The organism is Natronomonas sp. CBA1123 (assembly GCF_009741925.1).
Taxonomy (GTDB): Archaea; Halobacteriota; Halobacteria; order Halobacteriales; family Haloarculaceae; genus Natronomonas.
The window spans coordinates 1-48481 of record NZ_WPCC01000025.1 but is presented as its reverse complement, the minus strand read 5'-3'; the positions used below and the strand labels follow the sequence as shown (position 1 = coordinate 48481).

General features: G+C 64.3%; 53 protein-coding genes, 1 tRNA gene and 1 pseudogene. 20 read left to right on the top strand and 35 right to left on the bottom strand.

Annotated features, from left to right (window positions below):
- Positions 1 to 29: 29 nt before the first annotated feature.
- From GJ631_RS19025 to GJ631_RS18620, 11 genes are all read right to left on the bottom strand, one after another.
- Positions 30 to 176, bottom strand: coding sequence for a hypothetical protein (locus GJ631_RS19025; protein WP_231753970.1), 147 nt, complete (start codon positions 174 to 176; stop codon positions 30 to 32).
- Positions 155 to 775 carry a DUF429 domain-containing protein gene (locus GJ631_RS11950; protein WP_370518651.1) on the bottom strand — a complete coding sequence of 207 codons (621 nt, stop codon included), beginning with the start codon at positions 773 to 775 and terminating at the stop codon, positions 155 to 157. The genes GJ631_RS19025 and GJ631_RS11950 overlap by 22 nt, the downstream gene beginning before the upstream one ends.
- A 72-nt stretch (positions 776 to 847) precedes the next feature.
- Positions 848 to 1669 carry a YqcI/YcgG family protein gene (locus GJ631_RS11945; protein ID WP_156709376.1) on the bottom strand — a complete coding sequence of 274 codons (822 nt, stop codon included), beginning with the start codon at positions 1667 to 1669 and terminating at the stop codon, positions 848 to 850.
- 55 nt (positions 1670 to 1724) lie between these two features.
- Positions 1725 to 3092, bottom strand: a complete 1368-nt coding sequence (locus GJ631_RS11940) for an APC family permease (protein WP_156709375.1) — start codon at positions 3090 to 3092, stop codon at positions 1725 to 1727.
- 59 nt (positions 3093 to 3151) lie between these two features.
- The gene (locus tag GJ631_RS11935; protein ID WP_156709374.1) at positions 3152 to 3883 is read right to left on the bottom strand and encodes a universal stress protein; all 732 of its coding nucleotides are present in this window, start codon (positions 3881 to 3883) and stop codon (positions 3152 to 3154) included.
- Between the two features lie 63 nt (positions 3884 to 3946).
- Entirely contained in the window at positions 3947 to 4183 is a 237-nt protein-coding gene (locus GJ631_RS11930; protein ID WP_156709373.1) for a hypothetical protein, read from the bottom strand.
- Positions 4184 to 4400: 217 nt separating this feature from the next.
- Entirely contained in the window at positions 4401 to 5372 is a 972-nt protein-coding gene (mvaD, locus tag GJ631_RS11925) for a phosphomevalonate decarboxylase MvaD (RefSeq protein ID WP_156709372.1), read from the bottom strand.
- A gap of 67 nt (positions 5373 to 5439) precedes the next feature.
- Complete coding sequence (locus GJ631_RS11920; RefSeq protein ID WP_156709371.1) at positions 5440 to 7053, bottom strand: cytochrome P450; 1614 nt, start codon at positions 7051 to 7053, stop codon at positions 5440 to 5442.
- Between the two features lie 80 nt (positions 7054 to 7133).
- On the bottom strand, positions 7134 to 8390 hold the full coding sequence (locus GJ631_RS11915; RefSeq protein WP_156709370.1) for a Glu/Leu/Phe/Val dehydrogenase: 1257 nt from the start codon (positions 8388 to 8390) through the stop codon (positions 7134 to 7136).
- Between the two features lie 110 nt (positions 8391 to 8500).
- A complete protein-coding gene (locus tag GJ631_RS11910; protein WP_156709369.1) occupies positions 8501 to 9349 on the bottom strand; it encodes a CoA ester lyase in 849 nt (282 codons plus the stop codon).
- Between the two features lie 72 nt (positions 9350 to 9421).
- A complete protein-coding gene (locus GJ631_RS18620) occupies positions 9422 to 10210 on the bottom strand; it encodes a PGF-CTERM sorting domain-containing protein (RefSeq protein ID WP_197425016.1) in 789 nt (262 codons plus the stop codon).
- Between the two features lie 155 nt (positions 10211 to 10365).
- Between GJ631_RS18620 and GJ631_RS11900 the strand changes: the two genes are divergently transcribed.
- The 3 genes and pseudogenes from GJ631_RS11900 (at position 10366) to GJ631_RS11890 (ending at position 11945) form a co-directional block, all read left to right on the top strand.
- The gene (locus GJ631_RS11900; protein WP_156709368.1) at positions 10366 to 10824 is read left to right on the top strand and encodes a MaoC family dehydratase; all 459 of its coding nucleotides are present in this window, start codon (positions 10366 to 10368) and stop codon (positions 10822 to 10824) included.
- A 51-nt stretch (positions 10825 to 10875) separates the two neighbouring features.
- Positions 10876 to 11400: pseudogene (locus GJ631_RS11895) on the top strand (PH domain-containing protein); the annotation flags it as partial.
- Between the two features lie 5 nt (positions 11401 to 11405).
- A complete protein-coding gene (locus tag GJ631_RS11890) occupies positions 11406 to 11945 on the top strand; it encodes a PH domain-containing protein (RefSeq protein WP_156709366.1) in 540 nt (179 codons plus the stop codon).
- On the opposite strand, the gene GJ631_RS11885 is transcribed toward GJ631_RS11890, so the two are convergent.
- The 4 genes from GJ631_RS11885 to GJ631_RS11870 all read right to left on the bottom strand — a co-directional run bounded on the left by GJ631_RS11885 (position 11933) and on the right by GJ631_RS11870 (position 15948).
- Complete coding sequence (locus GJ631_RS11885) at positions 11933 to 12463, bottom strand: redoxin domain-containing protein (RefSeq protein WP_156709365.1); 531 nt, start codon at positions 12461 to 12463, stop codon at positions 11933 to 11935. The genes GJ631_RS11890 and GJ631_RS11885 overlap by 13 nt on opposite strands.
- A 63-nt stretch (positions 12464 to 12526) precedes the next feature.
- Positions 12527 to 14230 carry an acyl-CoA carboxylase subunit beta gene (locus GJ631_RS11880; RefSeq protein WP_156709364.1) on the bottom strand — a complete coding sequence of 568 codons (1704 nt, stop codon included), beginning with the start codon at positions 14228 to 14230 and terminating at the stop codon, positions 12527 to 12529.
- A 68-nt stretch (positions 14231 to 14298) separates the two neighbouring features.
- Positions 14299 to 15153 carry a class 1 fructose-bisphosphatase gene (locus GJ631_RS11875; protein WP_156709363.1) on the bottom strand — a complete coding sequence of 285 codons (855 nt, stop codon included), beginning with the start codon at positions 15151 to 15153 and terminating at the stop codon, positions 14299 to 14301.
- Positions 15154 to 15948 (bottom strand): class I fructose-bisphosphate aldolase, encoded by a 795-nt coding sequence (locus tag GJ631_RS11870; RefSeq protein ID WP_156709362.1) that lies wholly within the window; start codon positions 15946 to 15948, stop codon positions 15154 to 15156.
- Between the two features lie 491 nt (positions 15949 to 16439).
- Here GJ631_RS11870 and GJ631_RS11865 point away from each other — a divergent pair, with 491 nt between their 5' ends.
- From GJ631_RS11865 to GJ631_RS11855, 3 genes are all read left to right on the top strand, one after another.
- Positions 16440 to 17672 (top strand): DUF4397 domain-containing protein, encoded by a 1233-nt coding sequence (locus tag GJ631_RS11865; RefSeq protein WP_156709361.1) that lies wholly within the window; start codon positions 16440 to 16442, stop codon positions 17670 to 17672.
- Positions 17673 to 17784: 112 nt separating this feature from the next.
- Positions 17785 to 18645, top strand: coding sequence for a 3-hydroxyacyl-CoA dehydrogenase family protein (locus GJ631_RS11860; protein WP_156709360.1), 861 nt, complete (start codon positions 17785 to 17787; stop codon positions 18643 to 18645).
- A gap of 87 nt (positions 18646 to 18732) precedes the next feature.
- Positions 18733 to 19875: an acyl-CoA dehydrogenase gene (locus tag GJ631_RS11855; RefSeq protein WP_156709359.1), complete on the top strand. Its 1143-nt coding sequence runs from the start codon at positions 18733 to 18735 to the stop codon at positions 19873 to 19875.
- A gap of 15 nt (positions 19876 to 19890) precedes the next feature.
- Here the strand turns inward: GJ631_RS11855 and GJ631_RS11850 are convergent, their stop codons facing one another.
- Entirely contained in the window at positions 19891 to 20160 is a 270-nt protein-coding gene (locus tag GJ631_RS11850; protein WP_156709358.1) for a helix-turn-helix transcriptional regulator, read from the bottom strand.
- A 37-nt stretch (positions 20161 to 20197) separates the two neighbouring features.
- Entirely contained in the window at positions 20198 to 21679 is a 1482-nt protein-coding gene (locus GJ631_RS11845) for an ATPase domain-containing protein (protein ID WP_156709357.1), read from the bottom strand.
- Positions 21680 to 21765: 86 nt separating this feature from the next.
- On the opposite strand from GJ631_RS11845, the gene GJ631_RS11840 reads away from it, so the two are divergent.
- From GJ631_RS11840 to GJ631_RS11825, 4 genes are all read left to right on the top strand, one after another.
- Entirely contained in the window at positions 21766 to 22035 is a 270-nt protein-coding gene (locus GJ631_RS11840; RefSeq protein ID WP_156709356.1) for a hypothetical protein, read from the top strand.
- A gap of 63 nt (positions 22036 to 22098) precedes the next feature.
- A complete protein-coding gene (locus GJ631_RS11835) occupies positions 22099 to 23277 on the top strand; it encodes a thiolase domain-containing protein (protein WP_156709355.1) in 1179 nt (392 codons plus the stop codon).
- 8 nt (positions 23278 to 23285) lie between these two features.
- The gene (locus GJ631_RS11830; RefSeq protein ID WP_156709378.1) at positions 23286 to 23657 is read left to right on the top strand and encodes an OB-fold domain-containing protein; all 372 of its coding nucleotides are present in this window, start codon (positions 23286 to 23288) and stop codon (positions 23655 to 23657) included.
- 64 nt (positions 23658 to 23721) lie between these two features.
- Positions 23722 to 24747, top strand: a complete 1026-nt coding sequence (locus tag GJ631_RS11825) for a response regulator (RefSeq protein ID WP_156709354.1) — start codon at positions 23722 to 23724, stop codon at positions 24745 to 24747.
- On the opposite strand, the gene GJ631_RS11820 is transcribed toward GJ631_RS11825, so the two are convergent.
- Genes GJ631_RS11820 through GJ631_RS11810 form a run of 3 tightly spaced genes read right to left on the bottom strand, consistent with a single transcriptional unit; the run spans position 24744 to position 27175 of the window.
- Positions 24744 to 25664, bottom strand: a complete 921-nt coding sequence (locus GJ631_RS11820; protein ID WP_156709353.1) for an alpha/beta fold hydrolase — start codon at positions 25662 to 25664, stop codon at positions 24744 to 24746. The two genes, GJ631_RS11825 and GJ631_RS11820, sit on opposite strands and share 4 nt — an antisense overlap.
- A 56-nt stretch (positions 25665 to 25720) precedes the next feature.
- Complete coding sequence (gene meaB / locus GJ631_RS11815; protein ID WP_156709352.1) at positions 25721 to 26758, bottom strand: methylmalonyl Co-A mutase-associated GTPase MeaB; 1038 nt, start codon at positions 26756 to 26758, stop codon at positions 25721 to 25723.
- Positions 26759 to 27175 (bottom strand): cobalamin B12-binding domain-containing protein, encoded by a 417-nt coding sequence (locus tag GJ631_RS11810; RefSeq protein ID WP_156709351.1) that lies wholly within the window; start codon positions 27173 to 27175, stop codon positions 26759 to 26761.
- Positions 27176 to 27352: 177 nt separating this feature from the next.
- On the opposite strand from GJ631_RS11810, the gene GJ631_RS11805 reads away from it, so the two are divergent.
- Positions 27353 to 27424, top strand: a tRNA-Ala gene (locus GJ631_RS11805).
- A 239-nt stretch (positions 27425 to 27663) separates the two neighbouring features.
- Here GJ631_RS11805 and GJ631_RS11800 read toward each other — a convergent pair.
- Positions 27664 to 28113, bottom strand: coding sequence for a pyridoxamine 5'-phosphate oxidase family protein (locus GJ631_RS11800; RefSeq protein ID WP_156709350.1), 450 nt, complete (start codon positions 28111 to 28113; stop codon positions 27664 to 27666).
- Between the two features lie 220 nt (positions 28114 to 28333).
- Between GJ631_RS11800 and GJ631_RS18615 the strand changes: the two genes are divergently transcribed.
- Positions 28334 to 29188 (top strand): SLC13 family permease, encoded by an 855-nt coding sequence (locus tag GJ631_RS18615; RefSeq protein ID WP_197425012.1) that lies wholly within the window; start codon positions 28334 to 28336, stop codon positions 29186 to 29188.
- Entirely contained in the window at positions 29181 to 29849 is a 669-nt protein-coding gene (locus GJ631_RS18610; RefSeq protein WP_231753968.1) for an SLC13 family permease, read from the top strand. The genes GJ631_RS18615 and GJ631_RS18610 overlap by 8 nt, the downstream gene beginning before the upstream one ends.
- Before the next feature lie 48 nt (positions 29850 to 29897).
- Here the strand turns inward: GJ631_RS18610 and GJ631_RS11790 are convergent, their stop codons facing one another.
- From GJ631_RS11790 to GJ631_RS11780, 3 genes are all read right to left on the bottom strand, one after another.
- Positions 29898 to 30551 (bottom strand): helix-turn-helix domain-containing protein, encoded by a 654-nt coding sequence (locus GJ631_RS11790; protein ID WP_156709349.1) that lies wholly within the window; start codon positions 30549 to 30551, stop codon positions 29898 to 29900.
- Positions 30552 to 30634: 83 nt separating this feature from the next.
- Positions 30635 to 31330: a LiaF domain-containing protein gene (locus GJ631_RS11785; protein ID WP_156709348.1), complete on the bottom strand. Its 696-nt coding sequence runs from the start codon at positions 31328 to 31330 to the stop codon at positions 30635 to 30637.
- Between the two features lie 88 nt (positions 31331 to 31418).
- On the bottom strand, positions 31419 to 31877 hold the full coding sequence (locus GJ631_RS11780; RefSeq protein ID WP_156709347.1) for a hypothetical protein: 459 nt from the start codon (positions 31875 to 31877) through the stop codon (positions 31419 to 31421).
- Between the two features lie 103 nt (positions 31878 to 31980).
- Here GJ631_RS11780 and GJ631_RS11775 point away from each other — a divergent pair, with 103 nt between their 5' ends.
- Entirely contained in the window at positions 31981 to 32166 is a 186-nt protein-coding gene (locus GJ631_RS11775) for a hypothetical protein (RefSeq protein ID WP_156709346.1), read from the top strand.
- Here the strand turns inward: GJ631_RS11775 and GJ631_RS11770 are convergent.
- Positions 32163 to 32393, bottom strand: a complete 231-nt coding sequence (locus GJ631_RS11770) for a hypothetical protein (protein ID WP_156709345.1) — start codon at positions 32391 to 32393, stop codon at positions 32163 to 32165. The genes GJ631_RS11775 and GJ631_RS11770 overlap by 4 nt on opposite strands.
- A 471-nt stretch (positions 32394 to 32864) precedes the next feature.
- Between GJ631_RS11770 and GJ631_RS11765 the strand changes: the two genes are divergently transcribed.
- Positions 32865 to 34328 (top strand): hypothetical protein, encoded by a 1464-nt coding sequence (locus GJ631_RS11765; protein WP_156709344.1) that lies wholly within the window; start codon positions 32865 to 32867, stop codon positions 34326 to 34328.
- Between the two features lie 5 nt (positions 34329 to 34333).
- On the opposite strand, the gene GJ631_RS11760 is transcribed toward GJ631_RS11765, so the two are convergent.
- From GJ631_RS11760 to GJ631_RS11720, 9 genes are all read right to left on the bottom strand, one after another.
- On the bottom strand, positions 34334 to 35098 hold the full coding sequence (locus tag GJ631_RS11760) for a hypothetical protein (protein WP_156709343.1): 765 nt from the start codon (positions 35096 to 35098) through the stop codon (positions 34334 to 34336).
- A complete protein-coding gene (locus GJ631_RS11755; protein ID WP_156709342.1) occupies positions 35091 to 35549 on the bottom strand; it encodes a hypothetical protein in 459 nt (152 codons plus the stop codon). Before GJ631_RS11755 ends, GJ631_RS11760 begins: the two co-directional genes overlap by 8 nt.
- A complete protein-coding gene (locus GJ631_RS11750; protein ID WP_156709341.1) occupies positions 35546 to 36607 on the bottom strand; it encodes a hypothetical protein in 1062 nt (353 codons plus the stop codon). Before GJ631_RS11750 ends, GJ631_RS11755 begins: the two co-directional genes overlap by 4 nt.
- Positions 36595 to 37176, bottom strand: a complete 582-nt coding sequence (locus tag GJ631_RS11745; RefSeq protein WP_156709340.1) for a hypothetical protein — start codon at positions 37174 to 37176, stop codon at positions 36595 to 36597. Before GJ631_RS11745 ends, GJ631_RS11750 begins: the two co-directional genes overlap by 13 nt.
- 1 nt (position 37177) lies before the next feature.
- Positions 37178 to 37768: a hypothetical protein gene (locus tag GJ631_RS11740; RefSeq protein ID WP_156709339.1), complete on the bottom strand. Its 591-nt coding sequence runs from the start codon at positions 37766 to 37768 to the stop codon at positions 37178 to 37180.
- Between the two features lie 4 nt (positions 37769 to 37772).
- Positions 37773 to 39794 (bottom strand): type II secretion system F family protein, encoded by a 2022-nt coding sequence (locus GJ631_RS11735; RefSeq protein ID WP_156709338.1) that lies wholly within the window; start codon positions 39792 to 39794, stop codon positions 37773 to 37775.
- Positions 39791 to 42232 carry a type II/IV secretion system ATPase subunit gene (locus GJ631_RS11730; protein ID WP_156709337.1) on the bottom strand — a complete coding sequence of 814 codons (2442 nt, stop codon included), beginning with the start codon at positions 42230 to 42232 and terminating at the stop codon, positions 39791 to 39793. The genes GJ631_RS11735 and GJ631_RS11730 overlap by 4 nt, the downstream gene beginning before the upstream one ends.
- Positions 42233 to 42374: 142 nt before the next feature.
- Positions 42375 to 43517 carry a pyridoxal phosphate-dependent aminotransferase gene (locus GJ631_RS11725; RefSeq protein WP_156709336.1) on the bottom strand — a complete coding sequence of 381 codons (1143 nt, stop codon included), beginning with the start codon at positions 43515 to 43517 and terminating at the stop codon, positions 42375 to 42377.
- Positions 43514 to 44002 (bottom strand): Lrp/AsnC family transcriptional regulator, encoded by a 489-nt coding sequence (locus GJ631_RS11720; RefSeq protein WP_156709335.1) that lies wholly within the window; start codon positions 44000 to 44002, stop codon positions 43514 to 43516. The genes GJ631_RS11725 and GJ631_RS11720 overlap by 4 nt, the downstream gene beginning before the upstream one ends.
- Positions 44003 to 44171: 169 nt before the next feature.
- On the opposite strand from GJ631_RS11720, the gene GJ631_RS11715 reads away from it, so the two are divergent.
- The 5 genes from GJ631_RS11715 to GJ631_RS11695 are packed head-to-tail and all read left to right on the top strand — an operon-like array spanning position 44172 to position 48000.
- A complete protein-coding gene (locus tag GJ631_RS11715) occupies positions 44172 to 44360 on the top strand; it encodes a hypothetical protein (protein WP_156709334.1) in 189 nt (62 codons plus the stop codon).
- A gap of 45 nt (positions 44361 to 44405) precedes the next feature.
- A complete protein-coding gene (locus GJ631_RS11710; protein ID WP_156709333.1) occupies positions 44406 to 45656 on the top strand; it encodes an MFS transporter in 1251 nt (416 codons plus the stop codon).
- A 48-nt stretch (positions 45657 to 45704) separates the two neighbouring features.
- On the top strand, positions 45705 to 46124 hold the full coding sequence (locus GJ631_RS11705; RefSeq protein ID WP_156709332.1) for an EamA family transporter: 420 nt from the start codon (positions 45705 to 45707) through the stop codon (positions 46122 to 46124).
- Positions 46125 to 46160: 36 nt separating this feature from the next.
- Positions 46161 to 46733 (top strand): thioredoxin family protein, encoded by a 573-nt coding sequence (locus tag GJ631_RS11700; protein WP_156709331.1) that lies wholly within the window; start codon positions 46161 to 46163, stop codon positions 46731 to 46733.
- A complete protein-coding gene (locus tag GJ631_RS11695) occupies positions 46726 to 48000 on the top strand; it encodes a M20 family metallo-hydrolase (protein ID WP_370518650.1) in 1275 nt (424 codons plus the stop codon). The genes GJ631_RS11700 and GJ631_RS11695 overlap by 8 nt, the downstream gene beginning before the upstream one ends.
- Here GJ631_RS11695 and GJ631_RS11690 read toward each other — a convergent pair.
- A partial coding sequence (locus tag GJ631_RS11690) for a peptidase (RefSeq protein ID WP_156709330.1) occupies positions 48001 to 48481 on the bottom strand: 481 nt, incomplete at its 5' end.

Here is a 48481-nt window from a genome sequence, read left to right as displayed (position 1 = left end):
ACGAGTTCACGTTCTGAGGAAATCGCGGTTCACTGCTGTTCGTCGACCGACAGCGGCGCGTCGCTCCGGTAGACGTACCGCATCGGAAGCCCCTCGGCGTCCCTCGGTGGGTCGGCGGGAAGCGACCGAAGTTCGCCGGGGCCGGGTCGGACGGTCAGCGCCAGCGGCGACGGCATCGAGGACGGCCGGAATCGGGAACGCGGTGGCCGGCGGTGGCCTCGGCGACCGACTGGACGGTCGGCGGCGCGTCGCGGTCGAACTCCGCGAGGGTGCGCATCCGTTCGGCGTAGCCGGCGGCAACCGCCGGTTGCTCCGTCATGGGTTCGCCCGCGAAGGCACGGTAGCACAGTTCGGGGTGCGCCTCGACGAATATCGGCTGGGCTTCGTCGATGGTCGTCAGGAAGTCGTCGACGGCGTTGACGAGGTGGGCACGCTCGAAGGCAGCACGGGACAGTTCGCTGTCGGTTTTGCGCTCGTGGACCCGAGCGGCGGTGCGGTAGCGCTGCTTGCGGGTGGCCTCTCGGACGGGTGCGGGCACGATGGCGTCGGTCCCGGAGAGGAACTCGAAGGCGGCGCGTTCGTTCGCTCGCGGCGCCGTCGTCGACTCCAATCCGACCGGCACGTCGATGGCGATGCGCTCGGCGTCGTCCTCGTAGCGCGTCCAGAGTTCGCCAACCCCGCCGACGACCGCCGTGTGGTCGTAGCCCGCTTCGGTGTAGGCGACTGCCAGCCAGACGCCGTCACGAGCGACGCTGCCGACGTAGTAGTCGCTCACGTTGTACAACTTCGCGTGCCCGTACGTAGGTGTATCGCCGATGTCCGACGTACGTCGTTCGCTTTTCGGGCGTCAGTCGGCGGCGACGGAGTCCTCGGGACTGGCGAGCAGGTCGCTTTTCGGATGGTCGCGAGTGACGCTAATGGGGCACGTATCGGGCGCCTGGCTGTCGTCTTCCCGGAAGAGGTACTGCCGCCACTCGCGGTCGCCTTCGACGCCCCAGTCGCCCAAATCGGCGTGTGGACAGACGCCATCGTAGGACTCCAGTCGGTTTTGTATCACCTCGCGGGCGTGTTGGCCCTGTTCGTAATCGGCGGTGACGTGCATGTTCTCGAACAACGCCCGCGGTTGGAACGTGATTTCCAGCCCGATGGGACAGTAGCGGCTCTTGTAGGTGTCGTAGAAGGGCGCCCGACACGTCGGGAACATCGGTTCGCCGCCGAAGGAGAACTCCCACTTCGGGTCGTCGGGGTCCGTCGGGATGTCGGCGGGCCACGGTTCGGGGTCGTGGACGTGGAGGAACTGGAGGATGTGCCAGAGAGTGTCGTGGTAGTCGGCTTCCGAACGCGGGCGCTCCGGCGGGCGGAAGAACGCGACCAGCGAGGCGCGGTCGGCGTGGTCCTCGTAGCAGTCGAGGTACTCCAGGATGGCCTCGCCGAGGCCCGCGAGTGCGTCCCGGTCGCTCATCGACGGGACGCAGGTGTACAGCAAGTCGCCGTTGCGGACGGCTTCGGTGCCGAAAAAGCAGGGAAACGGCGTCCCGTTGTGCTCGCCGGTGAGACCGTCGGTAAAGGAGGTGAAGTGCGCTCGAACCCACTCGGGGACACGCTCGGCGTCGACGCGTTCGGCCATCGTCTCGTGGTCGACGAGCGATTGGAGACCCGACTCGTTCATACACGACGTTGCCGTCCTGGATTACTCAACGTTGTGCTTTCGGCAGTCCCTCGGATTACTCGCGGTCGGTCGGTTGGACGGCGCCGTCGTCGTCGCCGAACAGCGTCGCGAGCGCCCCCTTGCGCTCGGTCCGGGAGCGGCCGTAGACCAGATACAGGACGACGCCGCCCGTCGCGATGCCAGCGGCGCCGAGCAGCGGTATCGTTCCCATCTGCCCCAACAACACCAATCCTCCAACGAGGCCGACGATTTGCACGTAGGGGTAGCCCGGCGCCCGAAACGTCGGTTCGTAAAACGGTACGTCGCTTTCGCGGAAGGCAACGAGTGCGAGGTTCACGAGCGAGAAGACGAGTATCTGGAACGCACTCGCCAACTTCGCCAGGTCGACGACGGGGACGAAGGCGATGAGTACGAGGAGCAACGCACCGGTGAAGGCGATGGCGGTACTCGGTGTCTTGAATCGGCGGTCGACGTGGGTGAGTCGACGCGGCAACAGCGAGTCTCGCGCCATCGCCAGCGGGAACCGCGACGATGCGAGAACGCCCGCGTTCGCCATGCTGGTCAACGCGAGGACTGCCACGACCGAAATCACGGCGACACCGGCGCCGCCGAACAATACCGCCGCGCCGTCAGCCATCGGCGTCAGCGACGGCCCGCCGTCCGGCCCGCCGTAGACGAGGGTGTCCGGGTCGTTCAACCCGATGACGACCGCGACGACGAACGTGTACACAACCATCATGATACCCATCGACGCGAGCATCCCGCGTGGGATGTTCTTCCCCGGGTCCTCCACCTCCTCGGCGATGGAGGCGATTTTCGTCACGCCCGCATAGGAGACGAACACGAACGCGGCAGCCGTGACGACGCCGCCGTCGCCGGTCACGTCGAAGGGTCGATACCGGGCGGCTTCGACGAGGAAAGAACCGTTCACCACGTATCCGACGAGGGTCGCGACGACGGCGGTGACGATGACCGATTGCAGTTGACTGCTCTGTTTCGTTCCGACGACGTTGAGGACGACGATGGCCGTTCCGAGGCCGAGCGCGATGGGTTTGACGAGCGTGGCCGGAATCTCGACGAACAGCAGCAGGTACGCGCCGAGGCCGACCAGTGCGAACGAACTCTTGAACACCAGCGAGAACCACGCGCCGATGCCGGCGACGGTGCCGACGAGCGGCCCCATCGCTCGGTCGATGAAGATGTAGGTGCCGCCGGATTCGGGCATCGCGGTCGCCATCTCGGCTTTCGACAGCGCGGCCGGCAACACGACGAGTCCAGCGAGTATGTACGCCACGACGACGGCGTTGCCCGCGATTTTGTAGCCGAGCGCGGGCAGGACGAAGACGCCACTTCCTATCATCGCACCCATGCTGATGGTCAGCACGGCGACGAAGCCGAGGTCACGTTCGAGGTCTCCACCCATCGGTTATGCTACCCCGCGCGGCCGACGAACTTCAGCCCTTCCCCCGCGCTGGCAGGCTCTCACGCCGACCCGTCGTCGTCTTCGGCGTGGTTCCGGCGGACGACCACGACCGGTTTACCGGCTTGGTTTACGATTTTGTCGGCCAGCGTCCCGAAGATTCGGTCCACGACCGTCGGGGTAGCTTCGCCCATGACGACGGCGTCGTAGTCGGCGGCGGCATCGAGAATCACCGCGTCGTGGTCGGTATCGGTGACGACGCGAGTGTCGACGGTGCCGGGGTCGATGCCGTGGTCGACCATTCGCTCGCGGCCGTCCGCGACTACGGCTTCGCCGTCGGCGTCGGTTTCTTCGCCCTCGACGACGTGCAGTAGCGTCACCGACGGTTCGTGTCCTTCGGCGAACACCGTCACGAACGAGGTGAGTCGGTCGATGTTGCCCGTATCCGGGATGGGAACGAGGATGCGGTCGACGCGGTCGGTCGGTGCCGGGTCCAACTCCCCGTCGCAGTTTTCCTCGATGGCGATTTGGTCGATTGCCTTCCCGCGGTCCCGCCCGAAGACGAGTCGTGTCGTGACCGATGCACCCGCGGCCTCGAAGGGCGCTGCCACCGCCGCCAGTTGCTCTTTGGCCTCCGCTTCGAACTGTTCGCGTGCGACCGCCGGCGGAGTCTGCTCGGGCAGTCCGTAGTGGCCGACGACGACGATGTCGAGGGACGCAAGCGCCTCGACCAACACCGACGACACCGGCTGTGGGTCCGGCAACTCGAAGGGAACGACGAGTCGATGGGTCATACGCCGACTACGGCGCTCGCCCACAAATAGGCCGGCCCCGGGTCCAGGGTCGAGCGCGCCGAATCAGCGCTCCTCTGCCGAAGCCAAGGCGACTTCCAGCGAGAGAAAGAAGCCGTAGTAGGCGACGACGCCGGCGACCATCAGAAGGTAGTACGCCCAGTCGGGGCCGTCGACGAACCGGAAGATGACCGTCACGAGCGTCACCCACACGACGGCGAAGACGAGGTCGGTGACGATGCCGCCGCGGTTTTCGAGGATGTACTCGCCGAGTCGTTCGAGGGCGTTGCCGTCGCTGGCCATACGCACTCTCCGGGGAGGGCCGGCTAAAAGGTCACGGCGCCGGACCGAACAATAGCGGCCGGACGAGGAACCACAACACGACTGCGAACACCCCTCCCAACACGAGACCGGTTGTGGCTATCGGGCTCATATCCGGGTATCTTCGATTATCTCAATTAAACCTTTCCGTGTAATCGGAGGTTACCAGCCTGCTACTGCAACATTTGCCGCTGGAAGTTCAGAACAACGCTTCGCTCTCGTCGAGCACTTCGGCGGGGCCGCCGACGCCCCATCGACGGGTGTCGATGCCCAACTCAGAGATGGCGTTTTCGACCTCCTCGACGTAGGCTGCGGTCGTGTTGACGTAGACGGACGCGCCGGTGTCCGTCGAGAAGTAGACGGGGACGCCATCGTCCCGGAGTTCTCGAACCGTCTCGAACACTTCCAGCGTCTCGGGTTTCCAGTACACCCACCCGGCGGGACCGGTCATCGTCGTCGCCGCCAGCGATAGCGAGTCGTGTTCGGCCAACTCGAAGACGTCGTCGAAGTTCGCCTCCCGGAGTGCGTGTCGCATTTCGGCGATTTGGCCGTGGATGTGGGCCATCCGCGCTTCGAACATGTGGCTGTCGGCGGCCTCCTTGTGGGCCTCTTCGGTGTGTTTGAACGCCGGAATCTCGGCAGCGACGATGCGGAGTTCGTCTTCGAGGTCGGTCTCGATGCGCTCGGAACGGCAGTCCTCGTCGTCCAGTCCGTTCCGGAGATGCGAGAACGCGCCGGTGACCGCACGGGCGGCCGAGGCGGACCCTCGACGAGCCACCGTCGACATCTCCGGGTGGGTGAGACCGAGGTCCGCCGCCTCACACAGCGCGACGGCCGCGGCGGCGAATCCGGAGGCCGAAGAGCCAAAACCGATGTTGGTCGGGAAGTCGTTGACCGACTCGAAGCGCACGCGGTGGTCGAAGCCGGCGAGGTCACGGACGTGGTCCACGACGCTCCGAATCCGTTCGGCACCACGTCCCTCGAGGGTTTCGCCGTCGACGACGTAGGTGTCGGTCTCCAGCCCCGGGTCGAACTCGGCGGTGGTCTTGGAGTGACTCGGCGCGGTACTGACGGAGATGGAGTCGTGATACGGGAGTCGCAACTCCTCGTCGCGCATCCCGTGGTACTTCACGAGCCCCTGAATCGGGTGAGCCTTCGCGGTCGCCTTCATACTCGAGACTCCGGGGGCCGCGTCTTTGCAGTTTCGCTCCAGTGGTTTCGACACCCAATCGAGCCAGTCAGGTCCCTCGCGGAACGAAACGGACGACGATGTCCCGGTCGGGCTGGAGGTTGATGGCGGAGTCGACGCCGACGTCGGGTGCCTCGTGGGGGTCTTCGACACTGGGGCCTGCGAACTCGACGCGGTGGGTCGCGAGTGTCGTCGCGAGAACGGTCGCCGCTTCGGTCGTCGCGATGGCTTCCCCGAGACAGGCGTGGCGACCGCCGGAAAAGGGGAAGTACGCGAACTCGTGGCGGTCGGCATCGCCCTCGAACCGCGAGGGGTCGAACGTCTCGGGGTCGTCCCACAGGTCGGGGTCCCGGTGGACGACGTAGGGGCTCACGAGGACGTGACTGCCGGCCTCGACGTCGACGTCGCCGAAGGTCACGTCCGATTTCGCGGTCCGGCCGAAGATGGGCAACGACGGGTACAGCCGCAAGGTTTCCTTCCAGACCCGTCGCGTGTACGGGACCGATTCGAGGAACCGCGGTCCATCGACCGGGTGACAGGCGGCCTCCGGTCCCTCCGGGAGGTCGTGGTCGTCGAGTGCGTCCGGGCCGGCGAGCAGCGCGGTCGCGCGTGCCTCCTCGTGGATTCGCTGTTGGACCGCCGGCCGAGCGGCGAGCAGGTAGAACGCCCACGTCAGCCCGGCGCTCATCGTCGCGTGGCCGGCGATGAGCAACCCCATCACCTCCTGTCTGAGCGCCTCCGGGGGGATGTGCTCGCCGGTCACGGGGTCCCGGCGGCGGAGCCACTCGCCGAGGGCGTCGTCGAACACCAGCGGCGTGCGCTGGCGGCGGGCGACCACGTCCGTTGCCGCCGACTGCAGCGTCTCGACGGCGGCCTCAGTCCGCCGCTCGTGGCGTCCCGTCAACTCGATGTGTGGGTCGAACCCCAGCGGCCGATGAATCCACGACGGCAGCGACAGCCGCTCGGGGAGTTGTCGGGTCGCGTAACTGGTGACGAGGTGGAGTTGTCGGCGTTTGAACAGCGCCCGCAGGGTCGCCACGGCGTCGATTACCTCGACCTCGTGGGCGCGCATATCGGGGCCGAAAAGCGAGACGCCGAGGAGCCGCAACGTGAGTCGTCGCATCGCCGGCAAGAGGCGGACGCCATCGGTTCCCGCCGCCCAGACGCGAGCGGGCTCGGGAACCGTACTCGGGTCGCCGGAACTCACCTGCCCCGGGAGGCCGTCGGCGAACTCCCCGAGCGTCGAAAGCGTCGTCTCCGCCAACTCGGGGACGTGACTCTGTGCCTGCTGCTCGGCGAACTCCGGGCCGACGAGTCGGAGGCGTTCCACCCACGACCCCTCTTCGCTGTCGGCGTGGAGGCTGACGATGCTGTTGCGGACGACGCGGCTGAAGTCCCGCGAGCCGGGAACGTCGAGCGCGCGGAAATCCGAGGGGTCGGACTGTAACACCGACTGGATGTCCTCGGGGTTCGACAGCAGGTACACCCCGGAATCGAGCGCGGGATGGAGCGGCGGGACGCGAACCACGTCGCCGTAGCGGTCACGGAGCGCCGTCGCGACGACGACCGGGTCGTCGTTGACGAGCGTCGGCAGGAACTCGACGAGTTCCGTCAGCGTCGGGCCGTGCTGTGGCCCATCCCCACCCGGGTTGAGGATGCTCATGCGTGTGTGTTGTTGTCACACACGTATAATTTGATTGGCCGTTTTCGCCATCGATGCACGGACGGCGTGCCGTTATGCCGCTACGGCCACGTGCCGCCTTCCTCGTAGGCGGTCAGCACGCGGCGGAGCGCGACGACGTAGGCCGCCGTCCGGAAGTTCGGGATGTCGAGTTCCTCGTAGCAGTCGATGAGTCCGTCGAACGCCTCGACGATGTGCCGTTCGAGTTCGTTGTTGACCTTCTCCTCGGTCCAGTAGAACCGCTGTCGGTTCTGGACCCACTCGAAGTACGAGACGGTGACGCCGCCGGCGTTGGCGAGAATGTCGGGGAGCACGTGGATGCCACGCTCGGTGAGTACGTCGTCGGCGTCGGGCGTCAGCGGGCCGTTTGCGGCCTCGACGATGACGTCGGCGCTCACCTCTTCGGCGAGGTCGGCATCGATGGCGTTCTCCAGCGCCGCCGGCACCAAGAGGTCCACGTCGAGGGTCAACAGTTCCTCGTTGGTCAACTCCTCGACGTCGCCGTAGTCAGTGACCGACCCGGTTTGGAGTTTGTGCTCCTTGACCGCCTCGGCGTCGAGTCCTGTCGGGTCGTACACCGCACCCGAAGAGTCCGACACCGCCACGACGTTGGCGCCGAGGTCCGCTTCCAAGAGGCGCGCAGCGACGCTGCCGGCGTTGCCGTACCCTTGGACGGCGACGGTCGCGCCGGTCATCTGTTTGCCGAGGTAGTCGAACGCCTCACGAGCGGTGAGCATCGTCGAGCGGCCGGTCGCCTCGACACGTCCACGTGAGCCGCCCGATTCGATGGCCTTCCCGGTGACGACACCCGGCGCGGTCGTGTTTTCGAGCGTCTCGTAGGTGTCTTTCAGCCAGTTCATCTCCTGTTGGCCGGTGTTTACGTCGGGTGCGGGGATGTCGCGGTCCTCGCCGATGAGCGGTCGGAGTTCCTTCGCGTACGACCGGGTGATGCGTTCGAGTTCGGCCGTCGAGTACTCCCGCGGGTCGATGACGATACCGCCCTTCCCACCGCCGTAGGGGATGTCGACGGTCGCACACTTGTACACCATCCACCCCGACAGCGCTTTCACTTCGTCGCGGCTGACGCCCGGGTGATAGCGGATGCCGCCCTTGTACGGCCCGCGGTCACCGTTGAACTGCGAGCGGTAGGCTCGGAACACGCCGATAGAGCCGTCGTCTAGCTCGACGGAGAGGTTCGTCTCCAGTACTCGCTCGGGGTTTCGCAGGCGTTCGAGCGTGTCCTCGTCGACGTCCACGTAGGCCGCGGCGTCGTCGAGTTGTTCTTGGAAGCTCTCGAACGGATTGACATCCTCAGACATACCAAACCACTCGGTCAGTCACCGCTTAAGCGTGACGAACCACCCGGTCGAGAGGGCCACCAAACGTGACCTCAGATGGCACGAGTGAAGCGACGTAGCCGACCGCCGGTTCACTCCGTCGAGGCACGGTGTCGTTCCATGATGCGCTCGGCACGGGCGATGAGCGGCGCGTCTATCATCTCGTCGTCGACGCGGAACACGCCGCGTCCGTCGGCCTCGGCGTCATCGCGGGCCTCCAGTACCCTCTCGGCCCACTCGACGTCCTCGTCGTCGGGCGTGAACGCCTCGTTGATGACCGCCACCTGTGCCGGATGGATGGCCATCTTCCCGTCGTAGCCCAGCTGTCCCGCAAAGCGCGTCTCCTCGGCGAGTCGGTCCGTCTCTTCGATGTCGGTGAACACGGTGTCGATTGCGTCGATTTGGGCGGCACTGGCCGCCAAGACCACGTGTTGGCGGGCGTGAGAGACCTCGGTTCCCTCGTCGGTTCTGGTCGCGCCGATGTCGGCCGAGAGGTCTTCGGCACCGAAGGCGACGGCGTCGACGGCCGGCGTGGCGGCGATTTCCTCGGCGTGGAGCACGCCCGAGGCAGATTCACACAGGGCGATGACCGGCAGGTCGTAGCCGTGTTCGCGGAGCAGTTCGTCCATCTCGCGGACGGCGGCGGCCGAGTCGGCTTTCGGCACCATCACCGAATCGACACGGGGGGTCCCCGAAAGCGCCACGTCGATGTCCTCGTCGGCGACGCTCGGCGTCGGATTCACCCGGAGACACACCTCACAGTCGGGGTCGAATCCCGGGTCGGTCAACACCCCGTTGACCGACTCGCGAGCATCGGCTTTCCGACCGGGAGCGACGGCGTCTTCGAGGTCGAAGACGACCGTGTCGGCACCTGAACCGGGCGCTTTGTGCATCAGTGCGGGTTGGTCGGCAGGCGAGAACAGCACGCTCCTGCGGGGCATAGCCACGCATCCGTCGCTGTATCTAATATAACTGCCGACGAAAAAGGGGTAAAACCCGGTTCGGTCGAGACGTTACGCTCGGCGGACGAGGAACGCGGCGCCGAGAAGCGCGGCGAGGGCGGCGGCGACGCCGAAGCCGGGGCCGTCACCGGAGCTTTCGCCGTCACCGGAGCCGTCGTCGCTGTCGGAGTCGTTGGAATCGCCACTGTCCGAATCGCTGTCGGCTTCGGTCGCGGTCGACGTTTCCTCGGAGTCGCCGGATTCCGTCGGAGTCGGCTCGTCGGATTCCGTCGCCGTCGGCGTGCTGTCGGTGTCGTCCTCTGAGTCACCGTCGACGATAGCGAAGGACTCCGTCTGACTGTCTTCGCTGTCCGGCGCGTCGCTGCCGAGACGCTCGCTGTCCGAGGAGACCACGTCGTAGGTCAGGCCGTCGGTCGTCGTCGCGTTCTCGGTGTCGAGTTGGACCAACTGGAAGGACTCGACGGTGAAGGCGGTCTCGTTGTCCTGTACGTCGAAGGTCAGTCGAACGACCGTGTTGCCGTTGTTCTGGTTGACGTTCTGGTCGGTGACGTTGGCGTTCGTGACGTTCGCGTCGTCGATGTCGATGTTGAGGCTGTCGACACCGACGTCAGCGGTTTCGAGAGCGGTAACGTTGATGTACACGTCGACGCCGTCCGCACCGGGGTCGGTGTTGGTCACCTCGATGTCGCTTACGGTCTGTGTCTGCTCGCCCGTTTCGATGTCCTCGGCCGTTCCGGCCGGTTCGGTCACGTCGGCCGCGGCGGCGACGCCTGCACTCCCAACTACCGAGAGTACGACGAGCGCCGCGAGTGCGACCGTTTTGAAGGTAGTATGGTTCATGATTGAAGCGGGAACGACAGCGGAGCTGTCGTCGCACCGGACTGACATATCCGAGACGTATATGTTTTGTTGCTTTCGATAGGACTGGTTTGTGAAGTATCATCAAACGCTGGTCCGTCGGTAGCGTTTAGTCGGCGGCCGCCCTCGCACGTCGCATGACGGGACTGTACTACGAGGAGTTCGAGGTGGGACAGACCATCGAACACGACAAGCGGCGGACGATTAGCGAATCGGACAATCAGGACTTCTGCGATATGACGATGAATCAACAGCCGCTGCATCTCGATGCCGACTTCGCCGCCGACACCCAGTTCGGCCAGCGACTCGTCAACGGGCTCTACACGATGAGTCTCGCCGTCGCGCTGTCGGTTCCCGACACCACCGACGGTACCATCGTCGCCAACCTCGGCTACGACAACGTCGAACACCCAAACCCCGTCTTCCACGGCGATACGGTGTACGCCCAAACGACGGTTACCGACAAACGCGAGACCAGCGACGGCGAGCGCGGCATCGTCGAGATGCACCTCGAAGTGTTCAAAGTCGACGACCCCGATGACACCCTGGTCTGTGAACTCGACCGGACGGCGCTGTCGCTGAAGCGGCCGGAGTGACGGAATCCGCGCTGGCGTGCGTTTATCAGGGAGGGCGAACAATCCCGCGGTATGTCCGCCGCCTCCACCGCTGGCAGCGCCTCCGATTCACCGTCGCTCGATTGGCTGACGCTGGATGACGACGAGGAACTCCTGTGGTCGAGTCGCCCACACCGCAGTAGCCTCGTCCCCGCCCTCGTCGTCGGGATTCCGCTGTCGTTCGTCCTCATCGGCATCCCCATCCTCCTCAGCGCGTATCTCACCTACCAGAACACCCACTACGTCGTCACCGACGCCGGCCTCTACAAGAAGACCGGTATCCTCTCCCGTGACGTACAGAAAATCGGATTCGACAAGGTACAGAACACCTCCTACAGCCAGTCGGCCATCGGTGGGTACTTCGGCTACGGAAACGTCGACGTCTCGACTGCGGGCGGCAGCGGCGTCGAGATGCGGTTCCGGTCGGTCCCCGACCCCGCCGACGTACAGCAACTCATCAACAAGCGCGTCAAATCCAAAGAACCCGCAGGCGACGACAAGAGCGAGGTTCTAGAGGACGTTCTCGAGGAACTCCGGGCCATTCGTACCGCCCTCGAAGAACGATGACCGAAACGTGGCTGTCCCTCGAAGCCGGCGAGGTAGTCGAGTGGGAGGCCAGTCCACGGCTGATGCGCGCCGCCCCGGCCGTCGCAATCAGCCTCGCGCTCGTGGCCGCGGCCATCGGCGGGTCACTCATCGTCGACCGATTGGCTCTCGGGCTGTTGGCCATCGCCCCACTCCCCGGCACGTATGCGTATCTCAGAGTCACTAACACGCGATTCGTCCTCACGAACCGGGCGCTGTACCGCAAGAGCGGTATCCTCGGCATCGACGTCCGGACGGTCGAACTCGACCGCGTCCAGAACAGCACCTCCTCGCAGGGAATCCTCGGGACGGCGTTCGGCTACGGGAGCGTCGTCGTCGACGTCGCGGGCGGCGTCGACCTCCGGCTGTTCGACATCTACGACCCCGACGAGGTTCGAGCAGATATCGAACGGCTGGTAGGCCGCAGCGACGATATCCCCGGTACGCTCGAGCAGTGGCAGAGCGTCCGCGAGGAACTCCGAGCCATCCGCCGGGAACTCGACGGTCAGCCGAAGTAGGCGTCGTAGTCGACGCTCACGTCCGTTTCGAGGTTCGGAAACAGCTCTCCGAGCACCTCGGCGACCGCCTCGACCGGCGAGGGGTCACTCGGCGCGAAGGCGTCGTCGGTCGTCCAGGCGAACTCGACGGTCCAGTCGCTGCCGAGGAGGAACGCCGCCCGCTTCGGCGGGCCGTAGTGGCCTTCCCACTCCTCGTAGCGGACGCCGTAGTACTCCGCCGCGCTACCGCCGTCGCCGAGTAAGACCACGGGAAGGTCGTAGTCGTCGGCGTAGGCCGCCGCCGCGTAGATGCTGTCCATCGAGACGCCCCACACTTGTAGCCCATCGTGGCCGTGCCAGCCGGCATCACGAATCGCACACAGCTCGGCCGTCGTGGTCGGCAGGAACGTCGACGGAAAGAACCACAACAGGACGGCGTCGCCCGCCTCGATGGCTTTGAACAGTTCGTACACGTTCGGCTCGCCTCGTTCGACGCCGGGAAGGGCGAAGTCCGGCCCGGTCTGTCCCTCGCGTATCATACACGACGTGGTCGCCGCGCGGCCTTGGGTGTGCTGGCTGCGGACAGCCGCGAACCGCTGCCGCTACAGAACCGTCCCGTGTTTCTTCGAGGGACGGTCCTTCTCGACGTCCTCGTAGAAGCTAAACCGGTTGGTAAGTTCCTCCCGGAGCGTCGACGGGGGAATGATTTCGTCGATGACGACTTCGCTCGCCATCCGGCGAACGTCGATGTCCTCGCGGTACTCCTCGCGGAGTCGTTGCTCCATCTCCTTGCGTTCCTCTTCGTCGTCGACGTCCGCGAGCTTGTTCGCGTAGACGGCGTTGATGGCTGCTTCCGGCCCCATGATGCCGATTTCCCCCGAGGGAAGCGCGATGGTCGATTCGGGGTCGTAGGCCGGTCCCGACATCGCGTAGATGCCGGCGCCGTAGGCCTTCCGGACGACGACCGACTGTTTGGGTACCGTCGCCTCCGAGGTGGCGTAAATCATCTTCTTGCCCTTCTCGAGGATGGCCTCCTTTTCGACCTGCGAGCCGGCCATGAACCCCGGCGTGTCACACAGGTACAGCAGCGGGACGTTGTAGGCGTCGCACTTCCAGGCGAACTGGGCGGCCTTCTCGGCGGAGTCGGGGAAGATGGCGCCGGCGCGTTCGGCGGGCTGGTTTGCGATGATGCCGACCGACCGGCCATCGAGGTGGGCAAAGCCGGTCACGATTTCGGGGCCGTACTCCGGTTGGAGTTCGAAGAACGAGTCCCGGTCGACGACCCGCTCGATGAGGTCCCGGATGTCGTAGCCCTTGTTCGGCTCCTGTGGAATGACCGAGTCGATGCCCTCCGGGGAGCGTTTCGGTGGCTTCGGGTTCGCTCGCGGCGGCTTCTCGTCGGCGTTGTCCGGGAGATACTGGACGAGCTGGGAGACGAGCTGTCGGGCGTGTTGTTCGTCGCGTGCGACGAGGTCGGCGCTGCCGGATTCGGTGGTGTGCATCCGCGCGCCGCCGAGGTCCTGCATGTCGATTTCTTCGCCGGTGACCATCTCGACCATTCGAGGGCTGGCGATTGCCATCGCGCTCATCCCCTCGACCATGATGGTGAAGTCGGCGAAGACGGGGGTGTACGCTGCGCCCGCGATACAGGGGCCGTACAGGACGCAAATCTGTGGGACGCGTCCCGAGAGCCGCGAGTGGTTGTAGTAGTACTTGCCGATGCCCTCGCGGTTGGCGAAGAACTCGGTCTGTTTGTCGATGCGGCCCCCGGAGGAGTCCATCAGGTACAGCACGGGTTTGCCAGTCTTCAGCGCGCGCTGTTGCATTCGGAGGAACTTCTCACAACCGCGTGCGGCCATCGACCCGGCCTTGACGGTGAAGTCGTTGGCCATGAAGTGAACGTCCCGTCCCTCGAAGTCGGCGGCACCGGTCAGCAGGCCGTCGGCCGGAAGCCGGTCGTCGGCGTCGAAGGCCGCGAACTTCCCGTCCTCGAAGGCGAGGCCGTCCTCGCCGAACCACAACTCGAGGCGGTCCCGGACGAACAGTTTGCCCTGGTCGTCGAGGCGCTCTTTGTACTTCTCGGGGCCGCCCAACTCGATGTCCTCGATTTGCTCGCGGAGCAACTCCTCGCGCTCGGTCGGCCCGAGGTCGTCCTCGATGGGCGAGAGGTCGGCCTCGCTCGTCGCTGCCGGTTCGTCGTCGTCGCCGACGAACACCTCCACGTCGGTTTCGGCGTGGTTCGCCATCGCCTGTGCGATGGCCTCTGCCTCTTCGATGCTCGCGTCGCCCCCGATACGAACTTTCATACGTGCATCGTCAAGCGTTGCCACTAAACCGTTTTCCCTCGGGAAGAAATGAAAAATACGTTCTTCGTTTATTCAGGGAGCGCCGACTCCAACCGGTCGATATAGTCGCTGTCACCGACGAACAGTGGCGTTCGCTCGTGGAGGTCGTCGGGCGTGCAGTCCAGAAGCGACCGCTCGCCGTTCGATGACGCTCCGCCCGCCGACTCGACGATGTGGGCGATTGGGTGGCCCTCGAACAGCAGTCGGAGTTTCCCTTCGGGGCGGTCCCGCAGCCCGGGGTAGCCGAAGATGCCACCGTAGGTGAGCACCTGGTTCACGTCCCCTATCATCGCACCGCCGTAGCGGAGTTTGAGTTCGTCTTCGACCTCGTCAACGTAGTCGGCGAAGGCGTTGGTCCACTGGGGGACCCGGCCGCCGAAGCCGTAGACGACTGGGTCCTCCGGGAGCGTGAGGTCTTCGGTGACGACTTCGCGCTCGCCGTCGTCGATGAGTTCCTCGCGGACGACGCCGTCGCGGGCGACGACCATCGTCGTGATGGGACCGTACAGAACGAACCCCGAGGCGACGAGGTTCCGACCCGACGTCGGCAACGGTTCGTCGTAGACGCCGAACAGCGTTCCCATCGTGTTGTTGGACTTCAGATTCGAGGAGCCGTCGAGTGGGTCACAGGCGACGTGGTATGCGCTTTCGTCGGTTCCGCGTTCGACGACCGAGTCCCGTTCCTCGCTGGCGTAACTCCCCACCGAGTCGATGTCGAGCAGTCGCTCTTCGAGCAGTTCGTCGGCGTAGATGTCGGCGGCGAGTTGCTGCTCGCCGGAGGGGTTCGCCCCCGATTCGTACGCGCGTCGCCCGACGAGTCCGTCCCGTACCTCCGGTGCCGTCGAGGCGACGGCGTCCAGTATCGACTCGATAGCGTCGGCCATCTATTCGGCCGCCGCGAGCGCCTCGTCGACGCTCGTCTCCTCGAAGATGACCTTCTCGAGGGCGTCGAGGATGCGCGTGGGGTCCTCGCGCTGCCAGACGTTCCGGCCGACGGCGAGGCCCTTCCCGCCCGCATCGATGGTCTCCTTGACCGAGGCGAGGAACTCGCGGTCGGTCGTCTTCGAACCGCCGGACATGACGACCTTCGTCCGGCCGGCCATCCGGACGGCGTCCTCCATGGCCTCCTGACTGCCCGGATGCTTGACCTTCGCCACGTCGGCACCCAACTCCAGTGCCAGCCGTGCGGCATACGAGATGGTGTCGGGCTTGGTGTCATTCTTCAGCCCCTGCCCGCGCGGGTACGACCACATGACGACCGGCAGGTCGTGTTCGCGGGCGGCCTCCTGGGCGTCGCGGAACTCCTCGGCCATCTCGACTTCGTTGTTCGAACCGCCGTACAGCGTGAAGCCGACCGACGACGCGCCGACCTCGGCGGCGTAGTCGACGGTGCAGTTGACCGCCGAGTCCGGCTCGCCCATCCAGAGGTTCGACGTGCCGTTGAGTTTCATCAGCAGGTCTACGTCCTCCGAGTAGGAGGGGTAGTAGGCTTCGGCGATGCCCTTCTGGACGGCGACCGACGTAACGGCGGGGTGAGTCGCCGCCTCGAAGGTCCGTTCGGGGTCCGCGCTCTCGGGGACGCCACGGAAATCGACGGGGCCGTGTTCGAGCCCGTGGTCGTAGGCGAGGATGAGCGCTTTCCCGTCCCGGCACAGCGGGGTGTCGTCGATGGGAATCATACGGTCAACTGTCCGATGAGGCGGACAAAGAAGATTCTGGTATGGGTGGTCCGAACGGAGTGGCGTCTCCGTACGCGAACGGGGGTAAAAACATCGAGCTACGAATCAAAATTATCGAATACATTGAAATAACAGTGAAATGTTGCTTCGACAGTCGAAGCAACAATTCGAAAGTGAAATATAGTTGGTAAACACGGGTGATACAGCACGGAGCCGCCGCTTGGACGAGAACCAATGGGTGTGTTATGTGTTACCAAACTCAGGACCTCCGGATACATCGTATTTGGTTCTGAACTCCATACTGAGGGTTTAGAGGCCGTGTAATCGCCACATATGCAGTAAGCCGAACCAACGCCGAGTAAGGTCGACCTTTGAACTGACCCCCGTGTTTCGAAAGCAGACCGTTTCTGCGAAAATACAGTCATACTACTGATGAAAACGCTGAACGATTGGTCCCTGTTTAACCATCAGGGAGCATCCACTGGGACGCAATGTCACCGACGAGACGAGATACTATCAAGGCAGCAGGTGCGGCGAGCGCCCTCGCAGTGCTCGGCGGGTCCGCCGTGGCACAGGACGAGACGGAAGACGGCGAACCGACAGACGACGGAGAGCCGATGGACGGAGTCGTCGCTGACGGTGAAGGCGGCGTTCGTGTCGGACACTTCGTTCCGGATGCGCCCGCGGTGGATGTCCGACTCGTCCCCGTGGCCGTCGACGACGAGCCAGCCGACCCCGGGGACGAAGCGACCCCGGAGGAGACGGAAGCACCCGACGACGCGGAGACACCGGAGGGAACCGAAACACCGACCGACGCTGACACGTCCGACGGTAACGGCGAACTCACCGAGGAAACGGTCGCGGAGGGCCTTGAGTTCGGCGACGTCGGCGAGTACGCGACCGTCGGTGCCGGGGTGTATACGCTGCAGATTCTCGCGAGCGAGAGTACGGACGACGGTACGGAAACTGACGACAGCACCGAGGCTGACGACAGCACCGATACCGAGGATGCCCCCGAGACTGACGACGGCACCGAGGACGAAAACGGCGAATCCGAAGGCGACGACGCCGTCGTCTACGAACAGGAGATAACCGTCGAGGAAACGTTCTACACGGCCGCCGCCGTCGGGCAGTTGGGCGAAGAGACCGTCGAAGTGTTGCTGTTGGAGGACTACGACCTCGCACAGGTCCGACTCCTTCACGCCGTGCCGGACGCGCCGGCCGTCGACGTCACCGTCGCTGATTCGAACATCACGGTGTTCGACGACGTGTCGTTCGGTGAGGCCACCGACTACGTCGGTGTCATGCCGGGACAGTACACGCTCGAAGTCCGCGCCGACACGCCGTTGAACAACGGCGACGTGGTCGGCACCTTCGACATCGAGGTCGAATCCGGAACCGCCTACTCGGCGTACGCCACCGGCTTGCTCGGCGAGGAGAGCTTCGACCTCGTGACGAGTCTCGATGGCGCCTCGGACGAGGCCGAGGAACCGAGCGATGGCGAGGAACCGCCGGACAGCGAGGAAACTCCCGACGGCGAAGAGACGCCGGATGGTGAAGAGACGCCCGACGGCGAAGAAACACCGGATGAGGCGACGCCAGACGAGACCACGCCGGACGGGACGACCCCAGACGGTGACGGGACGCCGAGCGGAAACGAAACCTCGAACGGCGATGCCGGAAACGAGTCGGACGACGACATCTCTCTCACGCCGAACTTCTGACGCTCGGTGAGGGACTAATTGGGGTCGGCACCCAACCGTTGTCGATTTTTTGCTCCCGGTCCCGAGGCGAATCACCACGGGGGACTTTAGGCCCACTCGACGAAGGGAGCGTATGCGCGACCTCGAAGCAATCGACACTGTCGGCGTCGTCGGTGCCGGCACGATGGGCAACGGCATCGCACAGGTAGCCGCGACGGCCGGCTACGACGTCGTGATGCGCGACATCGAACGTGAGTACGTCGACTCCGGACTCGAGAACATCGAATCGAGCCTCTCGCGGTTCGTCGAGAAAGACGACCTCACGGAATCGGAGGCCGACGACGTTCTCGACCGCATCGAGGGGACGACCGAGCTCACGGACCTCGCCTCCTGTGACCTCGTCGTCGAGGCTGCCGTCGAGAACATGGACGTGAAACAGGACATCTTCGCGGACCTCGATTCGGCGGTCGACGACGACGTGGTGCTTGCGACGAACACCTCGACGCTGTCGATTACGACTATCGCCTCGGCGACCGACCGCCCCGAACTCGTCGTCGGCGTTCACTTCATGAACCCCGTCCCAGTGATGAAGGGGGTTGAGGTCGTCGTCGGCGAGAAGACCGACGCCGATGTCGTCGCGTTGGCACACGACTTTTCGGAGGCACTCGGCAAGGAGACCTGGGAATCCGACGACAAACCCGGCTTCGTCTCCAACCGAATCCTCATGCCGTGGATAAACGAGGGGATTCGCGCCTTCGACGAGGGCGTCGCCACCAAGGAGGACATCGACCGCGGGATGAAACTCGGGACGAACGTGCCGATGGGGCCGCTGGAACTCGCCGACCACATCGGCCTCGATATCTGTCTCGACGCCACCGAGACGCTCCACGAGGAGTTGGGCGACCGCTACACGCCCGCGTATCTGCTCAAACGGAAGGTCGACGCCGGCGACCTCGGCAAGAAGACGGGCAAGGGGTTCTACGAGTACGACTGACGGGTCGCAGGATGGCTCGCGAGCGAAATCGACACGTGAGAACGCCGATAGAGGAAGCATAAAGTGGAGACGGCCGTACCTGTGTGTATGGACTTCAGTTTCACGGCGGAACAGAAGCAGGTCACGGACATGGTGTCCGACTTCGTCGACGAGGAAGTCGTCCCCGTCGCCGACGACATCGACCACGACGACGAGTTCCCGTGGGAGCTCGTCGAGGAACTCGCCGACCTCGGACTGATGGGGATGCCGTTCCCCGAGGAGTACGGCGGTGCGGGTCTCGACTACCACGCCTACCCCGCCGCGTTGGAGGAGATTTCACGCGGCTCCGGCGGCCTCGGGACCATCGTCGCCGCCCACATCTCGCTTGCGGGCAACATGATTTACGCGTTCGGCGACGAATCCCAGAAGGAGGAGTTCCTGACGCCGCTGGCGGAAGGTGAGGACATCGGTGCCTTTGCGCTGTCGGAACCCGGTGCCGGAAGCGACGTGCCGGCCATGGAGACGACCGCAGAGAAGGTCGGCGACGAGTACGTCATCGACGGCGGCAAACTGTGGATTTCCAACGGCTCGGTCGCGAACACGGTCACGGTGTTCGCCAAGACCGACCCCGAGGCGGGCAACAAGGGCATCTCCTCGTTCATCGTCCGTCCCGAGGAGGACGACGGCTTCATCGTCGAGGGCACGGAGGACAAACTCGGCGACAAGGGCTGTCCGACCGCCGAGTTGCGCTTCGACAACCTCACCATCCCGGAGTCGCGCCGCCTCGGCGAGGAGGGTCGTGGCTTCGTCCACGCGCTGAAGACGCTCAACGGCGGCCGCATCACCATCGCTGCCCGGTCGGTAGGCATCGCTCAGGCGGCGCTCGATGCCGCCCTCGAGTACAGCCAGGACCGCGAGCAGTTCGACCAGCCGATTTCCGACTTCCAGTCCATCCAGCACAAACTCGCCGACATGGACACCCAGACCCGTGCGGCCCGCCTGCTGATGCACTCGGCGGCCGACAAGAAGATTCGCGGCGAGAACTTCGTCAAGGAGGCCGCCCAGGCGAAACTGCATGCCTCCGAGGTCTCCCGTGAGGTCGCAAACGAGGGCATCCAGATTCACGGCGGCTACGGCTACACGAAGGACTTCCCCGCGGAGCGGTTTTACCGCGACGCCAAACTCAACGAGATTTACGAGGGCACCAGCGAAGTCCTGCGCAACACCATCGCCAACGAACTGTTGGACTGAGCGACTCGCGTTCGGTCACTCGACTCGCTCGGCCATCCACTCGAACTGGGCTTCGACGCCCGTCCGTCCGCCGTCGGTCAGCGAGTACAGGTCCTCCAGTCCGTCGACGCGCTTCTCTACGAACCCCTTCGATTCCAGTTGCTCCAGTGCGCCGTAGAACCGCTCCGGGGGAACCCGGCGGTCGTAGTGGGTTTCGAGGTCGGATTTTAGCTGTTGGGCGCGCCGTTCGTCGCCGTACAGCAGCACGCAGATGTCGCGGCGGAGGCCGCTCGTGAGCCACTCCATGAACGGTCCTTCGGCCCGGAGGGAAAAGGCCTCTCGATTATTCGGCGTAGGGATTCTCCCGCTCCTCTGGCGGGTCCTGGACGCGGAGGAAGGGGTGTTCGGTCGTGTACTCGACCAGTGACGTGGTGCCGACGAACCCACAGGGCGATTTTTTCAGCGAGACGTACTGTAGCCCATTGTCGGTAATCCACGTTCGCAACACCTGCTCGGCGGCGTTCGTGTAGAAGCCCGTGATGCGGTCGCCGGTAACGTTCGGGTTGTGGACGTGGACGAGCAAGTCGTCCGAACGGAGCCAGTGGGCCTCCTGGGCGTATCGGACGGCGCGGGCGTCGTCGGTGCCGAGGGTGTTGACCATCGCGTCGGCGTTGATGAGCGAGAACCTGGGCGTGTCGCCGGCCCGCTCGGCTATCGCGTCGAGTATCGACCGGACGCCCGTCGCCGACTCGCGGGCGCCGAAGACGTTGTCCTCGGTTTCGTCCCACGCGCCAATCATGTCGATGACGAACAGTCGGTCGTCGTCGAGGAGGGAATCGAGGCTCTGGTCGTGGCCCTCCAGGATGGTTCGGACGCTGTCCGGGCGCATCCGAATCGTCGGGACGAGGACGATGCTGTACCCCTTATCGAGAGCGGCGTGCATCATCGCGCCGAACAGTGCGGTCATGTTGGCGTGGCCGTCGTGTTCGAAGAGCACGCCGGTGCCGGTGGCCAACCCGCCGCCACAGAGACTGTCGAGGCCGTCGATGCCGATAGAGGTGTGTTTGTGGGTCTTCAGTTCGGGCGGTTGGGAGCGCCGGGAGGGGGCACACCGGACGCCGCCGCTTTCGATTTCCGCCTCGACGGTGCGGGTGTCGTGGTCGACACCCCGCATCTTCGTAATCTCGAGGAATCTGTGGGGGTCGCCGTTGACGCGCTCCCGGCGGAGTTCGATGACGCCGTGGGTCGTGAAATCGAGGACCCGGTCGTCGATATCTTCGGCGGTGAACAGCGCGGTCGCGCCGAGGTCCTTCGTGAACAGTTGGATGAGTTCCAGCAGTTCCCGGCGGAACAGTTCCCGGTTGTCACCGAGGACCTGAAGCGCCGAGATGCTGTCGAAGACGAGGCGGTCACACCCGGCCGCCGCCTGGAAGTGCCGCGCCACGTTCTGCTCGGTGAGCGGAACGTCCCGTTCGTCGATGGTGCTGTTGCCCTCCAGGGTCCGAAGTTTGAGGCGTCGACCGCTGCCATCGCCGTCGTCCGGCACCGCATGGAGCGTCGTTACCGCGAGTTCCTCGTGGTCGAGGTCGAACTCGAACTCCGCAAAGGAGTCACGGAGCTCCGATTGGGTCTGTTCGGTGCTGACGAACAGACACCGCTCGCCGTTTTCCAGTCCCTCCTGCAGGAACTGCATGCCGAACGTCGTCTTGCCTGTACCGGGACCGCCGCGGACGAGAACGGTTCGGTTTCGGGGAATCCCGCCCTGCAGCATTCGGTCGAGAACCGCATCTCCCGTCGCCGCTTTCCCGGTGTCGACATCCGTCATTGTTCACCGGGTCGAACCGAATCTGTATAAAAGTACGCTGGCTTTCGACCGGTAGTTTCGCATACGCCGACCGCCTACACGTGGATATGTCGACGGCCGAGGCCGACGGGATTACCGCCCAGTACCGCGAAACCGACGAAGAGCGCCTGCTCGAATTCGACGCCGACGGCCGGACGGCGGTCGTCGCACAGAACGTCGAGGGGTATGCGATGTTGAAGGTCCGACCGACCGTCGACGGCGACGAACTCGAACGCTACTACGGGTTCGACATGGCGCTGGACCACGCCGCGGAACTCCTCGGAGTGGCCGTGGCGGACCTCCCGATACCCGAGGCGGCGGCCGATATGGGGATGTGAGCGAGTCGCTGCCGATGTTGCCGGCTTCGGCAGGTGGTTAAGTGAAACCGAGAGATTTCCGGTATGGCGAACGTACGCATAGCTGGCACGGGAATGACGGCGTTCGGCGAACACGCCGGCCGGACGGGCCGAGACCTCTTCGCGGAGGCCGGTATCGACGCACTCGAAGACGCTCAACTCGACCCCGACGACATCGAAGAACTGTACTACGGCAATTTCATGGGCGAGTTGGCGGAACATCAGGGCCATCAAGCCCCGCTCTTCGCCGAGGCCGTCGGCATCGACGCCCCCGCGACGCGCTTCGAGGCGGCGTGTGCCTCCGGCGGTACCGCCGTCCGCGCGGCGGTACAAGCCGTCCGCAACGGCGAAGCCGACGCGGTGTTGGTCGGCGGCACCGAGCGGATGACCGACATGGGAACCGCCGGCGCGACCGACGGCCTCTCCATCGCCGCCGACGACCTCTATGAAATCAAAGCCGGGATGACGTTCCCCGGCGCCTACGCGCTGATGGCGTCGGCGTATCTCGACGCCTACGACGCCGATGCGGACGACCTCGCACACATCGCGGTGAAGAACCACGACAACGCAGTCGTCAACGAGAAGGCCCACTTCCAGTCGGCTATCACCGTCGAGGACGCCCTGGAGGCCCCCCGCGTCGCCTCGCCGCTCGGCCTCTACGACGCCTGTCCCATCTCGGACGGCGCCGCCGCCGTCGTGTTGACCAGCGAGTCCTTCGCGGCCGACCACGACCTCGATGCACCGGTCACCGTGACGGGAACCGGACAGGGAACGGACAACCTCGCCTTACAGGACCGAGAGTCGCTGTACCGGACGCCGGCCGCCGAAACCGCCGCCGAGACGGCCTACGCCGAGGCGGGCATCACCGCCGAGGATGTCGACTGTGCGGAGGTCCACGATTGTTTCACCATCGCGGAGGTTCTCGCGACGGAGTCGCTGGGCTTCTTCGAGCCCGGTGAGGGGCTGACGGCGGCGAAGGACGGCAAGACGACTCGCGACGGGTCGATTCCGGTGAACCTCTCGGGCGGACTGAAGGCGAAAGGCCACCCGGTCGGTGCGACCGGCGTCGCACAAATCGCCGAACTCACCAAACTGCTCGCCGGCACTCACGCCCGGTCGGACGCCCTCGACGACCCGTCCGTTGGCATCGCACACAACGCCGGTGGGACGGTCGCGACGGCAACCGTTCACGTCCTCGAGCGGACGACGGAGGTGGACGCATGAGCATCGAAATGCGCCACAACGGCTACGACAACCTCCTCGACGCCATCGAAGACGGCGAGGGCTACTATCTCGCGTGTCCGGAAGGGCACGGGTCGCTGCCGCCGCGGCGGGTCTGCCCGGAGTGTGGCAGCCGTGACCTCACCGACGAACCGCTTCCCGATGCAGGCGAGGTGGTGGCGGCGACGACGGTGTCGGTCCCCGGCCCGCAGTTCGCCGACGACGCGCCCTACGTCACCGCTATCGTCGACTTCGGCCCGGTCCGTCTCACCGGTGTCGTTCGCGGTACCGACGACGAGCCCGGTCCGGGGTTCGTCGTCGGCGTCGACGTCGAGGAGACGGCGACGGAGGGCGAGCGCGTCGTGACGTTCAGGCCACGGTAGGGCCCGGTCCACGGACGGTGAGTTGGACCGAAACGTTAATCCCGCGTATCCCGACCTAACTGGCATGGCTGCCTCTATTCGGGTTCTCCTCGTCGACGACGACCCCTCCCTCGCCGACCTGATGGCAAATCAACTCGGCGAACTTCGCGAGGAGTTCTCCATCCGGGTCGAGACGGACCCCAACGAGGCACTCGAGGCAGTCGATGACGGCGGAATCGACTGTGTCGTCAGCGACTACCACATGCCGGAGATGACCGGTCTCGAACTCCTCCGATACGTCCGGCAGATGGAACCCGACATCCCGTTCATCCTGTTTACCGCCCGGGGGAGCGAGGAAATCGCCAGTGAGGCCGTCTCCGAGGGCGTCACCGACTACTTCCGGAAGCGTCGCGGTGGCGAGCAGTGGCGCGTCCTCGCCAACCGCATCGAGAACGCGGCGGCGCGGTACCGCGCCGAGGCCGAAGCCAGCCGCCGGGAAGCGGCGCTTCGAAACCTCGCTCGAACGGTTATCGACAGTGTCTCGACGCCCGTCGAGGGGTTGCTGTCGCTGGGGAACGAGACGCTCGAAATCGAATACGGTGCGTTTCTGCAAGGCTCCGACGGCAACACCGAGGTCGTCGTCGAAAGCGTCGAGGGGACGCTTCCGTTCCCGACGGACGGCGAGATACCGTTCGCGGACGACATCGGGGACCCGACGCTCGACGGCAGCGGGGCCGTCGCCGTCACTGCCGAGGCGTCGGCTGAACCCTCCGATGAGGGATTCAACAGCTACATCGGCGCGCCCGTCTACGTCGGCGACGAGCGCTACGGGACGCTGTGTTTCTGTAGCCGTAGCGGTCGCGGCGAGTTCAGCGGCTGGGAACGGGCGTTCGTCGAGTTGCTCGCCGACTGGCTCGGCCACGAACTCACGAGCGAGTGGGCCCGCGACCGCGAGGAGGCGGTTCGCTCGGCTCGAAGCCGTCTCGAAGCGGCTCACGCGGCCCTCGAGAGCGGCGACGAGGACGGGCTCCGTGCGGAACTGGAAGCTATCGAGGAACTGCTGGAGCGGGACCCACCGTCGGCGGTCCCGGTGTCCGTAGAACTCTCCTAGTCGGTGAAGAAATCGACGAACGCTTCAGGGTGTTCGGCGTGTGGTAGGAGGTCTGCGTCGTCGAAGACCACGAGCCGTGCTTCGGCCGTCTCCGCGAGCGTCCGACCGGTCGACAACGGCGGTAACTCTGCATCCCGACCCCAGACGATAGTCGTCGGCACGTCGAGTTTCGCGAGCGTCGCCCCGAGGTCGACATCGAGGTCCAGAAGGCCGCTCACGAAGGAGGCGGGTGCGAACCGCGCGCCGGGTTGATGCGCCGTCGCCCAGTCGTAATCGACCCACTCCTCGGTAATCGACGACTCCCGTGCGAACCCGTGGTCGACGAGGAAGTACCGAATCGAGGGCTTCGAGACGAGGAGGTTGTACAACCCCTCACCGACGACGGGCGAGCGGAGCAGCGACCGGAGCCACGTTCGCCGGCCTGGTATCGTCGAGGCCGTCGGGCAGACGAACACGAACGACTCGACCCCGAGGTCGCTTTCGGTGGCGGCGACGGCCGTGTACGCTGCCGACAGCGACGAGGCCAGTACCGTCGGGTCGTCGGCACAGTCCCCGAGGAAATCCCTGACGAACGCGACGTACAACGCTCCGGAGTACAGAAGCGGCGGCCGGTCGGAGTGGCCGAACCCCGGTAAGTCCGGGGCGATGACGTGGTACTCCTCGGCCAGGGCGTCGACCACGTACCGGAACTCGTGGCTCGACCCGGCGGCGTTGATGCCGTGAAACAACACGAGGTCGGGCGATTCGGCGTCGCCGGCCTCGGTGTAGGCGATGTCGAACCCCCGCCACCGGTACGTCGACAGCGGTCGACCGAGCGGCGGATCGAGGTCCGAACGCTCCCCGCGGAGCAGTCGGTTGCCGACGGCGGCGACGCCGACACCCACGGCGGTACCGCCCAGCAGTCGCTTCAGGTTCATACGACGATTCAGGGCCGACCGTCGCTTAGAACTACCGCCCTCGGCCACCTTCGCGGCTACCGGTCCCGTTGCCGTTCGACACACTCCGCCAGCGGCGCGAGGACCTCGTCGGCGACCGTGTAGGGGTCCGTCTCCCGAGCCAACACCGCGTCGATGTACTCGTCCAGACCGCCTCTCGCCTCCAGTTCGGTTTCGATGAGGTCGGCGGTGTCCTCCCGAAGCAGCGTCCGAATTTCGGCGCCGTATCGCTGGCGCGCTTGTTCCTCCAACTCGCCCGTCTCCTCGAGCCACACGGCGTGTTTTTCGAGCGTTTCGAGGAACTCTTCGACGCCTTCGCCGGTTTTCGCCACCGTCTCGACGATTTGGGGCTCCCAGCCCGTGTCATCGTCTTCGGTGTCGTCGCTGGACTCGATGGCGTCGGCACCGTGGTGTCCGGCCATCGGACCGGCGTCTTGCATGTGAATCATCTCCCGGAGTTCCTTCACCGTGCGGTCGGCGCCGTCCATGTCGGCCTTGTTGACGACGAAGATGTCCGCGATTTCGAGGATGCCCGCCTTCAGCATCTGTACGTCGTCGCCGGAACCCGGTGGCACCAACACGGCGACCGTGTCGGCGGTTTTGACGATTTCGATTTCGTTCTGGCCGGCTCCGACCGTCTCGACGATGATTCTGTCCTTACCGAAGGCGTCGAGCGCTTTCACGGCGTCAGTCGTCGCCGTCGAGAGCCCGCCCAGGGACCCTCGAGCCGACATCGACCGGAAGAACACGTCCATGTCGCCGACGTTCGAGGCCATCCGGATGCGGTCGCCCAACACGGCGCCGCCGGTAAACGGCGAGGACGGGTCGATTGCGATGACGCCGACCGTCTCGCCGCGCTCACGGTACGTGGCCGCCATCTTGTCGACGAGCGTCGACTTCCCGGCGCCCGGAGAGCCCGTGATACCGACGACTTCTGCGCTCCCGGTGTGTTCGTGGAGCTGGGAGACGAGTTCCCGATACCCCGGACTGCGGTTCTCGATTTTCGTGATGACGCGGGCGAGCGCGCGGTGTTTTCCCGCCAACAAGTCGTCGATGAGCGTCTCTTCCGCCGTCATCTATCGTTCCGGGGCGTTCTCGCGGACGAAGTCGATGGTGTCCTGCATCGACGAACCGGGACCGAAGATTTCGGCGACCCCCAGTTCGTACAGTTCCTCTCGGTCGTCGTCGGGGACGATGCCGCCGACCAACACGAGGGTGTCCTCGAAGGCGTCGTACTCTTTCAGCCCGTCGATGATTTTCGGGACGAGCGTGTCGTGGGCACCCGACAGAATCGAGATGCCGAGGACGTCGACGTCCTCCTGAACCGCCGCCTGGACGATTTCGTCCGGCGATTTGTGCAGTCCGGAGTAAATCACTTCGAAGCCGGCGTCGCGAAACGCCCGAGCGATGACGTGAGCGCCGCGGTCGTGGCCGTCGAGGCCGACCTTCGCCACCAGACACCTAATCGTTCGCTGTTCTCCCTCTGTGCTCATACCACACGATTCTGCGGGCAGGTGTTTGACTCTAACGGAGCGCACGACGACTCTCGGCGGAGTTCCACTAGTCCAACTGGAGTTGTCAACGACCGCCGAACGTGGGTCACATCCTCAGGGGGACCGCCGCTTCGATGGGTTTATGAATTCGGTCCGGATAGAAACTGGTGCGTTCGAGGGCTCGTAGATCAGTGGTAGATCATCCCCCTGGCACGGGGAAGGCCCCGGGTTCAAATCCCGGCGAGTCCATGATTTTGCGCCGCGAGCAACTTCGCGAGCGGCGCAAATCGTCGCCGAAGCCCGGATTTGAACCCCTGAAAGTCGCAGTGCCGAGCGAAGCGAGGCGACCGTCTTTCTCTGGTCCAAATCCCGGCGAGTCCACTTCCTTCGGTCGCTTCGCTCCCTCAGTCAGCGGACTCGCCGACCTCCCGCTCGCTTCGCTCGCGGGAGTCCCGGCGAGCCTTATGGTTGTAGCGCTCCTCGATTACTCAGACGCTCGTCGAGGACTCCGTTCGAGCCGTCAACGACTCGGGGACGAGACGGTAGAACTTGAAGTCGACATCTGCTGGTGGTTGTCCGAAAATGTCGACGAGCGGAATCCGGACGCGTTCGAGACCTTCGAGGGTCTCCGTCGCAATCGAGGCGTCGGTCGTCTCTTCGAGTCGCCCCTCGGCGACGACGCTCTGCCAGGTGTCGTCGACAGTGCCGTAGGTCACGAACGAGACTGGCCGGTCCAGGAGGTCGCTCTTCTCGCGGGCCTCGCCGGCGGCGAGTCGGAAGTAGAACGTCTCTTCGGCGGCGTCGTACCCGTAGGAGACCGGAAGCGAGTGCGGGGATTCGCCGCTGTCGGTCGGAAAGGAGATAACGCCCGTTCCGCCGTTGCCGAGGAATTCGTCTCGCTCGTCGTCGGCCATCGCCACGGAGTCCGGAGCTGTCATATGAATCGTTAGGGCACGGAGCATTAAAAAACGGGCCGGCGGTCTGGCGTCGCTCGTCGCAATCACGTGTGGCGTCGTTCGTCTCGTCGTCACGGTGTTGGAAATCCGTTCGGACGAAACGGGCCGAAGACAGCAGTTCGACCGGATTCGGCCTCCCGACGGAGTTTTGAGCGACTGTACAATTATTACCATCCTCTGCGTGTGTCCGCCGGGATTTCAGATGTCGGACGACGAGGGGGCGTACACTCGGCTGCAACGGGTCGGGATAGTTCTCGGTCCGCTGTCGTTCGTCCTCGTGCAGTTCGGCGTCTCGCCGGCGAGTCTGTCACCGGCGGCGAATGCCGTGCTGGCGTGTACGCTCTGGATTGCGGTGTGGTGGATGACCGAGGCGGTTCCGATTCCAGTGACGAGCCTCCTTCCGATACTCCTGTTTCCGGCACTCGGTGTCACCAGCGTGAGCGACGCTGCGGCCCCCTACGCGGACCCCGTCGTCTTTCTGTTTCTCGGTGGATTTCTGGTGGCTCTCGCCATCGAACGATGGGGACTCCATCGGCGCATCGCGCTCAACGTGTTGCTCCGTGCCGGCGAGGATGCGCGTCGGTTGATTTTCGGGTTCATGCTCGCAACGGCGTTTCTCTCGATGTGGGTCTCGAACACCGCAACGGCGATGATGATGGTTCCCATCGGGATGGCCGTCGTCGCCCAGCGGCAGGCGTTCCGAGCGCCGGATGACGCTACGCCGAGGTACTCGGTCTCGACGCTGGATGCACTTGAGGCGGGTGAAACCACGCTTAGGCAGTCGAATTTCGGCGTCGCGCTCATGCTCGGCATCGCCTACGGCGCCTCGATAGGCGGTGTCGCGACGCTCATCGGGACCCCACCAAACGCGATTCTCGCTGGAATCGCGAGTTCCTCTCTCGGCGTCGAAATCGGCTTCGTCGAGTGGATGCTGTTCGGCGTCCCGACGGCGCTCGTGTTCCTGCCCGTGACGTGGCTCGCTTTGATTACCGTCTTTCCCCCCCGACACCAGCGCGGTCTCCGCGGGTCGCTCCGTCGTCCGCGAGCAGATGGCTGACCTCGGACCGATGAGTACGGGCGAACGACGCGTCGTCGTGGTGTTTGGCGTCGTCGTCTTCGGGTGGCTGCTTCGGCCGTTCGTCATCGAACCGGTCGCGCCCGCAATCACCGACACCACGATTGCCCTCATAGGCGGCGTGTTGGTGTTTCTGGTGCCCGTCGACCTCCGCCGCGGCGAGTTCCTCCTCGATTGGGAGGCGACCACTCGAGTCCCGTGGGGTGTGTTGCTCCTGTTTGGGGCGGGGTTTTCGCTGGCGAGGACGTTCCAGTCCAGCGGACTCGACCGCTGGATAGCGGGTGGGTTGTCCGGCCTACAGGGCGTCGATTTAGTCTGGGTTCTGCTCGCCGTCGCCGCGCTCGTCGTTTTCCTCACCGAAGTCACCTCGAACAGCGCGACGGCGTCGCTTTTTATCCCGGTGATGGTCTCTCTCGGGGTGTCGCTGGCTGCACCGCCGCTCGTGCTCATGGTGACCGTCGCGGTCGCCGCCTCGATGGCGTTTATGCTTCCGGTTGCGACGCCTCCGAACGCAATCGTCTTCGGAAGTGGCTATCTGTCCATCCCTCAGATGGTCCGCGTCGGTATCTGGCTGAACCTCCTCGGCATCCTGTTCGTGACCGCGATGGCGTACCTCTGGCTCCCGTTCGTGTGGAGTATCTGATGTTTGTTGACTCGGCGTCACCGTCGCCGACCGGACAGAGCGGGCCCGTTACGAACCGGTGTCGGTCATCGAACGCTGGCGGCGAACAAGAGCCGAAATTCCCCGTCTGAGACGCTGTGAAACCGCGTTGTCGGAGACTCCGAGGTCGTCTGCGAGTTCGGTGAGCGTCACCGCCCGTGGTATCTCGAAGTAGCCCGCATCGAGGGCGGCGTACAGGGTCTCGCGCTGAACGTCGGTCAGCGGCCCCTCATCGTCTACTGTCCCGTTGGTGCTGTACACCTCACCGACCGAGAGATCGATTCCGTAGTCGAGACACCACGCGTGGAACTCGCTGAGTCGGTCGTGGTCGGGGAATCGGAGTTCGAGCGACCACGAAGTACCGTCGCTCACCGCCTCGACGAGGACCGCACCGGATTCGGCGAGTCCCTCAACGAACTCCTCGGCATCCGAGGTCCAGCCGACGCGGATGAGCGTATCGCACCCGAACGTATCGATGACTTCGAACGCCTCGACGTCGGGGTCCTCACGGAGGGCCCGACTCGTGGCCTCGGTGTTTGGCTCCGCCACCCACAGATACGGCACGAGGCTCTCATCGAAGGCAGCGATGCGGTCCAACCTGACGGGGGTGCCGGAATGTTCGGCGAGCAGTCGTTCCAGCACGAAATCAGACGCAGAAACGGAGACACTCACCCGGACGCTCATCGTTCACCCATCCCCTCCATCACCCTGTACGATGGAATTGCTCAATCAATAAAATTCTTATTGCCGATTCAGCGACCGGTTGCTCAGTCGGTGATGGTGACGCCACCGAAGGCGACGAACCCGGAGACGACGATGTCGACCTCCCGGTTCGGGTCGGCACTCCGCGGTCTGTCGTCCGTCGCGCCGCCCAGAATCGGGATGACGTCCAACCGGACGTTCCACTCCCGGGGGACGACGATGTCGACGCCGCCGAACAGCGCGACTGCGTTGATGCGGGCGGGTCGGTCACCGATTTCTGCATCCCGGAGGTCGAGTTCCGTCCCACCGAACACTGCCGTGAGGTCCGCCCCGGCGAACTGCTCGGAGGTACTGCGCCGCTCGGAGCCGCCGAACACCGCGAACGCCGAGACACTGTCGTCGTCGACCTCACGCACCCCCGTTCGGTACTGGCCGAGCAGTATCGAGAGGCCGAACGCGATGACCAGAACCGGCCAGTACACGACGAGTTCGTCCCACGTCGCGTATCCGAGGGCGAGGAGCTGCCACGCCGTCCCGACGCCGACGAGGACCACGGGACCGACGAGGTTCCGGAACCGGCTTCCAACTAGTGCCCACAGCCCGACGACCACGAGGAGCGACGGGGCGTACCGAAGCAGGTCACCGGTTTCGAAGACACCGGTCGTATCGAGCAGGACGAGGATGCCGACGAGGACGACGAGGAGGCCGAAGAGCAGTTGGCTCGTCGGGAGCCGCCGGGAGGGAGACGTTTCGGTTGCCATACGAAGAAAACGACGCGAAAGAATATAACACCGGTCGGTTAGTCTCGGAATCCAAGAACGACCGGTTGCTTCGGCCGCAGTTTTCGCGCTACTGGTCGTGTCGCTCGACGCTGTTCTCGACTCTCGCAGCCATCTCCTCGCGGGAAATCCGTCCCTCCAGGTACTGCTCTATCCACTCGGATTCCATCTGCCACGTCGCGACGAGCGTCCCATCGATGACGACACGGGCGTCGAGACGCTCGACCGCCCACCCGCTTTCGCCGTACACGCGGTCGAAGAACGCTCTCGCGGCGGCGTCGATGCTGTTTCTGACGCTTTCCTCCGTCGGTTCGGCGGGTTCGTACTCGAGATTGACGTGGGATTCGTCGTCGACGGCGAGTTCGCGGACGGTGATTCCGTTCTCCGTCAGGGCCTCCCTGAACGCTTCCCGTCTGATGTCGCTGCTCTCGCTGTCGGGCGTTGCCGTCGTATCATCGCTCCCGCTACAGCCCGCGAGGAGAGCGCTGCTCGCTAGGGACAGGCCGGCGAGATACTGGCGACGACGCATACTCGGCCACTCGCTCTCACGCTTTCGTAAGCGTTGTGCCTCTCATTGACGGGTCCCGTCAGCAGACGCCATGCTCTTGCCCGTCGCTCCCGGACCTGGGCGTATGTACTCGAAAGTGCGTTCGCTTCTCGGTCGGTCCTTGCCGGTCGTCGGCACGCTGTATCTCGTCTACCTCGCCCTCCAGCCGCCGCCGGCACGCTACATGGGAATCGCGTGTCTGGCCATCGTCACGCCGTTTCTCGTCGGGTGGGTGGCCGGCAACGTCTTCGACGTGGGCCCGTGGAGCTAGGGTTTGTGCGTGAAGATGAACGCCTGTCCGTCCTCGACGCCGACACAGAGGTCGAGCTGTTTCGAGAGGTTGAGGCTCGTGGGGTTCTGCTTGCAGACGACGAGGTCGTCGAAGGGCTCCTCGCAGGCTGGGCAGGCGACGGCGACCGTGTTCTGGTAGGACTTGATTGCGGGGTTCTCTTCTCGGGGCGTTAGCGACGCGAGGAGTTCGTCTGTATCGATGTCCATACGTGGACAAACGCCGGGTTCCTATTCAATCTCGCGGGAGCCACGGCTCCGGAAACACAATTGAACTGACAAAACGGGGGTGCCTCAGTCGTCGTCTTCCATGCCGCGGTCCCAGACGTTCGACACCGACTCACCGGTCGGCGGTGTGTGGTCGACTTCTTTGAGGGTAGCTTTCTCTGCCATCGTGGCACGTTGTAGCACATCCGACGTACTTAACGGTTGATTGGAACCTCGTTTAACACATTATATCATATTAATACCTCCGCTATTTTTGTAGAATTGACGTTCGAAACACATACGATTGGTTATGGGGAGATAACTGCTCTAAAATTGGCTGAATAACGCAGTACGTGTGCAACTGTCGATTTTCGGATTCTGGTGCTACAGCGTATTCGAAGCTCGATACGACGCTTCGAACACGCGCTCTGAAACGGCCACGTCGCTTATTGTCGTGTAATACGGGACGTGTGTATGGACAGTCCACCGTCCCGTGTGGGCGGGCGAGCGCAGTCGTCGCCCATCGGCATCATACTCATCCTCGGGATTACACTCACGGGTGCGGTCGGACTCGCGGTTTTCGGTGGTGCCGCACTCGATGACGCCCAACAGGACTCCCGGGTCGGACAGGCCGAACAGTCGATGACGCAGTTCGACTCACAGGCGGCTCAGGTCGCGTTGGGCGAATCCGACTCCCAGCGGGTACAGTTCGGGTCCAACAGCGGCCAGTACTCCGTCGACGAGGACGCCGGAAACGTTCGGCTGATTCACAAGAGTTGGGACGGGACCGCTGGAAACGATTACGAAATCTACAACGCCTCCCTCGGTTCTGTTGTCTACGAGTCCGGCGACAGCGAACTCGCCTATCAGGGCGGCGGCGTCTGGCGAACCGACGACGACGGCGACGCACGGCTCGTCTCCCCGCCGGAGTTCCACTACCGACGCGCGACGCTGACGTTCCCCATCGTCCGAGTTACCGGCGACGGCAGCGTCAGTGGCTCCGCGAATGCCCAAATTTCCCGCATCGAAACTGCAAATCGGATATTCGTCAACGAAAGCGGGACCTACCCCGACGGCAGCACGAGACTCCTGAACCCGGTCCAGAACGGGAACATGACCGTCGAAATAACGAGTCGGTACTGTGAAGGCTGGCGGAATTACTTCCAGGAGCGGACCGATGGCACGGTTTCGGACTGCGACAGCGATGGAACCGTTACCGCCCAACTCGTTACGCTCGGGACGCAGGGTCCTTTTGACATCACACGCGGCGAGGAGTTGAATATCCGTGGCATGGAGGATGGACACTCCCTGGACGAGTTCGATTTGGATTTCCGAAGCGAATCGGCTTCAGGTTTCAACAACTTCGGCTGGTCGATGGCTGGTGAGGTCGATGATAAGCGGTTTGAAATATACTTGGAAAAACGTGGCGGCGGGACGAATTGTGGTGACCCAGTCAGAGCTGTTGTTTACTACAGCGAAGATGGTGGGTCCACGTACCACACTTGGGTTCTTGGTGAAAATCACGGGGACAATCACTTCGAAATAACGTGTCCAGGCGGAGAGGCGCAGCTATCCGTTGATTTCCTCGATAGCAATCGGGATTTCGAATACACCGATTCCTCGACTCACGGAAGCGACGACTTACTGGAGTTCGATAACTACGAAAGCGAGGGGTCGTTTGCGGGCAGTGAGACGTTTGATGAACACGGTGACGACCCGAACGTGACGTACAGTAGTGGAGAAAATGAGTCCGTGAACATGACCATCCAGCACTACTTTGCCAATATTAACGATACGAACATGGTAATCGACGAACGGCAACAGGGGAACGCGGGCCTTGACGATTCCTCGGGTGGTACAATCCTGTATGCGGGTGGTGGCGAGGTCGTCACCTTCCTCCACGTCACCGACAATCGGATTCGGGTCGAACTCGACTGACGCCGTCAGGTCAGTTCCACGTCGACACGGACCCGCGAGACTGCCAAGGAGTCGACGGTGAACCCATAACAGACGACTCGGTCGGTCGTCGCGTCGACGCTGGTCGTATCACAGTCGATGGAGCTCCCAGTTGCGGCCTCGATTTCCCGCTCGAAGTACGACGCCCACACCGGCGCCCGCTCGGGATGGGTCCGCATCCGTATCGTCACGTTCGTCGCGGGGCTTTGGGTAGCCAACAACGCGGTGCTCTGTTTCTCGCCCCGAACGAGCGTCGTCGTCGACCCGCCGACCCCTTGACCGCTTCCGCGGGGCGAAATGTATCGAACGACGGTTCGGTTGTCGGCAAAGAGGAAATCCGGCTCGCGAATCATCACCGCGTTCCCGTCGTCGACTCGTATCACGGCGCCCAACTCGTAGACGATTTGGCTGCCAGTCCCTGAATCGTACCGTATCGCCACCGGATTGGCCCCCGCAGCACTGTCGATTCCCGACGCGTTAATCGTGGTCAGGCGGTTCGACGTCGTCGACAGCGAGGCCTCCGAGAGCTTGATTTCGGTCGCCCGGTTCGGCGCGTCACCGCTGGCGAGCTGTTCGAAGTTGTTCGCCATCACGTCGAAGGCCCGCTCGGCGTTGTTGACGCGCTCGGCGTCGCGCGTGGCGTCTAATCCGCTGAACCCGCCGGCGTAGACGATGGTAACCGTCCCGATGACGAGCGTGAACACGAGGACGAACCCGACGACCTCGCTGACCGCCCGCTCGTCACTACTCATTCGACACCTCCAGTTCATCGTCGGCCGAGTCGTAGCTGACGACTACCTCGCCACCCCCGACGCCGTTCGTCGCGAGGTCGGTCATCGAGGCGATGCCGATTGTAACCGTGACGTCCGGTCGGGGCGTCGACAGTTCGAGGTAGTACTCGGTTGGCCCGTTGCTGTCGTTCTTGACGGTTATCGTGTACGACGACCCGACGATTCTGTCCGGAAGGTCGCGTCGAATGGCAACGTCTTCGGCGCCGTTCGTCCGCGCGAGTCGGTCGGCGGCCGAGATGTCCGCCGACAGCTGTTGTCCGATTACCTGCAGCTGGTTTTCGGTCGTCTGTCGTCGCTGGTCGTCGACGTAGCCGGTCGCGGCGACCAACAGCCCGACGATGAGAATCGTCGTGATACCGAGCGTCAACACGTAGCTGAACACCGGCGACACCGCACGGTCTCCCCCGGTCATTTTACCACGCTCCATTCGGCCTCGATTTCGTCGCTCCCGTGGACGACGCCGTCGCTTCTGAACTCGGCGTCGACCGTCACCGCGTGGATGATGCTACGCGCGCGCGGATTCACAGCAGTTCCCGGCCCGTAGTAGGGCGTCCGGTCGGCGCGCGTGTCGACGACGAGTTCGTAGGTTCCTCGCGCACGGTCAGTCTCTCCCAGCAGTCCGATTGCGCTCGTCCGAGCGTTCCGGTAGTGGATGTGGTGGTCCGTACCGACGACGCTCGTGTTGTAGAAGTCGAGTTCGGGACAGTCGGTGGCGTCGGTGCCGAACCGCGGCTCACGGAAATCGACGGTCGCACTCGACCCGGTCGCACCCGCAACACAGGAGTTCGAGACGAGGGCGCTCAAGTCCGATAGGGCACCGATATCTTCGCCGGGGTCGACGACGTAGAGATACACTTCACCGGCAGTGCCGTCCCGGAACAGGTACACCTTCCACGTTCCACTGGTCGTCTCGACTGAGACGTGAAACGCGTTGTCGCTGACGGCAGCGAGGGGGTCGGAAAGCGTATCGAAGTCGGTGATGTTGAGTAGACTCGCCCGGTCGATATCGAGGACGAACGGGCCGGCCTCGGTCGTGTCTTCGACGAGCGTCCAGTTCGCATCGCCGGCGAGGCTCCCACCTGCCGTGAGGTTCCGGGAGGCGTTCGTCTGCCGAATCTGTGTCCCCTCCGTCGTCGAGTTCAGTTCGGTCGACACGAGCCGACCCGTCCGGAGTTTCTCGGCGCGCTGTGAGTCGGCCCACAGCGTCAAGCCATCGACGAAAGCGTCGCGCACCACACCGTAGTCGTCGGTCGTCGCGTTTCGGTTCGCCGTGTCGATAAGCGATTGAACGTCTCCCTCGGTGACGTGACGCTGTTCGAGCGCCTCCCGCGGTTCGTTACTGGACTCCCGCGTCGAGAGGTTCTCGGTGTAGATGGCTCCGTTGACCACGAGCGCGAGTCCGATGAGGATGACGGCGATGAGGAGTCCGGTGACCAAGATGAGTTGGCCTCGCTGCCCTACATCCGCCATACGACCACCTCGACGCGGACGACGTTGTACACCGACCCGCTGTTTCCGGTGTCCTCGGGGATGTACTCCCCGTAGGTTGCGGCGTTCTTGACGGTAGTTGACTCGTGGCCGGGCGCGGTCAGGTTGTCGTCGTCGAACAGCACTACCGTCCGACTCGCGCTGACCGCGTTGTCGCTCGGTTCCCCACGGTACACCATCGGGACCGGTCCGTTGTCGCCGCCCGGATACAGGACGACGTTCACGGCGAGGCCGCGGCCACCGAACGACCGGTCGGTGATGTTGCCGAACTCGTTGGGGGGTTCGCCGTTGGTGTAGTAGATTCGCCGCTCGGCCTCGTCGAACTCGGCGGCGGTGTCGTTCCAGTACAGGACGGCGTCCTTCAGCACGCCCGCTTCCTCCGCGGCAGTGAGCACGCCCGCCGCAGAGGCACGCTGTTGGTTCTCGATGTGTTGGTTCGAGGTACTCGCCGACAGCGGCGTCACCGCCGTCACCTGCAGGGCGAACACGAGACTCGTCACTATCAACACGGCGGCGATGACCGACTCCAAGGTGTAGGCTTGCCCACGCATGTTACCACACGCTCACCCGGAGCGTTACGTCACACGACTGTACGTCGGCGCCGAACGAACAGCCCGGGACAGTCATCACGCGGCGGGCGACGGTAATCGAGTCCGTGTCGGGTGGTTCCTCGCCGATTTGATACTCGGTCTCGCAGGAGGTGGTGGCGTTGTCTTCGTGGATGATATTGTCGCTAGAGTCGACACACACCACCCGATAACGGTCGCTGCCGGTCTTGTTGGGGTCGACGTGCAGCAACTCGATTCGGAGGTCGAGTCGGTTGCTGAGCCCCACCCGTTCGTTGTGGCCCGTCCCGTTGTACCCACAGCCGGCCGGAATGTCGGTGTAATCCTGTTGGGTCTCGTCGAAGAACACCGTCGCACAGGTCTGGTTGACGACGAACGGTTCGTCCGGATCTCCCAACGCCCCCTCCGAGAGGTGACTCGCGACCCGGTCGGAGGCGACGCTTTGGTCCTGGTCGCCGTCGACGAACGGCGCGGTGAGCGAGGGAATGAACGTGAACACGAACGACACCGCGAGCAGGAAGATTCCCATCGCGATGGCGAAATCGAGCGTCGTCTGTGCGCGGGTTCGTGAGTCCATTTTATTACACCATCATGAACACGATGAGCGCGAGCGTCGGCAACACGACGACGTACTTCAGTCCCGCCATGAGGCTCACGTCGCGGATGTAGCCGGCGATGAATCCCGAGATGATACCCTGGAGTGTGACCGCATGGAAGAACAACATCGTCAGCATCTCGATGTCGAGGCCGCCGCCGAACTGTCCGCCCCCGCCGCCCCCGCCGCTTTCGGCCTCGGCGGCCTGCTGGGTCAGGCCCGCCATCGTATCCAGGAACTCCACCTTCAGTAGGGCCATCACCCCGAGAAGCGTGACGTAGGTCATGATGATGATGACCATCTGCATTCGCGTCTGCGACTTGCGGTTGCGCTCGATGTCGTCTTGATTCTCGGAGGCCTGTGCCGCCGTCGAAAGCACCTGCGTAATCTGGCTGGATGCCTCTTGGGCCTTCGAGATGAGTTTCACGGTCCGGGCCAGCCGCGGGATGTGGTACTTGTTGTTGAACTCCCGGAGGGCCGTCTTGAGACTCGTCCCGTAGTTCACCTTCGCGTGCATCGTTCGGAACTCCTCGGCGAGCCGCCCCGAGGAGGTGTCGGCGACGACTTTCAGCGACTCCAACAGTGTCATCCCGGTGTCGTTGGCGCTCGACAGTTTCCGGAGGTTGTCGGAGAGCTTGTTCGTAATCGAGTTCCGGGAACGGACGTTCCACTCGTGGAATATCGTCAGTGGAACGAAATTGACGTACAGCGGGAGGTATATCAGGAAGAACGTCCCCCTGACCGGCGCACTCACGACCCCGTCGAACGTCGTCGGCGCAAAGCCGGCCATGACGGTAAACGCCAACAGCACGAGCGACGCCGGGAACGTAATCGCGAGCACCGCAAGCGGGTAATCCCGGAAGAACAGGTGAGGCTGTTTCAGTAGGTTCAGCGTGACGTAGGTCCCCTCCTTGGATTTGATTCGGTCGAAGATGCCGTAGCGGCCGGCGTAGCTCTCGGCGATACCGAGGTCGAACATCTTCTCGGATTCGTCGACGATTTCGCCGTCCTCGACCGAGAGGTAGCCGTCGCCGACCTCGTCTTGGACGACCGTCGAGACGAGAACGAGAAAGCCCACGCCGATGAGCGGAATCAGCCCGTAGACGGTGCCGTACAGCAGCATGTCCTGGGCTTCTCCGAGCATCGACATGATGACGAGGATGATGATGAGAAGCAGGGGAAACAGCGACAGCGTCATGTACATCTCGCCGAAGAGTTCCAGCGTCTCAAGGACCATCTGCTGTTCCTGCTTGGAGGTCCGCATGTGCTTTTCCTTCTGGTCTTCGAGGAATTTCTCCATGTCACCGCCCGAGTTGATGATAGAGAGCATGTCCGTCAGGAACTGGCTCAACTCGTCGGACGGCGTCTGTAGTGCCTGGTTCCTGACGGCCGTCCGGTAGTCGGTGTCGAAGTACTCCGTTTCGAGGACGATGGACTGGAACTCCTTTGCCACCTCGCCGTAGGTGTCGTCGGCTTTCGCCATCGCCTGGAGGATTTCGAGTTGGTTGAGGCCGCCGACCGACAGCGCGTACATGAACGACACCGAGTCGGACAGCAGGACGTTGATTTCGCGTTTCCGGGCGTCGGAGTCGAGGTACGGTTTGGCGACCATCCCGCCGAAGGCCGACCCGAACCCGATGGAGCCGAAGAACAGCCCCGAGACGACGATGATGAACGGTAGTTTCAGAGAGTTGACGATGGAGAGGTACGGCTCGGGCATCGGCAACGCGAGGAACGTCGGCGGCTCGGTGATGACGAACGTGACGAGCCCGTAGCCGAGCAGCGTCCCGACGACCCACAGCATGAACCCGGTGATGACGCCCAACGCGAGCGACTTCGAGAGGTATATTTCGACGGTCTCCGGGATACGTGCCTCTGCCAGTTTCGTCTCGAGGTTCGCGACGAAGTCGCTGTCGTCGTCGAACAGCCGCTGGTAGAGCGGATAAAACAGGTCAGCGAGGACGTCGGTCCCGCCCGAGGAGGCCCCGCCCGCCGACTGGAGGCTCATCGGTCGGCTCCGTCCTCCTCCCCGCCGTCCGGCGCCGCCTCACCGTCGCCGGTCGACTCCTCGGTTCCCCCGGCCGCATCGAAGGAGAACCCGCCGGTGCTGAAGTCCTCGCCGTCGTCATCGTCGTCCGGCGGTTCGATGTCGTCGGCCTCCTCGATTTCGAGGACACCGGCGATGCCCTCCTCGACTTCCTTGCCGCGGTAGCTATCCAGGAGGTCCGTCGCCTCGTCGAGAATCTCCTGGCAGTGTTCGTGCATCTCTTCGCCGGCGGAGGGACGCGGCACCATCGCCTCCTTGTCGGGGTCGATGTCGATTTCGACCGACTCCATCTCCCGGAGGTCTTCCAGGGAGCGTTCGAGGTCGTCGTTGGCGATGATGGTGAGGATGCTCTCGGGGTCGTTGATGAACGCCTGCAGCGTCGCCGCGACCTGCGTGTAGGTGTTCAGGCCATTGTCGATGAGGTACGCGAGGACGATTTTACGCATGAAAATCTCCTCGTCGACTTCTTCACGGGTCCACCCGCGGTCGAACATGATTTCGTCCAACGTGTTCGACTCGCCCATCTGGAGGAACTCGTCGCTTTCGGCCTGCCACTGGTAGACGTCTTGGACGTTGATTTCGTCGTTTTCGGGGTCGTAGTGGTTGATTTCGGTCAGCGACTTGTTCCGGCGGACCTTGTTGCCCTGCACTCGGGTGGAGGTCTGAATCGAGACGAGGTCCAAGGCGGTGAACATCGTCTTCGAGACGTTGATGGGGTCGGTGGTGAAGCGCTTGATGACCTCGCCGACGGAGTCAGCGTGGAACGTCGTCAGCGTGGTGTGACCGGTCGACATGACCTGGAACAGCGTCCGACCCTCCTCGCCACGAATCTCGCCCATGACGATGTACTCGGGCCGCTGCCGGAGTGCGGCCTCCAGCAGGTCGAACTCGTCGACGTCGCCTTTGTCGCCGTCGGAGAAGGAGGGTCGGGTGACGCTCGCAATCCAGTTGCGCTGGGGGAGTTCGACCTCCCGGGTGTCCTCGATGGAGACGATTTTCGCCTTCGAGGGGATGAAAAGCGAGACGGCGTTCAGCGAGGTGGTCTTCCCGGATGCCGTACCGCCGGCGAAGATGAGCGACTTGTGGTTCTCGATACAGAGCCACAGGAAGGCCATCTCCTCCAGCGAGAAGGTGTTCCAGTTGATGAGGTCGACGGGCGTAAAGGGAACGTCCTTGAACTGCCGGATGGTGTAGTTCGTCCCGTGGTCGGATACCTCCCGGCCGAGGGTCAACTGCGAGCGCGAGCCGTCCGGCAGCGTCGCGTCGACCTGCGGGCTTCGTTTGGAGATACCCTTCCCGGAGCGTTGGGCCATCTTGACGACGAAGTCGTCGAGTTCCTCCTCGCCGTGGTAGATGTTCGAGATAATCTGCTCGTAGTCGGAGTGATACACGAAGACGGGGGAGTTGTAGCCGTCACACGAGATGTCCTCGATGTTGATGTCGTGTTTGATGCCGTCGATGCGCTCGAAGCCGATGAAGTCCCGCTTCAGGAGGTACAGTATCTTCTCGATTTGGTATTGGGTGAGCGTCTTCGAGTCCTCCTCGATGATGGCGGGTTCGGGTCGGGCCTCGACGCCCTGCAGTTCCGCGGCCTCGGTTTCGCGTTCGGTCTCCTCGTCGTCCTCGAGTCCGAGCATTCCTTTGACGCTGTCGACGAGTGACTCGTCGTCGGGGACCGCACCGTCGTCGTAGAGGTCGTATCGGTCCAGTAAGGCGTGGGTCTCCCGTTCGATGACGCTGGCGCGGGCGTCTTCGTCGCCCTCGACGACGACGTCGTCGCTGGAGTACTTGATTGCGGTTTTCAGTTTCCCGGAGAGGAACTCCCGGAGGTCGGACTCGATGGGGGTGAGATGCGGCTCGATGACGTAGTACTTCTTTTCGTTTTCCTTCTCGGAGTGGAAGATGATGACGAAGGCGTACGGTTTGTTCACCCAGTAGCGGTCGACCTCTCGGAAGTGGTGTTTCTTCTCCTGTGGGACGGCCTTCTCGAGGTCGTAGCGGTTGACGACGGTGGTGTTGCCGTCGGCGTCGGCGAAGAAAGCGTCCTCGTCGAGTTCAGGGTTGACGCGGACGGTCCGCTCGTTTGCGATGTCGGTGAGTTGGGTGGAACCGAGGCCGGCAGCGCCGACGATTTCGCTCGTGTCCTCGGGGTCGAAGCCGAGGTACTCCGCGGGGTCGAACTCCTCGTCGGCGGGGGCATTGCCCTGTTCGTCGTAAAAATACTCCTCCTTGAAATCCTCCCAGTCGTACTCACCGACGACTGCGGGGTCGGATTCTTCGGGTTCGGGTTCGGACGCCGAATCGGCCTCCGCCTCCAACTCCGCCGACTCCGCGTCGGTGGCGTCGACGGCCGGTCCCCCGGTACCGGCCTCTCCGCCGTCAGCGTCATCGATAGCCATTACCACACCCCTTTGCTGCCCCTCTGAAAAAGGTTTCCGGCCCCCTCAATGCCTGATTCGCGTGCGTGGGCGTGAACCGCCGCGACGGCCGGTCCTGAAGGTACGGTCGCCTTACTCGGCGGCTTCGGACGGTAGGAAGTCCCTACGAGACGAACCGCTCGAGTCGGTCCATCGCTTCTTTCAGTTCGTCGAGACCGGTCGCATACGACGCCCGGAGGTGGCCGTCGGCGCCCTCGCCGAAGGCGTTCCCCGGAACCATCGCGACCTGTTCGGCCTCCAGGAGGTCCTCGGCGAACTGTTCGGCGTCGTCGCCCGGACACTCGGGGAAGACGTAGAAGGCGCCGGTGGCCTCGAAGCAGTCGATGCCCATCTCCTCGAACCGCGAGAGGACGAAGTTCCGACGGCGGTTGTACTGGGCGCACATCTCCTCGACGTCTTCCCGGCAGTTCCGCAACGCCTCGATGGCGGCGTACTGGGCGGTCGTCGGCGCCGACAGCATCGTGTACTGGTGGATGCGATTCATCGCGGCGATGACCTCGCTCGGCCCCATCGCATAGCCGAGTCGGAGTCCGGTCATCGCGTAGGCCTTCGAGAAGCCGTTGAACACGACGGTTCGCTCGCGCATGCCGTCGAACTCCGCGATGGAGACGTGGTCGCCCTCGTAGGTGAGGTCGGCGTAGATTTCATCGGAGAGGACGGCCACGTCGTTTGCCCGACAGAACTGCGCGATTTCGGCCAACTCCTCGCGGTTCATCGTCGCGCCGGTCGGGTTGTTCGGGAAGCAGTAGACGAGCAAATCGGCCTCGTCGGCGCCGGCTTCGTACAGCACCTCGGGGGTGAGTTTGAACTCGTCTTCGACGCGGGTCGGCACGTCGATTACCTCCCCGCCGGCGAAGGTGACGCCCGGTTTGTAGGAGACGTAACAGGGTTGGGCGACGGCGACGCTGTCGCCGGGGTTGACGAGCGCCCGGAACGCGATGTCCAGCGCCTCGCTGGCCCCCGCGGTGACGAGGATTTCGTCGTCGGGGTCGTACTCGAGGTTCCAGCGGCGGGCGTCGCGGGCGATTTCCTCCCGCAACTCGCGCATTCCGCGGTTTGCGGTGTAGGAGGTCTGGCCGCGTTCCAGCGAGGTGATGGCGGCTTCGCGGGCGCCCCACGGCGCCGAGAAGTCGGGTTCGCCCACGCCGAGGGAGATGACGTCGTCCATCTCCTCGGCGAGTTCGAAGAACCGGCGAATGCCGGAGGGCGGGACCTCAGCGACGCGGTCGGAGGGGCCCAGCGTCATGGCGTGACCGACAGGCGGTCGTCGTCCCCGCCGTCGTCGAAGCGGTGGCCGCTCTGTTTGTAGGTCTCCATGATGTAGTGGGTGACCGTCTGGGTGATTTCGGGCAGCGGCGCGACCTTGTCGCTGATGAATCGCGACACTTCGCGCATGTTGTCGCCCTCGACTTCCAGCGCGAAGTCGTAATCCCCCGAGACGAGTCGGAGTCCCTGTACCTCGGGAAAGCCGGCGAGCCGTTCGGCCACGTCCCGATAGCTCGTTTCGCGGTCCAGCGTGACGTTCAACTCGACGTGGGCCTGCACCCGCTGGTCGTCGATTTCGTCCCAGTCGACGATGGCGGTGTAGCCCTGGATGACCCCCTCGGCCTCCAGCTCGTCGATGGTCGCCTCGACCTCGGCCTCGGTACGGCCCGTCAGCCGTGCGAGGTCCCCCGTGGAGTAGCGGGCGTTCTCACACAGCAACTCGAGGAGTTCGTCGGGTTGGTCCATACGGAATACGACGCTACTGCGAACTAAAACGTTGCGAGGCATCGCTACGCCGCCCCACGCCGACGACGCCCGTAATATCACGAACGATAATGTGGTCTGGCATATAAGGTCATGCCTTGGTATATTATCTCTCGATACTATTATTATCCCTAAGACCATCCGGACGAGTATGAGTCAGCACGCGGTTCGGACGGCGATGGCGCTGTATCAGAACGGCACACTGGACCTGGACACGGCGGCCCGACAGGCCGGCGTCTCCCCGGAGCGTCTCTGCCGTGCTGTCGAGCGGTTCGGCGGTGTCAGCACCACCCCGTGTGCCGACACCGACCCCGAACCGGTCGCCGTTCGCGCCGACTGACGGAAACCCCAACCGGCTTCATACCCCGCCCGCCAACGGTCGGGCGTGTCGCGTAGCCACGCACCGCTCGTCGTCGGTCTCGTCTCCGGCTCTCACGTCGTCAACCACGCCTATCTGCTGCTTTTCCCGCCCGCGTTCGCGCTCTTGGGTGCCGACCTCGATGCGTCGCTGGCAGAACTCGGAGTTGCCGTCGGCGTCGTCAGTCTTGTCGTCACCGCCGGCCAACTGCCGCTCGGCTACGTCTCCGACAGCTACAGTCACGCCGCAGTCCTCCTCGGTTCCCTTTCGGTCGGTACCCTCGGCTGTGCGATGGCCGCCGCAGCGCCGACCTACGAGTGGCTGCTCGTCGCCGCCGCGGTGATGGGTGTCGGCATCGCCGGCCACCACCCTGCACACTACCCGCTCCTCTCGGCGGCCGCCCCCGACGCCTACCGCTCGCGTGCCTACAGTGCCCACGGGTTCACCGGTGCCATCGGCCTCGCCGTCCCCTTCGCCGTCGTTCCGGCCAGCGTCGCCCTCGGGTACGGTTGGCGGAGCGCCTTCGCCGCTATCGCCGTCTTCGGCGCCGTCTACACGGGGGTAGCCGCCGTCGCCGTTCGACGCGTTCCGGCCTCGATTACCCGCGCCGGGGCCCTCGCTAAGGACGACTCGGCCTCCGAATCGCTCGCCGGCCCGCCGTCGCTTTCCGGTCGACTCCGTTCGGCCGGCGGTCGCCTGCTCGCCTACGGCCGAACCATCGCTGACTCTCCGATTATTCTGCTGTTGACGACGCTGTGGTTCGTCAACAGCGTCGCCGCGTGGGGGATTCGAACCTACGCCGCGACGCTTCTGGATTCGGGCTACGGGCTCCAGTCGGAACCCGCGAACCTGGTCGCCAGCGTCATGCTCGTCGTCGGCGCGGTCGTCCTCCTCGGCGGCGGGTACGTCGCCGACCGAACCGGACCACTGCCGTTCCTGTACGCCGGCTACGGTTCGCTCGTCGTCCTCGCTGCGGTGTTGTCTTCGGTGGCCGTCCCGGTCGTCGCGGCGGTCGGCCTCGTGTTGCTGCTTGCGGCGACCATCGACCTCTCGCGGCCCGCCCGCTCGACGCTCACCGACCTCGCCTCCGAGCGCGGCGACGTGGGCAAGAACTTCGCACTCATGACGGTCGGCATCTCCGGCGGCGGCGCGGTCGCCCCGCCTATCTTCGGCTACTTCATCCAAACCTCCGGGGTCGGCGTCGCCTTCCTCGGCGTCGCCGCCACGGCCGCTGTCGCGTTGGGGCTGTCGGTTCTGCTCGCCACACTCGTCGAGTGACGCCACCCAAACCGACAGCACCTTCCACGTCTCGCTTCGAGTGAGGATATGCAGTATCTGTGGTATGCACTCCTCGCGCTCGTCGCATACACTCTCGTCGCGCCGCTGACGAAACTCGCCACGCAGGAACTTCCCTCTGATACGGTCGCCTTCGTCACCAACGGTATCCTCGTCCTCGTCGCCCTCGGCGTCATCCTCGCTACCGACAAGCCGCTGGTCTCGGCGCTCACCCACGAACACGCGCCGTACATGTACGCCGCCGGCGGTTGCCTGGCGGTCGGCATCCTCGCCTACTACCGGGCGCTGGCGGCCGGCCCCGTCAGCGTCGTCGTCCCTATCTTCGGCCTCTTTCTCGTCGCCAGCTCGGTGCTCGGCGTCGTCTTCCTCGAGGAGACGCTGACGCTGCGGAAGGGCGTCGGCATCCTGCTCGCGGTCGTCGCCGTCTTTTTGACGACCTTCGAGGGGTAGGGATGCGTTTAGGGACGTGGCCCTCGAAATACAGGTATGGTCGCACTGGAATCCGAATCGGACGTACTGGACCACGGGGATTTGGCCCCGGAGTTCGAACTGGAGGGAACCGACGGCGAGACGTACACCCTCGGTGACTTCGACGACCACGACGCTCTGTTGGTCGTGTTCACCTGCAATCACTGTCCCTACGCGAAGGCGAAATACGGCGCGATGAACGACATCGCCGCCGACTACGAGGACGTTGCCGTCGTCGGCATCAACCCCAACGACGCCGAGGAGTACCCCGAAGACTCCTTCGAGAAGATGGTCGAATACGTCGAGCGCGGCGACATCGACATCACCGCCTACCTCCGGGACGACACACAGGAAGTCGCCGAAGCCTACGGCGCGGTGTGTACGCCCGACCCCTTCCTGTTCCGCAACGACAACGACGACTTCCGACTCGTCTATCACGGTCGGTTCGACGACGCGACGAACCCCGACGAGGAACCCTCCGGCAGACCCGGCTACGAGATTCGCGGCGCAATCGAGAGCGTTCTCGCCGGCGAGACGCCCGACGCGGAGGACCATCCCTCGCGAGGCTGTTCCATCAAGTGGCGTGACTGACGTGACGGACCGACCGACCGTCGACGCCGACCGACTGTGGGCCGACCTCGAGGCGAACGGCGCCTTCGGTGCGGTCGTCGAAGAGCCACCACAGCAGTGGGGCCGAACCGTTCGGTGTGGCACCGACGCCAACCGAGAGGCGCGTGAGTTCCTCCTCGAACGGATGACGGCGGCCGGACTGGACGTCCGAATCGACGCGGTCGGCAACGTCGCCGGCCGGTGGACCCCCGAAAGTGCCGACCCCGAGGCCGCCCCCATCGCCGCCGGAAGTCACCTCGATTCGGTCCCGGAGGGCGGCATCTTCGACGGCCCGCTCGGCGTCTACGCGGCGCTGGAAGCCGTCCGAGCGATGCAGGATGCAGGCCTCGACCCCGACCGGCCAATCGAAGTCGTTTCGTTCACCGAAGAGGAGGGTGGCCGGTTCGCCGACGGGTTGCTCGGGTCGTCGGTCGCCGTCGGCGCCCGACGCGTCGACGAGGCGCTCGAACTCGAAGACGAGTCGGGGACGACCCTCGCTGCGGCGCTCGAAAATATCGGCTTCGTCGGCGAGGGGCGCCTCGACGCCGCCGAGTGGGACGCGTGGCTCGAACTCCACGTCGAACAGCACACCGAACTCGAATCGGCCGGCGTCCCCGCGGGCGTCGTCACGGATATCACCGGTATCACCCACTGTGAGGTCACTGTCGAGGGGGACGCCGACCACGCTGGGTCGACGCCGATGGGCGAACGGACTGACGCACTCGCGGCCGCAAGCGAGTTCGTCCTCGAAGTCGAGCGGGCGGCCGAAGCGCGGGCCGAAACGGACCCCGCCGCCGTCGGAACCGTCGGCAGTCTCGACGTATCTCCGAACGCGACGAACGTGGTTCCCGGCCGAACCGAGGCAGGTCTCGACGTTCGCAGCACCGACTACGAGTCGATGGAACACATCGTCGGTGTCGCCCGCGAGGAACTGGAACGCCTCGAGGCCGACCGCGGCGTCGACACCGCCCTCGAACGGCCGTTCGACCTCGAACCGACGCCGATGGCCGAGCGGTGTCGGACGGCGCTGCACGAGGCGGGCGAAGCCGCCGGCATCGAGACGCTGTCGCTTCACTCGGGGGCCGCCCACGATTCGATGTACGTCGCGAACGTCACCGACGCCGGAATGCTGTTCGCGCCGTCCCGAGACGGCGTCTCACACAATCCCCGTGAGTGGACGAGCAAGGCCGACTGTGCCGACGCGACGCGCGTTCTGGCCGGGGCGCTCGCCGAGTTGGCGGGCGTCTAATCAGAGCGTCTCGAACACCGTCTCGACGGCCCGTCGCTGGTGTTCGATGGAGAGACTCGGCGGGACGCTCCCGCCACGGTGGGCGTTGTTTTCGCGGGCTTTCTCGGCCGCCATCGGCGGGGTGTACGGCAGGTGGAGGAACCCCGCCAGCGCGTCGCTGTCGCGGGCTTCGAGCGCCCCGAGCGTCGTGTAGGTGAGGTGATTGCAGAGATGTGTTCCCGCGGTGTTCGAGAGGCGCGCGGGGATGTCCTCGCCCAGCAGGGCCTCGACGCAGTCGGCGACCGGCAGCGTCGCAAACCGGGCGTCGGGACCGTCGGGGTCGATGCGCTCGTTTTCGGGGTCGGCGTCGTCGTTGTCCGGAACCGTCACCGCGTCGTCGACGTTGACGGCGACGCGCTCAAGCGAGACACCGTTGCGCCCGCCGGCGAGGCCGCTCATCACGACCGCGTCGGGGGTTGTGTTCGTCCAGCAATGCGGCCAT

Bases quoted from the DNA above. Each gene is read 5' to 3' on its own strand.
- GJ631_RS11875 (WP_156709363.1), bottom strand. From the start codon at position 15,153: ATGGCCGACGCTATCGAGTCGATACTGGACGCCGTCGCCTCGACGGCA.
- GJ631_RS11770 (WP_156709345.1), bottom strand. From the start codon at position 32,393: ATGGACATCGATACAGACGAACTCCTCGCGTCGCTAACGCCCCGAGAA.
- GJ631_RS11915 (WP_156709370.1), bottom strand. From the start codon at position 8,390: ATGTCTGAGGATGTCAATCCGTTCGAGAGCTTCCAAGAACAACTCGAC.
- GJ631_RS11880 (WP_156709364.1), bottom strand. From the start codon at position 14,230: ATGAAAGTTCGTATCGGGGGCGACGCGAGCATCGAAGAGGCAGAGGCC.
- GJ631_RS11885 (WP_156709365.1), bottom strand. From the start codon at position 12,463: ATGATACGCGAGGGACAGACCGGGCCGGACTTCGCCCTTCCCGGCGTC.
- GJ631_RS11900 (WP_156709368.1), top strand. From the start codon at position 10,366: ATGACGGGACTGTACTACGAGGAGTTCGAGGTGGGACAGACCATCGAA.
- GJ631_RS11800 (WP_156709350.1), bottom strand. From the start codon at position 28,113: ATGACAGCTCCGGACTCCGTGGCGATGGCCGACGACGAGCGAGACGAA.
- GJ631_RS11865 (WP_156709361.1), top strand. From the start codon at position 16,440: ATGTCACCGACGAGACGAGATACTATCAAGGCAGCAGGTGCGGCGAGC.
- GJ631_RS11890 (WP_156709366.1), top strand. From the start codon at position 11,406: ATGACCGAAACGTGGCTGTCCCTCGAAGCCGGCGAGGTAGTCGAGTGG.
- GJ631_RS11760 (WP_156709343.1), bottom strand. From the start codon at position 35,098: ATGAGTAGTGACGAGCGGGCGGTCAGCGAGGTCGTCGGGTTCGTCCTC.
- GJ631_RS11840 (WP_156709356.1), top strand. From the start codon at position 21,766: ATGTCGACGGCCGAGGCCGACGGGATTACCGCCCAGTACCGCGAAACC.
- GJ631_RS11715 (WP_156709334.1), top strand. From the start codon at position 44,172: ATGAGTCAGCACGCGGTTCGGACGGCGATGGCGCTGTATCAGAACGGC.
- GJ631_RS11790 (WP_156709349.1), bottom strand. From the start codon at position 30,551: ATGAGCGTCCGGGTGAGTGTCTCCGTTTCTGCGTCTGATTTCGTGCTG.
- GJ631_RS11835 (WP_156709355.1), top strand. From the start codon at position 22,099: ATGGCGAACGTACGCATAGCTGGCACGGGAATGACGGCGTTCGGCGAA.
- GJ631_RS11720 (WP_156709335.1), bottom strand. From the start codon at position 44,002: ATGGACCAACCCGACGAACTCCTCGAGTTGCTGTGTGAGAACGCCCGC.
- GJ631_RS11765 (WP_156709344.1), top strand. From the start codon at position 32,865: ATGGACAGTCCACCGTCCCGTGTGGGCGGGCGAGCGCAGTCGTCGCCC.
- meaB (WP_156709352.1), bottom strand. From the start codon at position 26,758: ATGACGGCGGAAGAGACGCTCATCGACGACTTGTTGGCGGGAAAACAC.
- GJ631_RS11935 (WP_156709374.1), bottom strand. From the start codon at position 3,883: ATGACCCATCGACTCGTCGTTCCCTTCGAGTTGCCGGACCCACAGCCG.
- GJ631_RS11825 (WP_156709354.1), top strand. From the start codon at position 23,722: ATGGCTGCCTCTATTCGGGTTCTCCTCGTCGACGACGACCCCTCCCTC.
- GJ631_RS11940 (WP_156709375.1), bottom strand. From the start codon at position 3,092: ATGGGTGGAGACCTCGAACGTGACCTCGGCTTCGTCGCCGTGCTGACC.
- GJ631_RS18620 (WP_197425016.1), bottom strand. From the start codon at position 10,210: ATGAACCATACTACCTTCAAAACGGTCGCACTCGCGGCGCTCGTCGTA.
- GJ631_RS11785 (WP_156709348.1), bottom strand. From the start codon at position 31,330: ATGGCAACCGAAACGTCTCCCTCCCGGCGGCTCCCGACGAGCCAACTG.
- GJ631_RS11860 (WP_156709360.1), top strand. From the start codon at position 17,785: ATGCGCGACCTCGAAGCAATCGACACTGTCGGCGTCGTCGGTGCCGGC.
- GJ631_RS11700 (WP_156709331.1), top strand. From the start codon at position 46,161: ATGGTCGCACTGGAATCCGAATCGGACGTACTGGACCACGGGGATTTG.
- GJ631_RS11705 (WP_156709332.1), top strand. From the start codon at position 45,705: ATGCAGTATCTGTGGTATGCACTCCTCGCGCTCGTCGCATACACTCTC.
- GJ631_RS11740 (WP_156709339.1), bottom strand. From the start codon at position 37,768: ATGGACTCACGAACCCGCGCACAGACGACGCTCGATTTCGCCATCGCG.
- GJ631_RS11725 (WP_156709336.1), bottom strand. From the start codon at position 43,517: ATGACGCTGGGCCCCTCCGACCGCGTCGCTGAGGTCCCGCCCTCCGGC.
- GJ631_RS11750 (WP_156709341.1), bottom strand. From the start codon at position 36,607: ATGGCGGATGTAGGGCAGCGAGGCCAACTCATCTTGGTCACCGGACTC.
- GJ631_RS11810 (WP_156709351.1), bottom strand. From the start codon at position 27,175: ATGAGCACAGAGGGAGAACAGCGAACGATTAGGTGTCTGGTGGCGAAG.
- GJ631_RS11920 (WP_156709371.1), bottom strand. From the start codon at position 7,053: ATGAGCATCCTCAACCCGGGTGGGGATGGGCCACAGCACGGCCCGACG.
- GJ631_RS11745 (WP_156709340.1), bottom strand. From the start codon at position 37,176: ATGCGTGGGCAAGCCTACACCTTGGAGTCGGTCATCGCCGCCGTGTTG.
- GJ631_RS11730 (WP_156709337.1), bottom strand. From the start codon at position 42,232: ATGGCTATCGATGACGCTGACGGCGGAGAGGCCGGTACCGGGGGACCG.
- GJ631_RS11850 (WP_156709358.1), bottom strand. From the start codon at position 20,160: ATGGAGTGGCTCACGAGCGGCCTCCGCCGCGACATCTGCGTGCTGCTG.
- GJ631_RS11755 (WP_156709342.1), bottom strand. From the start codon at position 35,549: ATGACCGGGGGAGACCGTGCGGTGTCGCCGGTGTTCAGCTACGTGTTG.
- GJ631_RS11855 (WP_156709359.1), top strand. From the start codon at position 18,733: ATGGACTTCAGTTTCACGGCGGAACAGAAGCAGGTCACGGACATGGTG.
- GJ631_RS18610 (WP_231753968.1), top strand. From the start codon at position 29,181: ATGGCTGACCTCGGACCGATGAGTACGGGCGAACGACGCGTCGTCGTG.
- GJ631_RS19025 (WP_231753970.1), bottom strand. From the start codon at position 176: ATGCCGTCGCCGCTGGCGCTGACCGTCCGACCCGGCCCCGGCGAACTT.
- GJ631_RS18615 (WP_197425012.1), top strand. From the start codon at position 28,334: ATGTCGGACGACGAGGGGGCGTACACTCGGCTGCAACGGGTCGGGATA.
- GJ631_RS11945 (WP_156709376.1), bottom strand. From the start codon at position 1,669: ATGAACGAGTCGGGTCTCCAATCGCTCGTCGACCACGAGACGATGGCC.
- GJ631_RS11830 (WP_156709378.1), top strand. From the start codon at position 23,286: ATGCGCCACAACGGCTACGACAACCTCCTCGACGCCATCGAAGACGGC.
- GJ631_RS11845 (WP_156709357.1), bottom strand. From the start codon at position 21,679: ATGACGGATGTCGACACCGGGAAAGCGGCGACGGGAGATGCGGTTCTC.
- GJ631_RS11780 (WP_156709347.1), bottom strand. From the start codon at position 31,877: ATGCGTCGTCGCCAGTATCTCGCCGGCCTGTCCCTAGCGAGCAGCGCT.
- GJ631_RS11870 (WP_156709362.1), bottom strand. From the start codon at position 15,948: ATGATTCCCATCGACGACACCCCGCTGTGCCGGGACGGGAAAGCGCTC.
- GJ631_RS11735 (WP_156709338.1), bottom strand. From the start codon at position 39,794: ATGAGCCTCCAGTCGGCGGGCGGGGCCTCCTCGGGCGGGACCGACGTC.
- mvaD (WP_156709372.1), bottom strand. From the start codon at position 5,372: ATGAAGGCGACCGCGAAGGCTCACCCGATTCAGGGGCTCGTGAAGTAC.
- GJ631_RS11910 (WP_156709369.1), bottom strand. From the start codon at position 9,349: ATGCCCCGCAGGAGCGTGCTGTTCTCGCCTGCCGACCAACCCGCACTG.
- GJ631_RS11775 (WP_156709346.1), top strand. From the start codon at position 31,981: ATGTACTCGAAAGTGCGTTCGCTTCTCGGTCGGTCCTTGCCGGTCGTC.
- GJ631_RS11820 (WP_156709353.1), bottom strand. From the start codon at position 25,664: ATGAACCTGAAGCGACTGCTGGGCGGTACCGCCGTGGGTGTCGGCGTC.
- GJ631_RS11930 (WP_156709373.1), bottom strand. From the start codon at position 4,183: ATGGCCAGCGACGGCAACGCCCTCGAACGACTCGGCGAGTACATCCTC.